Source organism: Corynebacterium sp. HMSC078H07 (assembly GCF_001812805.1).
Classification (GTDB): Bacteria; Actinomycetota; Actinomycetes; order Mycobacteriales; family Mycobacteriaceae; genus Corynebacterium.
In genome coordinates this window covers 57316-99177 of record NZ_KV810463.1, presented here as the reverse complement: position 1 = coordinate 99177, position 41862 = coordinate 57316, and the positions used below count along the sequence as shown (strand labels likewise).

The following is a 41862-nucleotide window of genomic DNA, read 5'->3' as shown; positions in this document are numbered from 1 at the left end:
CCCGCACGGGCACGGTGGTTGTCTACCCCGACGGCGTGGACAGGCACTTCAACGACGCCCGCGCGGTGCTTCCGGTCAAGGCCCGTGAGCTTGGCATTGACGATGTCGCCTTTCTCCAACACGTCGCCGCCACCGTACAGGAGGAATACGGCACGCAGCGCACCTTCGCATGCGGTTATTCCAACGGTGGGCAGATGGTAATTCGCCTGCTTTTCGATGCCCCGGGCTTCCTCAACGGCGCTTGCATCTTCGCCTCGACGATGGGCAGCGGCGCTAACCATGCGCCGTCTAACCCCGAGGGCTATAAGCCCACCCCAATCCTCATGATGCACGGCACTGCGGACCCGTTAGCGCCTTATGAAGGCGGCCACGCTGGCCTCGCGAATAGCTCCCGCGGCGAGGTTACTTCCGCGTTGTGGACTGCGCAGCGCTTCGCCACGATGAACGGTTGCTCTAAGGCCAAGGTAACCCGCCCGTTTTCTGATGTGTCTTTGCATTCCTGGGAAGGTGACAACCCCGTCGAACTGTGGACCATGGAAGGCGTGGGCCACGTCATCCCCTCGGGCAACGAGCTCGACGCGCGCTTGGGCCCGAATACCGATAGCTTCATCGCGGCCCAGGTGGTGGAGGACTTCTTCGGCTTTTAGCCCCGTGGCTCGCCTCCCCGCTACTTACCCAGCCCTGGGCATTTGCAACAGGATGGCAGCTCAACCCATAGCGGGTAAGGTTTTGATGGCTAACTGGACTCTGTTCTCTGCAGCAAAGATGTCGAGCAGCTGGGAAACTATTTTCTTGATCATCGGCACAGAAAGATGTGTTTCTTCCGCGATGCCATTATTTGAGTGCCCAAATACAATTCCGTTTAGAATTCGAAGCTGAATTGCGGATAGTCGCTCGAGGTTTCGCTGCATATCTGGTTCAGGCATTGTCCCAACAGCTACGCCGTTTATATCGAAGCAACAACTTAATTTAAGGCCCCCATGGCCGGAGCGAGCTTCCCGGGTAACCACACAATATGCAGACGCGCCCAAATTGATTGCCTTTTGAAGCTTCTCACGCGAATGCTGTGAATAATCCACCAAGTAAATGAAATCGCTGCTCTTTAACTCTTGTATATCCCATACCCAGGTCGCCGAGTCTTTGCGCTCGCACAACACCAGCAATTGCTCCTGTGAGCGAGACAATGCATTCAGCAGCTCCCTTTGAGTGGACGCACATTCAACCTGGGGCCAGAGGAAGTAGCGTCTTAGCTCATCGAGTATCGGTTGCTCATCGTCTCGGATGCCAGCGAGCAGACACGGCATATCCGAGTATTTCAATCGCCACACTAAAGCGTTACCTCGCAGTCTGCTTGGTCGGCTACATGCTTGGAATGCGTCGCGACGACGACAACGGCGCCTTGGTCAGCGAAAGCACGAAGGTGTTCAACAACCAGCTGAGCATTGTCCTCGTCAAGCGCACCGGTTGGCTCGTCCGCCAATACGATTTTGGGCTTGGAAACGAGGATCCTCGCCAAGGCTACTCGTTGTTGTTCGCCGCCCGACAAGCCGCTGACCACACGCTTTTCATAGCCGCGTAAACCAACCTGCGCCAAAGCGCTGTCTAGCGCCTCGTCGAAAGCACGGCGCGAAACGTTACTGGCTGCGAGCTTCACGTTGTCGACAACGGTGAGGTCAGGAACCAAGCCGTAATCTTGAAAAAGATACCCAACGCATTCGCGTCGATACTTGCGCAGTCGACCTGCCGATAGCGATGCAATGTTGTTTCCATCCCACATGATTGAGCCTTTGTCCGGCGAGATCAGACCGCCCAAGAGGTTCAACAGGGTGGTTTTCCCACTTCCGGAGACACCGGTTAATGCAGTCACCCGGCCAGCCGCAAAAGACCGCGTAAGGCCGGAAAGAATCATTTTTCCCTTCACACTGTAGTGAAGGTCTTCAACCTGAATTTCCATATCCTAATTTCCCTCGCTGTCTGTCCAGCGCATTTGATTTCGCGCACTAATCCACCAGGTCAAACCGATTGAAATACACATCCACACGATCGAAAATGCGACGACAGCAAGAACGGTTGCCGTGGACCACCTGTTTTCAAACCCCATCGACCACGTTGATGGATAGTGCGATTCCAGTTGTTCCTTATGCTCGCGCAAACGATACAAAACCCAGCCGATGGTGGTAACGAAAAAGAATAGCTCGGCCAGCAGAATCTTCCTGCACATCTTCCACGGGCTGCGCCCACAAATGAAGGAAACATAGAGCTCTCGCCGGAACGCCACCTGGAAACTGAAAAGCCCCGCGACGATTAACAAGGAAACCAGTAGTATCGCTACGACCGTATTTAACGACCAAAGGCTGAATTGATCTTTGGCTTCCTCAAGGGACGATCGCCAGGAATCAGCATGCGGTTGTGCCGTGGCAAGCACCTTGCCCACCGTCCCATCTTTCAGCTCACCAACGACAGTTGGCTCGATGGCAAGGAGGACTTTCTGCGAGGCTTTCGCGAGTAAATTCCGGTCACCGATAGCTTCAAGCCCCACTGGTAACGAGACCACAATGGGGTCATTAATTACTGGCCGCAGCTCAACGTCATAGGAAAAGACTTGCCCAAGCGAACAATCCTCTTTCCAGTTAAAATCTGGAACTTTCTTCTTCGCGAGTTCGGCTTCAAATGCAACGGAGTCAATAATCGTCTGTTTGGATTCTTCACTGAGGGCAACGGGAGCACAAACGGTTACGTCTTCTTCAGAAGGGGAAACACCAGCTTGAACGGCGAACCGATGGTTGCTGAGAATAACCGGGGCTTCCAGTTGAGTCGGCCAGGTAAGCCAAAAAGGATCCGCTAAGAGTAGCTTTCCTTCGCGGTCCGCCTGACGCAAGGGCGCTGCAGCTGCAGCCTGTTCTTTTTCATCCGGAGTGATATTCGAGCTCAGGGCAAACTCTTGCTCATTGGCATGTCCGCTCCAATACGGTTGCAATTCCTCTCGCGCGGACACCTCAGCACCGGTATCAACCATCTGCGAAAGTGCCGTCAGGCTCGTCAAGAGTGCCAATAGCCGGACAGCATACAGTGCGTAGGTAATTGGACGCGCCCGAACCTTGCCTTTGATGGCCTGCGGGATCGAAATATTTCGAACCAATAACTGCCCGAGCACATAGCCCAGCGCCAAACCGACCCATTGGAGCAACACAGAAACGCCGAAAAAGGCCCAAAACAACGTCGCTTCTGCCCAGTCGTTGTAAAGATACAATGCCGCCGCAATAAAAATGATCGCAAGAAAAAATGGTAGCCATGTTTGCTTGGCAAGCCGCGTTACATCAAGCCTTAGCGTCTGCGATAGCTTTAGCCCCAAAAGTCTGTGAATGCCGATTTCGCGAGCCCGCACTAGGCAGTGCCCGCCACCCAACACGAGCGCGAGTAGAAAAGCAGCCGCGACCAACAAAGGCAGCGACGAAGTCATGACGAAACTCCAAGTCAAGTTCTGGAGCCCTATCACGGAATACCCGCGCTCCTCCAACCATGTCGTTAGGTCTCGAGCGTCGTTTTCCGATCCTTTAATGTTAAAAACTTGGCGCGGTTCCTTAGTCGGAATTTCCGACAATGGATACCAAACAAGCTTTTCGCCTCTCTGAAACTTTTGAGACTCAAAGTTAGCTACACCTGAAGGCAGAGCCGAGGAGTAGATTCGCAGCTCACCATCCGAATCAGCTAGCGAGGAGTAATAAATCGATACGTCAAATCCTGAGTCCCCTGCAAATTCAGAAAGCTCAGGAAACAGTGTTTCTGTGTGACTGTCAGGTTTGAAGTCTTCGATCTGGACAAACTCGTTGCCAAGCCGATAATCCAGAGTCGATAAGAGGCTGGCTCCAACAAAGGCAATGAATGCGCTAATAACCGTAGAGAGCAAAATCCCTACGGTTAGTAGTCTGACTGAAGTTTTCATCGAGCCTTAGCAGTGTCGGTAATAGGACTTATTTCCAGAGGGCTTCTTGGGAGCTGTTGCTCGTGACCAAGTGTTTTTGTTGACGCAACCGCTATCCGACTTGAAGGTACCAACAGCAGTTGAACCGTGCCGCACCCCATTGTGAAAGTAGTGCGACCAAACTTGGCCACTACCCGTACCGTAGTCCCACGTGCCGCCATCGATATTTACAATCGTGGCCCCAGCAACACCTGTACCACCCAACGCCAACAAACCTGCGAGAGTTACTGAAACTGCTCGCTTAGACATGCTCACTTTCATAAGCATTCCTTTCTTGAGAAGAATCCGAACTTATAGCGCGCGATACTGAAAGATATACGCTGCCCCTAAACCGCATTCAAGTGTCAAAAGTTACCTTTCGCAGATTCATCAACTCCGCGCAAATATCCAGGCCTCAATCCGCAGCTCTCTGGTGGATTGCAGGGCGTCGGCAAGCGCGTGAAAATGCGAACAGGTGGTCTGGGTTTCCAGCCCTGGACATTTGCGACCAGGACGGCGGGAGCTGCCCAGCAGACACATTGGAGGCAAACAAAAAGGCGCCACACAACGCGACGCCTTCCAAATTACTTGTTACTTCGCAGCGCGACGCTGCCGAGCAAACTCCGAAAGCACTGCACCCGCAGCAACGGATGCGTTTAAGGATTCGACCCACGCGGTCATCGGGATGGACATGATGACGTCACAGTTCTCGCGGACCAAGCGGGAGATGCCCTTTCCCTCAGAGCCGATGACGATGACCACGGGATCCTTGCCACCCGTGTAGGTGTCGAGCGTGTGCTCGCCGCCGGCGTCCAGGCCAACGACCTGGTAGCCGGCTTTCTGGAATTCCTGCACGGTGCGGGTCACGTTGGTCACGCGCGCGACAGGCAGGCGTGCTGCGGTACCGGCCGAGGTGCGCCAAGCCACCGCGGTAACGGAGGCCGAACGGCGCTCCGGGATGATGACGCCGTGGCCGCCGAAAGCAGCGACGGAGCGGATAACCGCGCCGAGGTTACGGGGATCCGTAATGTTGTCGAGGATGACGAACATGCCCGGTTCCTGAGCGTCGCGCGCGCGATCCATGAGGTCATGCACCTCGGCGTACTTGTAGGGCGGAATCTGCAGGCCGATACCCTGGTGCAGACCGTTGCCAGTCATGCGGTCCATCTCGTGGCGCTGCACCTCAAGAATGGGGATGTTGCGGGTATTGCACATGGCCACGGCCTCCGACAGGCGGGCATCGTTGCGCGTGCCCTGCACAATGTAGAGCGAGGTGGCCGGCACCTTGGCGTGGAGGCACTCGATGACCGGGTTGCGGCCCACGACCATCTCTGCGGTTTCCTTCTGGTGGCGCCCCGAGTTGCGGCGCTCGCGCTCCAGTTTTGCCTTGTGCTTGGCGTGGTAAATACGGTCCTCCGCCTTGGGCGTGGGGCCCTTTCCAGCCAGGCCCTTGCGGCGCTGACCGCCCGAGCCCTTCGTAGCGCCCTTCTTGTTGGTCTTGCGGGCGCCCGCGCCGCCGCGGCCGTGGGTACGTGCCATGGTTCTTCTCCTTTGTTGTCCTTGGCCTAGCCCAAGGACGGTTAGTCCGCCAGGGACCAGGTGGGACCGTCGGCGGTGTCAGTGATAGTAATACCCGCGGCGGTCAGGCGGTCGCGCACAGCGTCCGCAGTAGCCCAGTCCTTCTCTGCGCGGGCGGTCGTACGGCGCTCAAGCTCAGCCTGGACAAGAACGTCCAGTGCCGCGACAGCGCCGCTTGTTTCGCCACCATCTTTCCACTGTTCATCGCACGGATCAAAGCCAAGAACCGCAGCCATGGCGCGCACTGCTCCGGCGAGGCGCTCGGCCTCTTCCCGGCGGCCTTCAGCAAGGGCCTTATTTCCTGCACGCACCGTGGTGTGGACTTCCGCCAACGCCTTCGGCACGGCGATGTCATCATTCATGGCCTCTGCGAAGGCTGGGGTCCACTCGCCCTTCTCGACGCCCTCGAACTTGCCCACGAAGTCCTCGATGCGGCGGTAGCCCGCAGCAGCCTCGGTCAGAGCGGACTCGGAGTATTCAAGCACAGAGCGGTAGTGCGCCGAGCCCAGGTAGTAGCGCAGCTCCACCGGGCGGACGATCTCCAGCATGTTGGCGATGGAAAGCACGTTGCCTAAGGACTTGGACATCTTCTCACCAGACATGGTCACCCAGTGATTGTGCATCCAGTAGTTGGCAAACTTATCGCCGGCCGCATGGGACTGGGCAATCTCGTTCTCGTGGTGCGGGAACTGCAGGTCCAGACCACCACAGTGGATATCGAACTCACTACCCAGGTAGTAGGTGGACATGGCCGAGCACTCCAGATGCCAGCCCGGACGGCCGCGCCCCCAGGGAGTGGGCCAGGACGGCTCGCCCGGCTTAGCGGCCTTCCACAGGGCAAAGTCCTGGGGGCTGCGCTTGCCGGCGTTGTCTGTTTCGCCCTGTTCCATCTCCTCGACGCGATTACCGGACAGCGCGCCGTAATCCGATCCTTCCGTGGCATTCCACGCGGCAACGTCGAAGTAAACGGAGCCAGCCTCATCGTCCTCCCCCGCTGGGCCACCAGGTACGGCGTAGGCAAAGCCGGCGTCGATAAGCCTTTGCATGTACTCCACCATTTGCGTGACAAACCCCGTCGCGCGCGGCTCCACGGAGGGTGGCAGCACGCCCAAGGTGTTGTACGCCTTAGTGAACTCGCGCTCGTAGGTGGATACCCACTCCCACCAGGGGCGGTTGTTCTCCGCGGCCTTGGTGAGGATTTTGTCATCGATGTCGGTGACGTTGCGCACCAGTGCCACGTCATAGCCCTGCGCGATAAGCCAGCGACGCAAGATGTCAAAGGCCACGCCGGAGCGCAGGTGGCCAATGTGCGGCTGGGATTGCGGGGTGGCACCACACAGATAAATCGACGCGTGGCCGGGGCGAACCGGCTCGAAGTCACGTTGGCTGCGGGTAGCGGTATCAAAAATGCGCAAAGTACTCACGCGGACTAGTCTAATTGACCCTGAGTTAGGAATTCACCACGACTTAGGTTTCGAGCATGAGCTCTACGCGACGGAGTTCGTCATAAAGGTCGCGCTCTTCCGTGGAAAAACGGCCGGATTCTGCGAGCATGCGCAGATCTTCAGAACTAAGGTTCGCCCCAATGGCTACTTCTAAGGCATGCAGGAGTTCCCCATACCGAGCCCGCAGGGCCTCGGTATTTATAATTCGCATTGTCAATGCCACGGCAGCCTCCTCTCCCTCGACTTTACGTTAGGAATTGGGGGCGCGCCAGACCACGGCGGTGGCCACGGCGGCGCGGCCCTCCTCGCGCCCGGTGAAGCCGAGACGGTCAGTCGTGGTCGCAGAAATGGAGACCGGCGCACCAAGAATCTCACTCAACACAGACTCAGCCTCCTCGCGGCGCGGCCCCATCTTAGGGGTTTGGCCGATGAGCTGGGCGGAGGCGTTGCCGATGGTGAAACCTTCCTTCTCCAGCAGCTCGCGGCATTCGCGCAGCAGCTTCGCACCGGACACACCGTCATATTCAGGGCGGCCCACTCCGACGAAGGAGCCGAGGTCGCCGAGGTGGGAGGCTGACAGTAGAGCGTCGACAAGCGCGTGGCTTACCACGTCCCCATCGGAGTGGCCCTCACATCCGTCGGCGTCCTCGAAGAGTAGCCCGGCGATCCAGCATTCTTTTCCGGGCTCGATCTGGTGGGCGTCGGTGGCGATGCCAACGCGGGGGATGATGGGGTTAGTCACTGGGTACCTCAAAGATGGTCGGTTCGGCCTCGTCCGTCACAGCCTTGGCTAGGACGAGGTCGATGGGGGTGGTGATTTTAAAGGCGAAGGTATCACCCTGGACGGTGTCCACGCGCGAGCCATGCCATTCCATAAGACTTGCATCATCCGTCGCCGTGAAATCCGGGTTCTGCTCCCAATAATCCTCGTTGGCGTGACGCAGCGCGGCCAGGGAAAAGCCTTGTGGCGTCTGCACAGCGCGCAGGCGGGAGCGGTCTGGCGTGGCGAGGACAGTGTCGCCCTCTACTTCCTTAATGGTGTCCGCGACGGGCAGGACTGGGATAACTGCGGTGGCACCCTCGAGCACGCGCTTGACGACGCGTGCGATCATCCCCGGAGGCGTTAACGCCCGGGCCGCATCGTGGATGAGCACCACGGCGTCCTCGTCCGGTATGGCCTGCAAGCCCGCCCATACGGAATCGGCGCGCTCGCCGCCGCCGTGGACAAGGCGGAGAGGAATGTCAGCCTCGACGCGAGTTAGGATGCGCTCCGCGTAGCTTTCCATAGTGGGGCTGACGAGCACGATGACCTCATCGACGATGCCGGAAGTGACCATCGCCTGGACGGAACGCTCGAGTAGGGTGCGCCCGCGCAGCTCGACATAGGCTTTGGGCACCTCGGCGCCGAGGCGCGTGCCCTTACCTGCCGCCGCAACGAGGGCGATGACGCGGGGTTTAGTCTTCGTCGTCGAAGGAGAGGTCATCGAGATCGATGTCGCTATCAACGTCGGTGGTGATGGACTTATCGTCCACCAAACCAGCGGCACGATGGCGCTCGATGGTGGCGTTGATCTCCTCCATCATGGTGTCGGCCTTCTTCTCGTCAACCGGCTTAGCCAGAGAGAGCTCACCCACGAGAATCTGGCGCGCCTTGGCCAGCATGCGCTTCTCGCCGGCGGACAGGCCACGGTCCTGGTCACGGCGCCACAGGTCACGAACAACTTCAGCAACCTTGTTGATGTCGCCGGAGGCGAGGCGCTCCTGGTTGGCCTTGTAACGGCGGGACCAGTTGCCGGCCTCTTCAACGTCTACCTCACGCAGAACCGAGAAGACCTTTTCCAGCCCTTCCTTGCCCACGACGTCACGAACGCCGACCATTTCGACGTTCTTGGAAGGCACACGGACGACCAGGTCGGACTGGTTGATTTGGAGGACGAGGTACTCGAGGGTTTCGCCACCCATCTCGCGCGTTTCAATCGCCGTGATTTTGGCGGCGCCGTGGTGGGGGTAGACGACGACCTCTCCGACCTTAAATTCCATTGCCACTCCTTGTGAAGCCTTTGAAGACGATGCTCATCGAGTGCGCTCGCTCCGCTCTCGATGGGCCGCATATACAGGGAATCGATTCTAGCACGCAGCATTTCACCCCCGCCCGCTTAGGCATCGCGGGGAGGCTATACACCACGACGCGCATGCGGTGAAGCATGGCTACCCCCGGTTTACCCAAGGGGTTTGCCGGAAACTGTGTGCTTTTCGCGGAGAGGGACTAGGCTAAAGCGTTGATAAGCTTTGTGATCGCAATTCTATGGAGGACACTCACAGTGCAGTCCCTGAAGTCCGCCGCTCGCTGCGGTGCCATCATGTCAGTTACCGCCCTTTCCGCGCTGGCGCTGGCTTCCTGCTCGGCCGGTCATGTTGCGCAGACCGCGGAGAAGGTGGCAGCTGTCGATGGCGCAGCCGCCAGCACCGAAGATGGCAAGGTGTCCGTACGCGACGTCACCATTCAGGTTGAGCCGGACTCCGGTGAAACCTCCCTGAAGTTCATCGCCGTGAACCAGGGCTACAAGGTCGATGAGGTCACCTTGGAATCCATTAGCGTTGATGGCCAGGATGTCGTCATCGAGGGCGCTACCCCGATTGCCCGCGATCAGGCACTGTACGGCGATTCCGCAACCAACCTGGAGAACCTTCCGAAGGATGAGAAGGACAACAACGTCACCTACGTGACCACCTCCCTGGAGAACGATGGCTTCGCCTTCGGCGGCTCCCGCCCGGTGACCTTCACCTTCAACACCGGCACCATTGAGGTCGACGCCACCGTGTCCGCCTCCCCGCTGGAGGCCGGCAAGTTTGACCGCGACCCGGAGTCCGAAGAGGGCTACACCGAGGCTAAGTAAAGCTTCTCCCACGAGGCTTCACGCCGCCCTAGCTGCACACTTCACACCGCCCTAGTTGGCACAGCGTGCAGCTAGGGCGGTTTCGCATTGCTGGACCTTCTCCCTCCTAAACGCACTAACGCCGCCGCACACAGAAAGTGCACGGCGGCGACAGAGTGGAGGGTTCTACAAGCTTCTAGCGCATGGAGGAGCTAGCGAGGATTGACTGGGCCCAGCCAAGTGCGGACAGAGTAGCCGGAACGAGCAAGAGGTTCGGTGCCTGCGGGCCACCGTACTTAATCATCGTGTCCATGACCTGGTTCAGCGGCTCCGGGTAGGAAGCAGCGGAAGCGGCCGGGGTGCCAGCCACAGCGACGGCGGATGCAGCAGCGATTGCAACGAGGGAACGACGGATCTTCTTCATTGTGTCTCCTTGAATGATTCTTTGAGGGGGATAGTTACGGGGTTATTACAGAACGTTCAAAATGAAGCCCAAGGAGGACAGGGCTGCCGGTACGAGGATGACGTTCTGAGCATCATAGCCAGCAACGTTGGTAATCTGCGTCAGGACATCTGCGAGCGGCTGCGGCGCCTGAGCGGCGGAGGCAGCAGGGGTACCAGCCAGGGCGATAGCAACAGCAGCACCGGCGGCGACGAGGGTACGACGGATCTTCATAAAATCACCTTAGGGGTTGGGAGAGTTGTGCATGGGGGTAGGGCTTCACGCAACACTGTGAAAGTTTTGCCTGTAACCTACCCAACACTGTAAGGGCTAAATAATGTTGCTGCCTAGGTTCGTGGGGAATACTTCCATATGGGGGTAATAACGAATCCTTGATGATAGAGCAACAACATCCTCGATGTCCGGGCGCCTTACTACAGTGAGAGGCATGGCTAAAAAGGTTCGTCCCGTCCACACCTGCACCGAGTGTGGTTTTGTCTCCCCCAAGTGGCTGGGCCGCTGCCCCGAGTGCGGGTCGTGGGGAACGCTGCAGGAAACTGCTGCCGCGCAGGAAAGCAGTGCTGCGCAGGCAGCGATGAGCGGACGCCGGCCGACGGGACTTACGCCAACGAGCCCGGCCGTCCCCATCACCAAGGTAGGGGCGGCGCAGACCAAGGCCCTTAACACCGGGATTGGGGAGCTTGACCGCGTCCTGGGGCGCGGTATCGTGCCCGGCTCCGTTGTGCTTATGGCAGGCGAGCCGGGGGTAGGTAAATCCACGCTGCTGCTCGAGGTCGCTTCGCGCTGGGCACAACTAGGCCGCACGGCGTTGTACGCCACTGCGGAGGAATCAGCTGGACAGGTCCGCGCCCGCGCTGAGCGCACCGGTGCATTGCACGAGACACTCTATCTGGCTGCCGAATCGAATTTGGATGTTGTCTTCGGACACGTCGAACAGCTCAAGCCCAGTCTCATCATTGTGGACTCAGTGCAGACCATGCATGCAGCGGGCGTTGAAGGTGTGGCTGGAGGCGTGGCACAATCCCGCGCGGTCACCGCCGCACTGACCTCACTGGCTAAAAACACTGGCATCCCGATCCTTCTCGTGGGGCACGTCACCAAGGATGGCAACGTGGCTGGTCCGCGCGTACTCGAGCACCTCGTGGATGTGGTGTTGAATTTTGAGGGTGACCGCCAGTCCTCCCTACGGCTCTTGCGCGGGCTCAAGAACCGCTTCGGCGCTACCGATGAGATGGGCTGCTTTGAGCAAACCGCCGCCGGCATCCGCGAGGTCGCGGACCCGTCCGGGTTGTTTCTTTCCCACCGTGGTAGCACACCGGACGGCTCCGCGGTCACGGTAGCCATGGACGGTGTGCGCCCCATTCTCGCGGAGGTACAAGCACTCACGGTTGATCCGGTGGCCAAGAATCCTCGCCGCGTCGTGACTGGTTTGGATGCCAACCGCGTCCCCATGGTGCTTGCTGTCTTGCAGGCTCGGGCGGGCGAGCGCACCAACGACAAAGACGCCTACGTCGCCACTGTAGGTGGCATGAAGATTCAGGAGCCAGCAACAGACCTCGCGGTAGCCCTAGCCACGTGGTCCTCACTCCATGAGCGGCCGCTACCACCGAAGACCGTGGTTATTGGAGAAGTCGGCCTGGCCGGCGAGGTACGCCGCGTAACCAATTTGGATCGTCGTCTAGCGGAGGCTGCGCGTTTGGGCTACCGCCAGGCTATCGTCCCGCCGGGCGAGGTAGAGGTCACCGGCATGCGCGTGCATCAAGCATCCACGTTGAGTGAGGCAATTTCTGCGCTGAGCTAGCGCTGCCCTAGTGCGGCCGCGAAAGCTAGCGCTTAGAGCAGGTTGAAGGGCAAGGCTGCCGAGTAGTTGTCACCGATCACGGTGTGCAGGAAGTATGCACCGGATTCGGCCTCTGGGCGCTCCGTGCACTGACCCGGCTCAGAGCGATTGCGGGACCAGTCGGCTTGGAAGAAGCGGGTCTCGCCGGACTTGAAGGTCTGCTTGCCGGTCTCCACGGAGGCATAGCAGTCGGTATCAGACCATACACGCTCGTTGGAGCCCATCTTGTAGACCTCAAAGCGCAGCTGCTGCTCGTCAAGGTCGATGGAGCAATCCTTCGTGGTGGGGTTGAAGACTTCCATGTAGAAGGTTGGCATCTTGCCACCCGGAACGCTGTCCTCATTGGTCTTTGCCATGACCTTGAGGTCCTCCAAGGAGCACTCCGTTTTCGAGGGATCCACGACCAGCTCGGTGTTCTGGGATTCTTCGCTCTTCTCGGCATCATCCGAGCCTTCTTCCGAAGGCTGCTCCTCCTCGGAATCGGATGTTGGGGTCTCAGACTCAGTCTCCTCTGGCTGCGAGGTAGTCGGCTGCTCCGATGGCTGAACCAAGCTGCTGGATGCCGCTGCCGGCTGCGACTCCTTATCCTCAGATGACCCACCGAAAAGCGCAGTGGCTGCCCAAATGAGGATCACCACGAGCACCAGAATCGCCACAAGCGCGGCAAGGCGGCGGCGAACATAAATCTCGCGCGGCAGCGGCTTCGAGGTACGGGTTGGCTCAGTCACAGCCTTTAGTTTAAAGGGACTGAGCGCTAACCCGGGCCAGCGTTAGGCCGCGTGTCTTGTTCTTTCCCCCACCACGCAGCCTTATTGTCGCGCTACTGCACGCCGTGGAGGACAACGGTCTCCACGCTGGAGTCCTCAAGGAGGTAGCGCAGGCCGACGATGCCGAGCGTTCCAGCGTCGAGAAGCGCGCGTGCGGCTGGAACGTCCGAGATGATCTGCGATACCGTCTGCGCGGTGTTCTCACGCTCAAAGTCAGCGCGGTCCTCGCGGCCATCGCGCCGAGCCACCATGGACGCTACCGCGACCTGCTCAATGATGGGTCGCTGCAGCCCCGTCGGCAGCTCGCCGCCATCCAGGAAATCGGAGGCCGCGCTCACCGCACCACAGGACTGATGCCCCATCACGACGAGCAGGTTGGCGTTGAGGTTCTCTAGGGCATAGTCCAGCGACGCCATTACCGCACTATCTAGGATGTGCCCAGCCGTACGGATAACGAAGGCATCACCGAAACCAATGTTGAATACGTGCTCAATCGGTGCGCGGGAATCCGAGCAGGCCAGCACAATAACGCGCGGGTCTTGGCCCTGGGTCAACCCGGCGCGCAGTTTGGCATCCTGATTAACGGCAATAAGGTTTCCGCTCACGAGGCGACGGTTACCTTCCTGGAGGGCTTCCCAGACTTCCTGTGGACGGTGCGGCACATGTACTAGAGGCATGATTCACACTCTAGTCCCACCACCCCTACACTGAGGTGTTTATGGATACCCAAGCTGTCATGGAGTGGTTCGACGCTCACGAGCGCCCCCTGCCCTGGCGGGCGCCGGGGACCTCGGCCTGGGGTGTACTGCTCAGCGAAGTCATGAGCCAGCAGACTCCCGTTGCGCGCGTAGCCCCGCAGTGGAAAGAGTGGATGCAACGTTGGCCCACGCCCCAGGATCTCGCAGCGGCGTCCAAAGCCGATGTGCTGCGTGCTTGGGGCAAGCTAGGCTATCCGCGGCGCGCGTTACGGCTGTGGGAATGCGCGAAGGAGATTGGGGAGGGTGAGGTTCCGGGGGACGTCGACAAGCTCTTGGCCCTGCCCGGTATCGGTGAGTACACCGCACGGGCGGTCGCGGCGTTTCATTTTGGGCGCAACGTGCCGGTGGTAGACACCAACGTGCGCCGCGTCTATGCCCGTGCTGAGGAAGGCCGGTTCCTGGCGCCGACACCCTCGAAGCGCGAGTTGGCACAGGTGGAGGAGCTTCTTCCGGAGGAGAATGGGCCGCGTTTCTCAGCGGCGATCATGGAGCTGGGAGCGCTCGTGTGCACGGCGAAGAATCCGGACTGCGCAGCCTGCCCCATTAAAACCACGTGTGCCTGGCAGCTAGCCGGATGCCCGGAGCCGAGTGAGGAAGAGGCTGCGCAGGCGAAGAAGCGCGTGCAGAAGTTTACCGGCACGGACCGCCAAGTACGTGGGCTGCTTCTCGACGTCCTCCGCACCTCACCCCACCCCGTTCCCCAGTCCGAGTTGGACGCCGTCTGGGAGGACGCTCCGCAGCGCGCCCGCGCACTCGCTTCGCTGCTCGACGATGGCCTTATGGAGCAGAACGAGGAGGGGCTGTTCCATCTTCCTCAGTAGGGCGATGGGAGAAGTCGATGAGCCGACCCATGGTCCAGTTGCGGTCAGTAAGCATGCGGGCGCAGACAAGACCGCAGCCAATCGCCACGACGGCCATTGAGGCGATGGCGAGGTTGTTCAAGGCTTGGTCCATGTTGCCCACGTTGAGGTGGTAGACAGTGCGGAACATGGCGGTGCCCGGGATCATGATGACAGACGCCGGCACCGTCGTAGTGATACGCGGCAGGTGTGCACGCTTGGACGCCACCGCACCCAACAGACCCACGATGAGGCCGCCAATGAAAGCGCCCACGTAGTTGGTCGCTCCCCAGCTGATGAGGAACAGGCGCACGATGTTGGCCACCGTCCCCACCGACGCCGCCACCAGTACCATCCGCCGAGAGGAGTTGAACAAGAAGGCAAAGCCAGAAATGCCGAGGAAACTTGCCACGGCTGCTGCGATATACCATTGGGCATCGGGGCTCGGGATGCCTGGTTCAGGTGTCAGTTCCGTGGTCCAGCTCACCAGCGCCACGGTAAAAGTGGCCGCGGTAATGATGGTCAGCGCATACGCCAAGCGGGTCAGGCCCGCGCCGAAGTCGAAGCGTGCGAGGTCAATAAGCGCCGAGAACAGCGGGAATCCTGGGATGAGGAACAGCACCGCCGCAACATAACCGGAGGAAAAATCGGCGGGGTTCGCGATGCCTGTGGCGGCGACCGCCTTGGTGGTGATGAAATACACCAGGCTCGCTACTGTTCCGCCCGCCACGATGCAGCCGAGCTGGTGCACGTGTTTGTGATGCAGTGAGGCGCGGGTCAACTGACCGCAGAAAGCCGCCAGCGCAACGAGGACGACCGCATAGACGGTGAAGTAATTGAGCACGGCAAAGGATGCACAGGCAACGGCTGCCGCGCAGGCCAAGAGCCAGCGGTTCCACCGTTTAATCACCGTGGACTCGATGACATCGAGCATGGCGCTGAGATCCTCAGCGGTAATCCCTGAAAACAGGCGGTTGTGGGTGAGGTCCTCGAGAGCCTCGATGCGAGAGGCATCGACGGCCGGTGAATGCTGCTGGGCCACAACGGTCCGAAAATCACGGCCGCGGTGAAAGGTACACGTGATTTGGGTGACGCCAACGTCAGCATCAAGCCGGTCGAAGCCCAGCGCGCGAGCAGCACGTTTCATGCCGCGCAGCACCCGATAGCCCGACGTGCCCGCGCCCATGAGCATCATGCCCAAACGCAGGACGACGTCAGCCTCATACCCCATCCGGACATAGTCGGTGCTGGGGTGAGAGCTCATTAACGCCAGCGCCCCCGGAAATTCAGGCCACCGGGCAGGTTGACCCACATGCCACCGCGGGAATTAAAGGTCACGGGTCCGACCTTCGTCGACATCGACGCACCGGAGCCGGAGAGGTTAATCCAGCTGTTCTTACCGGTCTTTTTACGCTTACGGTAGTAAATGCCCATGCGAGTAAGCTTAGCGCGGATGCGGACCGGGGTGTACTGGGCTAGCCTTAGCCTTGTGCGAATCAAGTCCCTGATTGTTGCGCTGGCAACTACTGCGGCCTTCACTGTTGCCGCCCCCGTGGCCCAGGCGGCGCCTCCCGGAAGCGTGCAGTCCGCCACGACTATGGATAGATCCAACGTCACCATCACGACGTTCTCCTACGCCTCCACCCTCATGAACGGTGCGCCTACGACCGTCACCGGCATGGTCTTCGAACCCAAGGTCCCGTGGAACGGGCCTGGTGAGCGGCCCACCATCGTCTATGCACCGGGTACGCGCGGCGCTGGTGACCAGTGTGCACCATCACGCGCGCTCGTCGCTCCCACCGATAACCCCGTTGACCAGCGCTATGATGCGGCGTCGATCCGTATGTACGAATATGCAGTGGCGCAGGGCGTGCGCGTCGCAGTCACGGACTATATTGGCCTCGGCACACCGGGCCACCACACGTACGTCAACAATATCGAGGAGGCCCACGCAGTTATCGACGCTGCCCGGGCCGCCCTTAAGCTCGCCGGTGCCCCTGCACACGCGCCGGTGGGCTTCGCCGGCTATTCCCAAGGCGGCGGCGCCGCTGCTGCCGCTGGCGAATACGCCGCCACCTACGCCCCAGAACTCAACGTCAAGGGAACGTTTGCTGGTGCCCCTCCGGCAGATCTCTTTGAGGTAATGAATGCGGTCGACGGCTCCGCCCTCGTCCACGTTCTGGGTTACGCCGTCAACGGATTTGCGGAGCGCAGCCCGGAGTTCTCGCGCGAAATCATCGATGAGCTGAACCCACGCGGCCGTGAATTCCTCACCGACGCCAGTACGTTTTGTCTACGGGAATCCATGTCTACATGGGGAAATGTGCAAACGAAGGAGCTGACGAACAGCGGTGAATCCTTTGCCGAGCTCCTGCGCCGCAAACCGGTAGCCTCCCGCATGCTGCACGAGCAGCGCTTGGGCCAGCACGCACTCAACGCCCCGATGCTGGTGATGAATTCCCCCACCGATGACATCATCCCCTACCAGCAGGCGCGCACCATGGCCCGTGACTTCTGCACAGCCGGTGGCACCGTCCAGTTCGAGGACGCCCGAGCCGTCAACATCCGTCCCGGCTCCGGCACCAACCATGCAGCCCCGACCGTCCGCGCGATTCTCCGCGGCACCAACTACCTCATCGACCGCTTTAAGAATGTCCCCGCGCCAACTAATTGCCAGGCTACCTAAGCACTAGTTCCTTAGTAGTACATTTCAGTCACATCAGGTTTCACAACGTGAAGGCCCACTCGCGTCTCTCTCCCGCAGCTTCCGCAGCCGCTCGAACAACGACAGCAGTTGGCTAGTGCAGACCGCCCAAGGATGAAAAGGGCTCCTCTGCCTCGATGTCATGCAGGGGCACGCGTACCCAAGGCGAATCACTGTGTGCGAGCAACTCGGTGAGCCGTTGCGATTGATCCTTCATCGCAGCGGCGACGTCGGGCTCACCGTCACTCGCCCAGATCATTCGACCCCACCAGAAGCTTGCGGCTACGTCAGCCCACGACACGAAGTAGCGCTGCAGGGCCGCCACGGCCTTATCTGAAATCTGAAGGAACTCTTCTGGAGAGATCCAACCCAGCTCCGTTGCCGGACCACCAACGTTGTGAATTCGGATTATGTCCCATGCGCGAGTAGTGGCGGGCAATGCCGGGGCTGCTGCTTTGGCAAAGCCCTCCGAACGCAACATCCTTACGAGGTAGCGGAACTTATGTTCTCCACGACGCGGATCCGCGCCTTGGGCAACAAAGAAGTCTTTAAGGAACTCGACCTTTTCCTCCACTTCCGCATCTAGCTCGCGCTCGGGGACGTCCTTCACGGCGTATGCGAGCGGTAAAATAAGGTCATTTTCCACGTGCTGACTGCCTTCGAGCAAGACGTCAATAGCCTGGTGTGCTTCCTGTGCACCAGTGACCCCCCAGTTTTGCTCGAGAGATGCTTTGTAGTACTTGGCCGTCCTTGCGTTGATGTCCTCAACCCCTAGCGGGGTCGCAAACGCCTTATTGCTCTTGTATATCATTCCCCAAGAGTGGCGGCGCACTTCATCTTTGCTCGGCGCCGGTTCCGGCCACGGGAACTTTGTAAGGCGGTAGATCCAAGTATCATCAAACTTTGCTGGCGTGAACGTTGAGCTCATACCCTCACAAAATACCGAGGTTCCTAACGTGGATCCGTAGCGCCCCATCCATCACCCCTATGCTGGGGGGTGATGTACGCCATAGTGTGGCATCCCAGTCACAGTTTTTGATGTGTTGTTAGTCTCGTGTGCATGACAGGACCACAAATTGCATTGACAGACCGGCCAGATCTCGGTGCTGCACTTAAACGTGCTGGTGATTCCGAGATTGTGCACGCTGCCGCCGCAGCCATTGTAGAAGGCCTTGGTGTCGACGAGATTGTGCTGGAAGCCGCCGCCACGAAAGCAAGCGGGGTGGATGGTGCCGCGTTTGTCACCAACCGTAGGATCCTCGTGACCGCCGATAAGAAGGATCCATCTCATTTTGAGTTCCTTGAACTGGACAGCCTCGGCAACGTCACAGTTCTGCCCTACAAGGGTGGCTGGGCCGTCGTGGCTCAGCTCTACAGCACCTACAAAGTGTGGAGCGGGTTCACGGAGAAGGCCGCGCGTCGCGTGCAGTTTGCCGCCCAGTGGGCCCTGACCGCAGGCCGGGAGGCACGAACGGAGGCCTCGCGCGCGGTGTCTTCGGAAGAACTTTTTAAGCGCTGGAAAGAAAACAAGCACCGTCTCAATCGCAACAGCGTAGAAGAGCGCGTTGCGTCGATGCACTCCCTGTATTCCGACATTGATTCACGGTGGTGGACTGAATAATGAGCAGACTTGCATATCCGGGTTCGCCCGATCACTTTAACGGGGCGGAAGACACATCACGCATCGAAGAAGGCCAGGTAATTGCGGATAATGGCTACCGCCATTTCATTAAGCATGGCTCACTACTAGACCCAGGCGCGGCTTCGAAGAATGCATCGGGCACTGCCTCCTCCACGTCGAACCCCACCGCGGGCACGTCAGGTACCCACACCGATGGCCCGAAGCAGGGCCTCAGTGTAAAGAAACAGCTGTTGCTCCTTCCGGTAGTAATCGCGGTCATCGTGGTGGTAGCGATTGGCTACGTCGCAGCTAAAGACGCCCTCTTTGGTGACAAGTCTGAGGATTCGGCCGCTCCTGCGCAGCCCGCCGCTGAAGCACCTGCCGATTCCGGGGCTTCCAATGGTGACACCGCCGACGCGGCCGGTGGCGATACTGCTGACGACGCTCAAAGCGGCCTCACCTCCGCCGACCAAGCACCCGAGCCGATTGCTGACTTCGTGGAAGCTTGCACAGATTATGAAGTGGTGTTCAGCTACTACGGCGCGGATAATTCCCCTGCCCCAGAAGCAAAGGGAACCAACTGTTCCGTGGATACTACGAAAGCACCTGAGGTTGGTTACGTAGTCTTCACCGATGACCCTGCCGCCACTGCTGCCGTTCGTGACGGCAAGCCCGTCTTGGAGGCCGCTGAGATTTCAGCAGAATCAACGCGCGGTTCCACATTCAAGGCACAGCGGTTGGAGGCCATCTTCACTGTTCAGGAAATCCTCCCTGACGATAAGGGAATCGTTGAGTACATGATTAAGAGTGATGACCCTGAGGTGGCAAAGAAATCACTGGTAGGTCTCGGCGTGGCCAAGTAAAACCACAACGATTCGCCCACTACTACCCATTTTCATTTAATTGTCAATAGGCGTCGGCGGCGATAGGCTGAGTGCATGGCACACGAGCACCACGACCACGATCACTCCAGCACGCCGCTGCGCGCGCTCCTGGCTGCCCTCAGTATTACCGGCATCGTCTTCTTCGCGGAACTGATCGGCGGCTGGTTGGCGGGGTCCATGGCGCTAATGGCGGATGCGATGCACATGCTTTCCGACGCCGCGGGGCTCATCATTGCGGTGATCGCAGTGTTGGTTGGGCGGCGCCAAGCATCAGCCCAGGCCACCTACGGCTATCGACGGGTGGAGGTGCTGGCGGCGCTAGCCAACGCGGTGATGGTGCTGGCAATCTCGGTGTGGATTGTCGTCGAGGCGGTGCGCCGCCTACAAAGCCCGGCCGAGGTGCAGGGCGAGGCGATGTTGTTCATCGCGGTGATCGGCCTGGTGGCAAATGCGCTATCGGCGTGGGTGCTGCACCGCCACCGCGAGTCCTCAATCAACGTGGAGGGCGCGTTCTTGCACGTGCTGGTGGATTTGCTCGGCTCGGTCGCGGTGATTGTGGCGGGCATCGTGGTGCTGACCACGGGGTTTGTGGCGGCGGACGTGATCGCCTCCCTACTCATCGCCGCGATGGTGCTCCCACGCGCGTGGCAGCTCATGCGGTTGTCAGCGAGCGTGCTGCTCGAGCAAGTTCCGGCGGGCTTCAACGCCAGTGTGATCGAGCCCGCGCTGCGGCAGGTCGAGGGCGTTGCCGACATCCACGACCTACACCTGTGGAGCCTGGATGGCGTAAGCGTGCTCACGACTGTGCACATCGTGCGTGACGGCACCGTCGACACCGGCCCGCTGTTAGATGCCGCCCAGCACGCCCTTCGCGAACACGGCATCGAGCACTCCACCATCCAAATCGAGCACCCAGAGCACGAATCCCACGAGACGGTGTGCTGATTCCCTTCTAGCGGTGGGTGTCCTGCCCACCGGGCCGGTGAAAGTCACACGAAGAAAGCCCCGAACCGCACGCAGTGTCACACGAATGCGGTTCGGGGCTAATTCCTTTGGGCCCTGCAGGGGCCCTAATCAGTGCTTAGAGCGGCTGACCGGCGCCAGCGCCTGCCGGCGGCGGATTGCCGTCATCGCCATCATCGTTGTGGGACTCGTCAGCGGAATCGCTGCCAGACTCCCCGAGGACATCCGGGCTGATGGTATCCGGCTCATCCGAGGATGCTTCCTCATCAGCCTCGCGCACGGCGGTGTCCTCCAAGTTCTCGAGCTCCTCATCAAAGGTGCCCTCCGGCAACGGGCGCGGACGCGGGGTGAAGGTGAAGGTGGCCGAGGAATTGTCCTTGGACTCACCATCCCAGCCTTCAACGTCCACGGTGATGATTTCACCGGCACCAATTTCGCCGTAGAGGATCTTCTCGGAGAGCTGGTCCTCAATCTCGCGCTGGATGGTACGACGCAGCGGACGGGCACCAAGAACGGGGTCGAAGCCACGCTTGGCCAACAGGTCCTTAGCCTTCTGTGTGAGCTCGATGCCCATATCGCGCTCGGACAGCTGTTTTTCCACGCGACCAATGAGCAGCTCTACCATCTCCACAATCTGCTCCTGGGTGAGCTGGTGGAAGACCACAATCTCGTCGATACGGTTGAGGAACTCCGGGCGGAAGTGCTTCTTCAGCTCATCGTTAACCTTATTCTTCATGCGCTCGTACTGCGCATCCGAATCGGTCTCAGAGGAGCCGGTGAATCCCAAGCCCACAGCCTTGGAGATGTCCTGGGTACCCAGGTTCGAGGTGAAGATGAGCACCGTGTTCTTGAAGTCCACGTTGCGGCCCTGGCCATCGGTCAGGCGGCCATCCTCAAGCACCTGCAGGAGGGTGTTGTAAATCTCCTTGTGGGCCTTCTCAATCTCGTCGAACAGGACGACGGAGAACGGCTTGCGGCGGACCTTCTCGGTCAGCTGGCCACCCTCTTCGTAACCCACGTATCCCGGAGGTGCACCAAAGAGACGGGAGGCGGTGAAGCGGTCATGGAACTCACCCATATCGATCTGGATGAGGTCATCATCCGAACCGAAGAGGAAGTTAGCCAGGGATTTCGATAGCTCCGTCTTACCCACACCGGACGGACCAGCGAAGATGAAGGAACCTGACGGACGGCGCGGATCCTTCAAGCCGGCACGGGTACGGCGAATGGCACGGGAGACAGCCTTGACAGCTTCGTCCTGACCAATAATGCGCTTGTGGAGCTCCTCCTCCATATTGAGGAGGCGGTTGGATTCCTTCTCCGTGAGCTTGAGAACCGGGATGCCGGTCCAGTGTGCGAGGACTTCCGCAATCTGTTCCTCGCCTACCTCTGCGATTTCCTCCAGGTCACCGGAGCGCCACTGCTTTTCCTTCTCCGCGCGTTCTTCACCGAGCTTGCGCTCCTGATCGCGCAGACCTGCGGCCTTCTCGAAGTCCTGCGCATCAATTGCGGCTTCCTTTTCTTTACGGACCTCGGCAATGCGGTCATCGACCTCACGCAGGCCTTCCGGAGCGGTCATGCGCTTAATGCGCATGCGGGCACCGGCCTCATCGAGAAGGTCAACGGCCTTATCCGGCAGGAAGCGGTCATTGATGTAGCGGTCAGACAAGGAGGCCGCAGCCTTGAGGGCCTCATCGGTGTAGGACACGCGGTGGTGTGCCTCGTACTTATCGCGCAGGCCCTTGAGAATCAGAATGGTGTCATCGAGGGACGGTTCTTCCACCTTGACCGGCTGGAAGCGGCGCTCGAGAGCAGCGTCTTTTTCAATGTGCTTGCGGTACTCATCCAGGGTGGTCGCACCAATGGTCTGAAGCTCACCACGAGCCAGCTTCGGCTTCAGCAGGGAGGCAGCATCGATGGCTCCCTCGGCGGCACCAGCACCCACCAAGGTGTGGATCTCATCGATGAAGAGGATGATGTCACCGCGCTGGTTAATTTCCTTGAGGACCTTCTTTAGGCGTTCCTCAAAGTCACCACGGTAACGGGAACCGGCCACCAGGGAGCCCAGGTCCAGCGAGTACAGCTGCTTATCCTTAAGGGTTTCCGGGACCTTGCCGTTGACGATATCGAGGGCCAGGCCCTCGACCACGGCGGTCTTACCCACGCCGGGCTCACCAATGAGCACTGGGTTGTTCTTGGTGCGACGCGAGAGCACCTGCATGATGCGCTCCACCTCAGACTCACGGCCCACCACGGGATCCAGCTTGCCGTCCTTAGCAGCCTGGGTGAGGTTGCGGCCGAACTGGTCAAGCACCAGGGAGTTGGAACGCTCACCGGCGCCGCCGGAACCGCCACGACCACCCTGGCCAGCACCAGCGCCTACTGGGCCAGGACCGCCCTGGGAGGTGCTGCCACCGTCACCTTCGCCGCCCTCATAACCGGAGAGCAGCTGGATAACCTGCTGGCGCACGCGCGGCAGGTCCGCGCCCAGCTTGGTCAGCACTTGGGCTGCCACGCCATCGCCTTCACGAATGAGGCCGAGGAGCAGGAACTCGGTGCCAATGTATTTGTGGCCCATCTGCAGGCCCTCACGCAGAGAAAGCTCGAGAACCTTCTTGGCGCGCGGGGTAAACGGAATGTGGCCTGTGTGCGGCTGGGAGCCCTGGCCAATAATCTCCTCCACCTCACGGCGGACGTCCTCCAGCGAGATGCCCATGGATTCCAGGGCCTTTGCGGCAACACCTTCACCCTCGTGAATAAGACCCAGGAGGATGTGCTCGGTGCCGATGTAATTGTGGTTGAGCATGCGTGCTTCTTCCTGCGCCAAAACGATGACGCGGCGAGCACGGTCTGTAAACCTCTCGAACATGACCTCTTACCTTTCGCTGTTAATGTGTCATCCACTCTAACGCGCGGGGCCGACACTCCATTCACGATTTTTCTCCGCATCACCATCACACGCCCGTTTCCCCAGCTCACCACACTGTACGCCGGTAGCGAACAGGCCCAAATGGCCGCACCCTACGCCTGCCGCCCCCTGGGGAAATCTCCCCGCCGCTAGGTTGGTACCCACGGAGCTTGTTAAAATAACCGGTGCTGGTTCGGGAAACGGAGCTTGGAGCTCGATTCCCGTTCCTTTCCTTATCACTCACGGCGTCGCCCCTCATTTCCCTATACCGGAGGTTTCGCTCCGTAAGTCTCTCTGCCCCATAAGGAACTCTCATGGCCAGCGAGCTGATGTCACCACAGACTCGCTCGCCCCGCCTCCTCAACGCACTCCCTATTGGCGAGGTGCTCTGGCCCTCTATGGACCTCCCACCGCAGGTCATGAAGTACACTAACCTCCTAGTTAGCACTGTTGACACGTTGAGGGAGGAGCCAGTCACCATGTCGCAGCCACAGCAGGGAGCCTTGCTTGTCAACGATCTTATTGGCCACTCTCAGCTTCTGAGCGTTACCGAGTCCGCCACCTTGGGCCGTCAGGGCGATATCCTCCTAGCCGCCGACGACCCAGCCATGCACCGCACGTTCCTGCAGGTATGGTCCAACGGCGCGCAGTGGTTCCTCAAAAACATTGGCAGCTTCATTGCCGCCACCATTCAACCACCGGCCGCCTGCGGCTACGGCCGAACGGTCCTGAGTCCCGGCAGTATCGAAGTGCTGCATCCGGGAACATCGACGCTGTATTTCTCCACCGCCACGATGAGCTACGAATGCGAGCTCACCGTAATGCAGCCGCTGCGCAGCCCGGAGCCTAGCCTGCCGCCGGATGGCCCGTTTACGACTCACGTCTTCGAGCCCAACGAGGAGCAGTGCCTCCTACTCAAGGCTCTGGCCCAACCTCTCATCGATGATCCCGCTGCTGAACCACGCGTGGTTGTGGGAACCCAGCGCGAGCTCGCCGAAACCTTGGAGTGGACCGAAAAGAAGGTTGAGCGCAAGATTCAAACTCTGGCGGAAACTCTGCAGAAGCTCGGCGTGCCTCAATTTCAGCCGGGGCAGAAGATTTCGTGGCGCATCGTCCTGGCGCAGTTCGCCGCGGCCCACCCCCAATACTATGCACACCTTTCATAACAATTCAGTCATCATTTCTTGATTTGACCTTGGATTCCTGCGCAGTACTGGTACTCTTTGTCTGATTCTGTTTTCTCCACGCTGCAAGGATCTGTCCACTCTCATGCTCTCCCCGTTCTCGCTGCGCACGCTGGCCGCTCTTGGCTTAGCACTCGTCGCACTGTCGGCGTGCGCCACGGACAAGGACACCGCTGAGGATGCGCCGAAGTTCACAGTCAACGGCACCACATCCCGGTCGGATGCGACGCCGACGGCGGCGGAGGCATCAAAAAGCGCAGAGCCTACCGGGCTACATCTGCGCCAAGCGGATGGTTCATTCCTTATTACCACCAAACAGCCAGGTCCAGGGCCGGTCGATGAAATCACCGCAAATTACTCTGATCTGGAAGAATATGGCTTCGGAATGCTGCGTGCGGTGGTGGACAACTCCGGCTATGACGGCACCGTAAGTGGCTCGGCACCCACCGGTGTGTTGCAGTGGGCTGTCGGCGGTGTGTTCGTTCTCAATGCCCAGGCGATGAACCTCAGCGACGACGAGGCAGACTTGGAGAATAACGCCGAATGGCACGTTGCCCTGTTGGATGGCGAAGGGAATAATCATCTCGACGAAGCCACTCAGAGCACTGTGAGCTGTAATTTCGGCGTCTGCACATTGGCCGCAGCCCTTCAGGAAGCCGGCAGCTTCATCGCCGAAATCACCATCCGTCAGGCGGGCTATGAACCTTTCCTCATCCGTCAGCCCATCATCGTGGCGGCCTAGCAATGAACGCGCAGCCCACCGCCTCCGGCCTACCTTTGGATCTTGAGCCTGCGCTCAGTGCCAAAGGCTATTCGCAATTCCATCAGATCGGCGCCGGCGGCATGGGCACCATTGTTTTTGCCCGCAAGGAAAGCCTCGACCGCGAGGTGGCCATCAAGGTTATTGCCCAGCACGCGACTGGGGACGATGCGGAGGTCCGCCGCTTCATGGCGGAGATGCGCACGGTGGCAGCGCTGGATCACCCAGCTATCGTCCCCATCTACGACGGAGACATTACTCCTGGCGGCGTGCCGTATTTCGTCATGAAGTTCCTGCGTGGGCCCAGTTTGGAAGCACACATCAACCGCCGGATTTTGGAGAATTCCAAGTTCACGGTGGAGCAGACTGTGCAACTGCTGACGCCCATCGCGCAGGCACTGGATTATTTGGCAGCGCTGCCCTCCCCGGTGATTCATCGCGATGTAAAACCCGCGAACATCATTGCGGATGATGACGCGAGAGACGAGGACTGCACCGTCATGCTCGCGGATTTTGGCATCGCCATCAATGAGGACGCTACCCGGATGACCCGCGAGGGCCTGCGCGTTGGCACCGATGCATACATGGCCCCAGAGCTCTACCCCACCCAGTTAGCGCAGGCCCCGCCGCAGCCCACTGCGGCTAGTGATCGGTACTCGCTGGCGCTTATCGCGCTGGAGATGCTCACCTTGGTCAACTTACGTCGCGCTACGAGTCCACAGCAGTGGGCGCACAGCCGCACCATCCCTGAGCTGACTCCACAGAACCTAGCGCTTGCCAACGGCCCCTCGGCTCCCGCCCTCAACGCCTTCTTCGCCACCGCGCTCCACCCGGATCCGCAGCTGCGCTTTGCCACTTCCACCGAGATGATGGAAGCACTGGCCGCTGCAGCGGACACGGAAGGCCCTGTCACGGCACCGCAACCTACCTCGCGGGGCACAGCACCATCCACCACGCCCGCCAACGCCGTTCCCGCACACGCAGCCACCTCAGCGGGCGAGAATGCCGCGACTGCCCCCTCGCGACGTCGCTTCGCCCTTCTCGCCGCAGTTCTGGCGGGCATACTTCTTGTAACCAGTGTCGCCGGTGGCCTGGTTCTGGCTGGAACTGGCTGGGACGCCGAGGAAAAGGTCCTCGCCCAAGAGTTCCCACTGCTCTTCCCCGCACGCCCTGGCCGCGCGCCATGGAAGGACATGAACTGCCGCGCCGCAGAGCCGGAGTCGGGCCAACGGGCCCGTATTATTTGCGAAAGCGATGACCTCATCTTCGTCGGTGCCGACTTTGGTACCGAGCACGACCGAGACGCTATCGTGCCGGACACCGTCGAGGAGCTCAGTAGTGAGGCCTGCACCATCACGTCTGCCGAAATCCCCGATCAGCCCGGCACGTGGGGAATCTACCCCACCGGAGTGTCCGCCCGTTTTGCCTTCGTTCTCGCAGGTCCCAATGCCGAAGAGGACCGCCTAAACCTGCCTGTGTGCTAGCGCTGTGCTTCTTCCTTGCGTTGCTACGTGGCAAGACGTGTTGTCCCTTACACTAAAAGGCGTTCCACATCGTCCGCCTAAGGATCTCCTCTCATCGTGACTACGCTTCCTGAATTCTTCACTACCCAGCACCAGCTGCGCGAACTCGCCGTCCTAGACCAGGGTGCCGGTTCCACGTTGTTCCTGGTTGAGGACCCCGCTCAGAATCAGCTCCTCGTGGAGTTGTTTTCCGCCGAGCACCGCGGCGTGCTGCGAGAAGCCGGCGTGGCCGGGCAGCTTCAGCACAGCGCCATCGCCCCCATCGTGGGCACCGGCACAACGACTAGCGGGCAAGAGTTCTTCGTACGCCGCTGTCTCCCGGGTGAACAGCTTTCGGACTACACCGGCTCCGGGGTAGGCGCACGGCATCTCTCCCGCGAGGAAGCCCTGGCCACCTTTGCCCCGCTGGCCGACGCCGTGGACTTCCTGCTGCAGCGTGACCGCGCCGGTTATGCCCTGCGCGCATTGAATCCGCGGCGCATCATCTTAACCAGCAATCGCTCGACGGCGTTCCTCGCCACGGTAGGCCCCGATGCGGCCTTTACTCCGTCCCGCGCCTCCGCGCAGGAGGTCATCGGGCGCCTCGCGCACCTATTGTCGGCTGCCTATCCGGCGTTTCGCGCGGATGCGGCCTACCCTTCCGCCGCAGCCGTCCTCGAGGCTCTACGCGCCCAGGGTTCCTACCACCAGGCACCCCAGACTGCGCCGCAGCCAGCAGTTCACCCAGCCCAGCAGCAGCCTTTTCACCAGCCAGCGCAGCCTGAGCAGCCTAAGCAACCCAAGAAGAAGTCTTCCGCGAAACTCCTGCTAGGCCTCGGTACCGGCGCGCTGGCCTTGCTGCTCATCGCTGGCCTGCTGTGGTTCTTTGCCGGTCGCGCCTCCTGGTCCGAGCAGGAGCAAGCGCTTGTCGACGCCCACCCGGGCCTCCTCAGCTCCCGCCCCGGCAGCGAGGGCTTTGAGGGAGCGACGTGCGAATCCCGCGAGCCGGAGGAAGGCCAGGAAGCCAAGATCACCTGTATCGGTGATGGGGTGACATATTCGGTGGCGGGTTATGGGGACGTCGAGAAGCGCGAAGCGGCCGGCCCTGCCCAAGGCGGTCAGGAACTTTCCAACGGGCAGTGCTCCGTGCATAGCTACGACTTATCCGATGCGGAGCCGTTGTACTACATGGCTGCGGAGGAATCAGACAGTGCCGTGCTGGTGTGGGGCGAAGGCGCCGAAGAAACACGCCTGCGCCTGCCATTGTGCTAGTCCACGCGGTTAATTCACGCGCTTGAGCAGCGGTGCCAGCACCGCGATGGCGATACCGGCAATGCCCGCAAAGAGGAACGCCCAGTGCGTTCCCTGCGCTGTGGCGGCGGCAGGGCTTAAACCGGCCTCAGTACCCGCACTCGTGCCGCGGGTGAGAAAGACTACGAGGAAAGCTGTACCCATCGCGCCTGCCAACTGCTGGAACGTGTTCATGATGGCGGAGCCATGAGAGTAGAGCTTCTCCGGAAGCGAGGACAGCGCGGTAGTCATCAGCGGGGTCATCATGAGGCACATGCCCAAGGAGAACAGCACGTGCATGCCCACCACCATCCACAGCGTCGAGGACTCGCCCAACGTGGCCATAAGCCACAGGCTCACCACCATAAACAGCGACCCTGGAATCATGAGCGGGCGCGGGCCCAAAGAGTCGAAGATGCGGCCCACAAAAGGTGAGAGGAAAGCCTGCAAAATACCGCCCGGCATGACTGCCAGGCCGGTGGCGAATGCCGTGGCGCCCAGGGTGGTCTGCAGGTAGATCGGCAAAACGGTCACCATGCCGAGCATGAGGCCGAAGGACACGAGCAGAATAATGACCGCCAACGTGAAGTTGCGAACGCGAAAAGGGCGCAAGTCCATCAGTGCGCGATCATCCAGGGCTAGGCGCCGCTGACGGCGTATGAAGACGATGAGCCCGATAGCTCCGATGATGCTCACGGCCATCTCTACCCAGGCACCACCGCTAAGCATCTTCTCAATCGACGACAGTCCGTAGACCAGCCCGCCAAAAGCAACGGCGGATAGGAGCACGGAGAGTCCGTCCAGCGGCACGTCGCGGCTCTCGCCCACGTTACTCAAGCGCCACAGGCCCGCAACCAAGATGAGTGCCATGAGGGGTACCATGGCCCAGAAAATGACATGCCAGGTATAGCGTTGAAGAATCGCGCCACCAACCGTCGGGCCTAGGGCAGGTGCCACAGAAATCACGACGGAGATAATGCCCATCACGGTTCCTCGGCGTTGCGGCGGGACCAGGGTCATGGCCACGGTCATGAGCGTCGGAATCATTAGTGCCGTGCCGCCCGCTTGGAGGACGCGGCCGAAAAGAAGAATGACAAAACTCGGTGCTAGTGCTGCCACCACCGTGCCGACAAGAAACAGGCCAGTCGACGCGAGGAAGATCTGGCGAGTGGTGAGCCTTTCGATGAGGAAACCTGTTGTCGGAATCACCACAGCCATGGTGAGCATAAAGCCGGTAAGCAGCCATTGCGCGCTGGTGGCAGGGATACCGAAGTCCGCCATGATCGCTGGCAACGCCACCGACAGCGACGTCTCATTGAGGATCATGACCATGGCCCCTAGCACGAGGATGCTGAGGTTGATAACGACCTTCGCAGGGATCTCAGCGGACATGCAGTCAGCAACACCTTTCCACAACCACACCGCCTCGCCACGGTGGCGGAGCGCAAAGGGAATAGAGTACTACTCGCTGTGCACGGGCGCCACACGGAGCGCAGATACTGTGGCTTGGGTGACACTCCCCAGACTTTCAGCGAGCAGGTCGGTTGAGATGGCAGGGTAAACACCAACCTGCCTGCTAGAGAAAGGGCCCAACGGATGCAGCGGGAGCTCCACCTCATCAGCCCTGCCGGGAAAAGCATCATCGTGCGTCCCGGGCAGCAGCTGGTGGCGGGCCGCGACGGTGACTTTCCCCTCGCCCCTGATGATGCCTCCATGCACCGCCACTTCCTCCGCTTTTGGCAGCAGGAAGATACGTGGATGGTGAGCAACGTGGGCAGTTTCCTCGCAGCCGAACTCTCCTCTCCACGCAGCCGCACCAACGGACCCATCCGGCTCGTTCCGCAGAGCACCGCGGCCATCCCGGAAGGGACCTCAATGCTGTGCTTTACGACGCCCAGCGGATCCTACGAACTCACCGTGACGCGCAGCCAGCCTTAGTCACATAAGGTTTCTCACTTAGCCTTGGCGTTTAACCTTTCGCCGAAATGAGCTCGTGGGCATTCGAGTCGAGAACAACGACTTCACCAGAACCTTCGATGCTGCATCCCAGCCAGCGATATTCTGGCTGGTCCGGCCAGCCGGCATCGGCGTTGTATGAGCAGCTGAAGTCGTCCTTCATGAGGTACCCGCGGTTGCCGCCCTCCATTGGCGCGAAGTCATAGTTCTTGTAGTAGTCAAGAACCTCCATCGCTCGCGCGCAATTCGTATCGTGTGTCTTGGCGTAGACGTACTCGCCGTTGCCTAGGTCCCCGCAGATGGTGCCAGTAATGGCATGTCCTTCTGCATCTGGCTTCGGTGGGAAGGTATCCGAATAGTACTGGCCTTGGTCCTTGACCGTGAAGTGGTGTCCATCAAGCTGTACCGTGAATTCGTCCTCACTCGCGGCCTCGAAGGTTACTCCGCCCATGGTGACGGTACTGCCAGCTTCCAGCATGGTGGGAGCAGCATTATCACCGCCCATTTTCACGTTGGGATAAAAACCTTTATCTGAGTCAAAATTGACGGAATTGGACAGCCACGTTGGCATACCAGGCGCAGGGTACAGGGGTGGATCAGCAAACATAACCGCACATCCAAGTAACCCTTTGTCCTCAGTGACTGTGCAGGCCACACGCTCATCTGGGCTGCTCACTCCGTACACGGTAGAGGTTGCGTGGCCAAGGTTAGTTGCAATGAATTCTTCTTTATCTTTCTTCTGCAGTCCAGAGTCGTCTTTTTCTTCCTGCTCGGTGGCCGTGGTCGCCGGGCTTTCGTTAGAGGACTCAGCGTTTTCGGAGGACGACGTTGCGGCGGCGGAGAGATGCTGGAACTCCGGCTCATCGCGGGCGGTGTCATCGGTAGATGAACACGAAGAGGCAGCACAGGCGAGCAACGCGACGGAAAGGACAGGGAAAAGCTTCTTCATACCTTGCATCGTTCCACGAGTTGGCTGCTCGCCTGGGAAACAGAAGACACTTTTTTATAACAACGCCCGCGCAGCCGGGACGTTGGCATGCGCGGGCGGAGCGGAAGCGTGAAGAGTTAGGCTTCCGGCTTCACAATCGGGAAGAGAACGGTCTCACGAATACCCAGGCCGGTCAGGGCCATGAGCAGACGGTCAACGCCCATGCCGGTGCCGGCTGTCGGCGGCATACCCTGCTCCATGGCTGCCAGGAAGTCCTCATCCAACACCATGGCTTCCTCATCGCCACCGGCGGCCAGGCGAGCCTGGTCCTCGAAGCGCTCACGCTGGATAACCGGGTCCACCAGCTCGGAGTAGCCGGTAGCAAGCTCGAATCCGCGGACGTAGAGGTCCCATTTCTCGGTGACACCCGGCTTGGAGCGGTGCTGACGGGTCAGCGGGGAGGTCTCCACCGGGAAATTCTTCACAAAGATCGGACCTTCCAGCTGGTCCTCACAAAGAACCTCCCAGATTTCCTCGACCAGCTTGCCGTGGCCCCAGCCGCCGTTCTTCGGCACGTCAAGACCAATGACGTCAGCGATGCCCTTCAGCGTTTCCACGTCGGTGTCAATGGTGACCTCGGGCTGGCCCGGGAACTTGCGCTGCAGAGCCTCATTGAGGGAGGGGTACATCTCAATCTCCGGCCACTCCTCGCCGCCGAAGTCATACTCGGTGCCATCAGCCAACGTCACGGTGGTGGAGCCGAAGACGGCGCGGGCCACGGCCTGGATGGACTCGCGAGTGGTACGTGCGCAGTCGTCGTAGTCGCCCCAAGCGGCGTAGGTTTCCAGCATGGCGAACTCTGGGGAGTGGGAGCGGTCGACGCCCTCATTACGGAAGTTGCGGTTGATCTCAAACACGCGGTCAATGCCGCCAACGACGGCCCTCTTCAGGAAGAGCTCCGGGGCGATGCGCAGGTAAAGGTCAATATCCAGCGCATTGGAGTGGGTTACGAAGGGGCGGGCAGCCGCACCGCCATGCAGGGTCTGGAGCATCGGGGTTTCGATCTCTACGAAGCCCTCATCCTCCAAGTAATTGCGCAGCGCACGCATGACCTTCACGCGGGTCATGGCGTTCTTACGAGCCTCCTCGCGCACAATGAGGTCATTGTAGCGCTGGCGAACGCGGGTCTCCTCATTCATGTCAGCGAAGGAGACCGGCAGCGGGCGCAGGGACTTAGCAGCCATGGTCCATGCGGAAGCCATGACGGACAGCTCCCCGCGGCGCGAAGCAATAACGCGGCCACGCACGGAGATGAAGTCACCCAAGTCGACGTCAGACTTCCAGGCCGCAAGGCGCTCTTCGCCGACCTCAGCCAGGGAGAGCATGGCCTGTACCTGGGTGCCGTCGCCATCCTGCAAGGTGGCGAAGCACAGCTTGCCTGTATTGCGCATAAAGATTAGGCGGCCAGCGATAGCAACCTCAACGTCGGTCTCCTCGCCGGCGTTAAGGTAGGTAACTCCCTCATCACCACTAGGCTCTTCGCCTTCAGCCAGCACCTGGTACTTCTGGCGCAGATCCTTCATGGAGATCGTGCGCTCAACAGTCACCGGGTAAGGATCGGTGCCGGTTTCCAGCAGACGGGCGCGCTTCTCGCGGCGAATGCGCAGCTGCTCAGGGACGTCGTTAACTTCAGTATTCTTCTTCTCGCTCACGGTTGTCTAGGGTAGTCGATCCCTATGCGCGGGCGCGATCCCGATTCACAGAGTGTTCATCTCAAAGACATGAGAGAGCAAGCGGCTGGTCACCTTAACAGGATTAACTCAGAGGGTCCGATACGACATCTCTGCGATTCTCAATTACTACGATCTCAGGAGCACTCCCATGGCACTTCACGGCCGCAACCTCTTGACTAACATGTTCACTTCTTCTCGTTCCTCCCTTACCTGCACCTACAAGTGCGGTAACGCCTGCTTCGGCGAGTGCGAGAACACCTCTGATAACCCGTACTTCGGTGACCAGTTCTCCCGTCGTACCGCTCTGCGCGCCGGCGGCTTGGCTGTCGTCGCCGTCGGCGGCTCCTCCGCCCTGGCTGCGTGTGCCGCTCCGGGTGAGGAAGACTCTGCTGCTGGCAGCAGCGCCGCTGGCAAGACCTCCGAAGTCAAGGAATCGGAAATTGAGCTGACCTCCGCTGAGGGCATGCACTTCGAGAAGGTCGAGCCGAACACCAAGGATGAAGTTGTTATCCCGAAGGGCTATGAGCAGTCCGTTCTCATCGCCTGGGGCGACCCGGTCATCGAAGGCGCTCCGGAGTTCGACGTCAACAACCAGACCGCCGAGGCTGCTGAGAAGCAGTTCGGCTTCAACAATGACTTCGCAGGCCTCATCGAGCACCCGGATGACAAGAACCGCCTCATCTACATGTGCTCCCACGAGTACACCACCGAGCCGATGATGTTCCCGGACTACGATCCGGAGAACCCGACCGAAGAGCAGGTCAAGATTGGTTGGGCTGGCCACGGCCACACCATCCTCGAGGTCTCCAAGGTGGGCGACACCGGTGAGCTCAAGCGCGAATTCGGTCCGCTCAACCGCCGTATCACCGCCACCACCCCGTTCACCCTGGTTGGTCCGGCAAAGGGCTCTGACTTTGTCAAGACTTCTGCTGACCAGAAGGGCGAGAAGGTCCTCGGTACCCTCAACAACTGCTCCGGTGGCGTGACCCCGTGGAACACCATGCTGTCCGGCGAGGAGAACTTCGACCAGTACTTCGCTGGTGGCGACGTCAAGGATGAGAAGGCTGCAAAGTCCCTCAAGCGTTTCGGCATCAAGGAAGGCCCGTCCGATCGTAAGTGGGAGAAGTACGATGACCGCTTCGACGTCACCAAGGAGCCGAACGAGCCGAACCGCTTCGGCTGGCTGGTAGAGATCGACCCGCTCGATCCGGAATCCACCCCGGTTAAGCACACCGCAGTGGGCCGCTACAAGCACGAGGCCGGCAACATCCACATCACCAAGGACGGCACCGTGGTGTGCTACTCCGGTGATGACTCTCGCTTCGAGTACATCTACAAGTTCGTCTCCTCCAAGAAGTACAAGGAAGGCGACCTCAAGCACAACATGTCCATTCTGGACCACGGCACCCTCTACGTGGCCAAGATGGAAGGTAACTCCCCAGAGAAGGAAATCGACGGTTCCGGTGTCCTGCCGGAGGACGGCGCTTTCGACGGTTCCGGCGAGTGGGTCAAGCTGCTGACCTCTGACACCGAGAACAACAAGTTCGAGTCCCACGTTGATGGCATGTCCGCTGAGGAAGTTGCCATCTTCACCCGTGAGGCTGCTGACAAGGTCGGCGCTACCAAGATGGACCGCCCGGAGGACGTGGAGATCAGCCCGGCCAACGACAAGGTCTACGTTGCTCTGACCAACAACAAGTACCGCGGTGCTACCGGCGAAAACGCCAAGAAGAACCAGGAAGACCCGATGGAGTACGCTCCGGTCAAGGAAAACAAGAACGGCCTCGTCATGGAGATCGAGGACGACCACGCTGGTGAGAAGTTCACCTGGAACCTCCTGTTGGTCTGTGGTGACCCGAAGGAAGCCAACACCTACTTCGGTGGCTTCGATAAGGAGAAGGTCTCCCCGATTTCCTGCCCGGATAACCTGGCCTTCGATAGCCACGGCAACCTGTGGATTTCCACCGACGGCAACGCCCTGGATTCCAACGACGGTCTGTACGCCGTGACTGTCGACGGTGACACTCGCGGCGAGCTGAAGTGCTTCCTCACCGTTCCGGCTGGCGCGGAGACCTGTGGCCCGATTGTTGATGATGACCGCGTGATGGTCAACGTTCAGCACCCGGGTGAAGCCGATGACGCCACCTTCGACAAGGCCACCTCCCACTGGCCTGACGGTGGCAACTCCACCCCGCGTCCGGCCGTGGTTGTGGTCTGGAAGAAGGACGGCAAGATCGGTTCTAAGTAAAGAACCTCCTCGGTGAGTAGCTCACCCCGAGCTACTCACCACCACCTGTTGCGTTCGCCTTAGGACGAGCGCAGCTGGGCTTCGAGCACATCCTGCGCGAAGTCCCACAATGGGGTCTTGACCCCAGCCTTGGCGCCCATGCGTCGGATTGCTCCGACCTGGGCGTCAAGTTCGTTTGGTAGACCTTCTTTGATGTCGCGCTGCATCGAGGACGTATTGTCCGGGTGCTGCTGGCGGGCAAATTCCATGGTCTGTTCCACCACATTGTCGGGCAGGTCCACGCCCATGCCTCGCCCAGCCGCTTCGACTTCCTTCATGAAGGCCTCGAGCTGGCCGGGGATTTCCTGGCAAAGGTAACCAATTGGTTTGTCCACCAAGGCGCCTAAGGCACCGGTGGAGGTGACAAACATGGCTTTCGACCAGACGTCGACAAGCGCGGCGTCGTGGAACTTGCTGGAGGCACCCGCCTCCTTGAGAGCGGCCGCCAGCTCCTCACCCGTACGGCGCAGGGACTCCGGCGCATCGGCTCTCAGCGGACCGAAAGCCAGGGATAAGGGCCCCGGATTGCGCTTGATCTGAGCCGGCCCCAGGCGGGTGGCATAGACGCGAGCAACACCGGCGAGGATGTTTTCTTCCCCGAATTCCTCGGCCGCTAAATATGGAATCTCTACTGAATTGTGCGTGGTCACGACCGGAACGCCTTGCAGCGCCTCGCGGTCCTCGGCACTACCGAAGGTCTCATTACCCGGCAAGGCCTTGGAGGCAATAATCGCCACATCCAAGCCACCCAGAAGCTCTTTGACCTCAGCAAAGGATTGCGCAGCCGGGACCTGAATAACCTCGGTCGTGGTGGGCTCGGAGTGCGCATCGATCAGCGTCACGCCCGTCTCCCCCAGCACCTTTAGAGTCTCACCCCGTGCCACAAAGGCGACGTCGTGGCCCGCTGCTTTCAGTTTTCCGCCAAAGTATCCGCCGATCGCGCCGGCTCCCAAAATGCCAATCTTCATGCCTCCAACCTAGCCGGTTGTAACGCACACCACAGGTTTTTATCCGCGCTGCTCCAGATTGCGGAAACCAATTCCCAGCGGCACGCCGGCGTTATCGATGAGCCGCACGCCACCAATGGTGGCTGCGATAAAGAGGCGGGCATCGCCCTCTGCGGGGGCCTCACCCAGGTCGCGCCCGCGCAGCTCCACGTATTCCGGCTCGACGCCTGCGGCGGCCAACACTTCACGTGCCACGCGGACGACTTCCTCAGCCCCCGACTCCGCCGCGTACGCACCGGCGGTGAGTGCCGCTGACAAGGCGCCGGCTTGCTCACGTGCTTCGGGTGCCACGTCAGCGTTGCGTAGGCTCATCACCACTCCATCCGGCATGCGCACCGAGGGCACGCCCTGCACACGCGCCCCGATGTGAAGGTCCGTAAAAGCTTGTTGGGTAGCCACGAGCAGCTCGTAGTCCTTCTCCCCCATGAACACATCGCTGGGACCCAAAGCACAGGTCAGCGCCACAATGCGGGTCAACTCCGCGCTCACGTCTTCCATACCGTGATCGGGCGCGAAGATCCGCGTGCGCTGGCTCTGCTTGCCATAGCGCCACACCACGTCGACGCCGTCGAGGGCGGTGATGTCAGTGTCGTCGTCAACGGCGACGACAACCACGTTTCCGCGCACGCGCTGTGCTGCCTGCACTAAGGCAAGGTGCCCGGCGTGAATATCGCGGCCCAGCGGTACGAGCACCACGCGCTTGCCCGTCTTGCGGTAGGCGCTGCCCACCATGCGGATGCGCTCAATGTCCTCCACTAGGAGTTGTTCGGCCACGGCGCTTCCTTTCTTACTGCCCACAGTTCCAGTTCTTCAATCTTCTCCTGCTCGCCCACCATCCGAGCAACGTCGCGGTAGTTGCGCGCCATGCCGAGCTCCACCGCGGCGGGATAGGCCGCGATGATGTCATCGGCGTCGAGGTCGAAGGAGCTGCCCATAAAATCTTCGATAATCTCCGCTTTTATCGACGCCCACGCGGTGAGTGCAGCGAGCATTTCCGCGTAGTACAACCGCGCGGCTCGCTCGGCACGTTGTGCCTCAGTCACCGTTTCTGCGGTCTGGTGAATCTCTGAGAGCAACAGACTAATGACGGTCTCCGCTACCTCATCGGGTGAGCTCACCGCGTAGGAGTCACCCATTGGCGCTGCGGCAATCGTCACGCAGCCCTGCGTCTCCAGCTCATCAAGGGCTTCCACCCCAGCCAGCAATGAGGTGTGGATGACGATCTGTCTCGGGCGCACGTGCGGGGCCACATCCCCCACAGCGGCCTCCAGCTCCCTCGCCGTCGCGGCCATAATGAGCGTATCGAAGCGGTCAAGCTGGGCGGGGTCCTCGAGGCGTTCGATGGTGTGGCCGGCTAACTCCAGACGACGAGCGAAGTTGATACCAGCCCGGGAGTTACCCCACACCGCCACCCGCATGCGTGGTGCCTGCATCTACTTCTTGTCGTCCTTGTTCCGCTGTTCCTTCCCGCGCTTGCTGCGCGCCATGAGCTCAGCCACGGAGACCGCGCCCTCGCGGTGTTCATCACTGCGGCGGCGGCCGCGAGTGTCCTCTGCCCGCGCTGCCTGCTGCGCGCTGCCTGCCTCCGGCTTGCGGTGACGGTGGTGCGGCTGCGCGGAGCCAGCATCCTCCTTGACGTGCTGCGCACCTGCAGCACCCTGGTTCCACTGCACGGCTTGGAAGCTATCGGTCTTGAACTCCGGCTGCTGCTGCGTCGTCGTCTCAGTCGACGGACCATCTGCTGCGCGCTTAACCGATTGAGCGGACTGCGCAGGCTTCGGTGCTTGCGCAGATCGCGTCGGTTGCGGCGTCTGCGTCGGCTGCGCGGGCTGGTCCTCTCGGCGCGGCTCGCCCATCGGGCGGAATGCCGGGGCCTGGCCCTGCGAGGAGCGCGGCTCGCCAAACGGTGCCGGTCGTGTTCCCTGCTCCTGCGAGCGCTGCGGCTGTTGCTGCGAGCGCTGCGGCTGTTGCTGACCAGTTGGCTGCTCCGCCGGCCGTGCCTTCGGCGTACTAGTCGGCTTGGCCACGGGTTTCTCCGCAATCAGGTTATCCAGCGGGTTGCTCACGGGATGGGTGGGCTGGGTGCCGAGGCGGCCCGCGACGGCGTCGGCAGTCGGGGCACCGCCAGACTTCTGGGTGAAGTTCACGGAGTTGGCATCGCCGCGCTCATCCACGCCGGCGCTGCCGGCCTTGCGCTCCAGCTCCTGGATGCGGCGAGCCTCCGCATATAGGGCTGCGGGTTCGTAGACCCATTCGCGGCCCGAGATCTCCTCAATCTGGGAGCGGATGGCTTCCAGCTCAGAACGGATCTCTGCGAGCACCTCGCTGTTGTCCGCTGTAGATGCGCCGGAGGCGGTCAGCGCAGACGCGGCATGGGCGCGCTCCACAGCAAGTAGCTCCTTGGCCTCTTGAGCCTGGCGGCGGTAGCGCACCACGAGGAAGAAGCCCAGCACCGCAGCCCACAAGGATGCCAGCAACGCAATTTTAAGGGCATTGGCCGAGCCTGAAATGAGCATGACCAGGCTGGCAATCACTGCCAAGATGACCAGGATGATAAGTCCGATGGAACCGGCGTCTGTCTTTGAGTCAGACGTGGTCTTAAACTCAGCCGCCGGCTGCGAAATCTGCGATGCGGCCGGCTCGTGCGGGGGCTCGGGAGAATGCTGCGGGCTCGTCATGTCCACTAACTTACCGCTTGTGCTCCGTCGGATGGAGGTGGAACCTCGCAGTGTCGCTCCAACACCACGCCGGCTACACTCATCGCTGCCCCACCCAGGGTGGAAGCAAGCACTCCGGCGAGGTCCCCGGAGGCGGCCACGAGCTCGCCGACGCGCGGCACGACGTACACGGCGATGCCGGCGTAGGCCCCGCCCACGATGGCGCCGGTCCATGCTGAGGCTTTGCCGACGAGCAGGAACTGCGCGATGGTCATGGGGTTGAGCTGCGAGTTGTCCAAACCGATTCCGTGCTCATCTTCCTTAGCACTGCGCACCTTGAGGGTAAGGACGCCGCACACCACCGCCATGGCCCACAGGGAAATCGATACCGTTGCTGGGATAGCCAGCATCGAGCCATAAAAGCGGGTGGTGAGGATAGCAGCCGCGGCGGCCACAAACAGGGCCGTTGCGACGAGCGCGCTTATCGACGTCCTCGTCATTACTCATTCACTTCCTTTACCGCCGCAACCTCCTCCTCGTCGAGGCCGGCGATGAGCTCGCGCACTGAGGTGCCGTTGAGCTCAGCATCTGGGTCCGCGGCCAACCACGGCACGAGCACGAAGGCGCGCTGGTGGGCATAAGGGTGCGGGAGGGTAAGTTTTGGGTCGTCGGAAGTCACGCCGTCTATCTGCACGATGTCCACGTCCAAAGTGCGCGGGCCCCAGTGCCGCACGCGGACACGCTCGGCAGCCTCCTCCAGCTTTTGCCCGCGGCGCAGCAGCTCCAGCGGAGTGCAGTCCACGTCCACGATGAGCACCGCGTTAAGGAAATCTCCCTGGTCTGTCACTCCCCACGGTGGGGTGGCATAGACCGGAGAGGCGGCGATGGTCTCATCGGCAAACTCGTCGAAGACGGTCTGGAGGAGCGCGCGGCGGTCTTCCATATTGGAGCCGATGGACAGGACTGCGCGCATTAGCCTGCCATCCTCTTCCGGGAGCGGCGGGCTACAACGGCCACGTCGGCGAAGGTGCGTGGGATGGGTGCCTTCGGCTTGTGGATGGTCACCTCGATGGCGTGAAGAATCTCGAAGCGCTCCATTGCAGTCTCGGCGACCTCCGCGGCCACTGTCTCGATGAGATCGCGGGACGGACCTTCGACGATGCCCGCGGCGACGTCGGCAAGCTCGGCGTAATTCACCGTACGGCTTAAGTCGTCCTCGATTCCCGCGGTGTCTAACCAACAGGTGACATCCACGATGAAAGGCTGCCCCGTCTTCTTCTCTTCCTCGAAGACGCCGTGATAGCCAAAGCATTCCAGGCCCGTAAGTTCGATGCGATCCGCCATGTTTTAAGCCCTTCCCAAAGAAGTCGAGACCACCGTGCCGCCGTCAGCGCCGTTGGCATAGCTGCCGGAGGCATGCACGCCGCCCATATACGCCGCACCCGAATTCCAGGCAGCAGCCACGTCCACGGCATCGCGCGAAACGTCCACCTCGTGCACGCGCACGCCCCACGCACCCATCTGCGCCGAAATGGCCGTCACGGCGGCGGTGGCAGGGTCCGCGAGCAGCGGGCTGGACTCGGCCCCACGGTCCTCCCGGATGGCGGCGAGGAAACGCTTGCGGGAGGCGCCCACGAGCAGCGGGAACTCTCCCTGAAGGAACTCCGGCAGGGCCTTGAGCAGTGCCCAGTTATCCTGCGGGGACTTGGCAAAGCCTAGGCCCGGGTCAACAACGATGTTGTCGTGGCTAACGCCGGCGGCCAGTGCGGAATCCGCCAACGCTGCCAAAGAATCGTGCACATCGCGCACCACATCCCCGCCGTGGTCAGCCACACCGGCGGCGCTGCCGAACTGGACGGTGCGCCAGTGCATCAGACACACCGGCAGACCTGTGGCAGCCATGGTGCGATACATGTCCGGGTCGGCAGCGCCGCCAGAAACGTCATTGATCATATCGACGCCGGCCTCGGCCGCCGCTGCGGCTACCGACGCCCGCATCGTATCCACCGAGGTCTTAATCCCCTCTTCGTGCAGCGCCTTGATGACGGGCACGACGCGGCGCTCTTCCTCTTCGGCAGCCACACGCACAGCACCGGGGCGGGTGGACTCACCACCGACATCGATCATGTCCGCGCCCGCTTCCACGAGGTGGCGGGCGTGGGCAAGGGCATCATCCACCTTGATCCAGCGCCCACCGTCGGAGAAGGAATCCTCCGTGACATTGAGGATTCCCATGACCAACGTGCGGCCGGGGACGGTGAGGTTGCTGACTGCCATAGGGGGTTAGCTCCTAATCAGGCTCATGACCTCCGCACGGGAGGCCGCGTTCTTCTTGAAACCGCCGCGCACCGCGGACGTCGTCGTAGTCGCGCCCGGTTTGCGGATGCCGCGCATGGCCATGCACAGGTGCTCGCACTCGATGACCACGATGACGGACTGGGCGTGGAGAACCTCCACCAGCGCATCGGCGATCTGGCTGGTCAGGCGTTCCTGCACCTGCGGACGCTTGGCGTACATATCCGCCAGGCGTGCCAGCTTGGACAAGCCGGTGACGTGTCCATCAGGGCCCGGGATGTAGCCGATGTGCGCCGTGCCATAGAAGGGCACGAGGTGGTGCTCGCACGTGGAGTAAATGGGGATATCGCGCACGAGGACGAGCTCTTGGTGCTCCTCGGCGAAGGTTTTGTGGAGGACCTCCGTGGGGTCTTCGTGCAGCCCGGCGAAGACCTCCGCATAGGCACGAGCCACGCGCGCTGGGGTCTCGCGCAGGCCCTCGCGGTCGGGGTCCTCGCCCACGGCGATGAGCAGCTCGCGCACGGCGGCTTCTGCGCGCTCATGATCGAATTCGCGCTGCGCCGGGATGTTATCGCTCATTGTTTTGGCCGTCCTTGTACGGGTTGTTGCGGTGGTCCTGCTCGCCCCAGCCGGGTGCGCCCCAGCCGTGGTTTCCA

The 41862-nt window shown here is 60.7% G+C and carries 45 protein-coding genes (1 of these 45 only partly in view); 14 read left to right on the top strand and 31 right to left on the bottom strand.

Going from position 1 to position 41862, the window contains the following annotated elements; translation table 11 throughout:
- Window positions 1-647 (top strand): CE1 family esterase (locus HMPREF2875_RS04210; protein WP_246817026.1); only part of this gene is annotated, 647 nt, incomplete at its 5' end.
- Between the two features lie 60 nt (window positions 648-707).
- Here HMPREF2875_RS04210 and HMPREF2875_RS04205 read toward each other — a convergent pair.
- The 10 genes from HMPREF2875_RS04205 to HMPREF2875_RS04170 all read right to left on the bottom strand — a co-directional run bounded on the left by HMPREF2875_RS04205 (window position 708) and on the right by HMPREF2875_RS04170 (window position 9024).
- Window positions 708-1328, bottom strand: a complete 621-nt coding sequence (locus tag HMPREF2875_RS04205; protein ID WP_070670608.1) for a helix-turn-helix domain-containing protein — start codon at window positions 1326-1328, stop codon at window positions 708-710.
- Complete coding sequence (ccmA, locus tag HMPREF2875_RS04200) at window positions 1328-1954, bottom strand: heme ABC exporter ATP-binding protein CcmA (protein ID WP_042532294.1); 627 nt, start codon at window positions 1952-1954, stop codon at window positions 1328-1330. Before ccmA ends, HMPREF2875_RS04205 begins: the two co-directional genes overlap by 1 nt.
- A gap of 3 nt (window positions 1955-1957) precedes the next feature.
- Window positions 1958-3943 carry a hypothetical protein gene (locus tag HMPREF2875_RS04195; RefSeq protein WP_070670606.1) on the bottom strand — a complete coding sequence of 662 codons (1986 nt, stop codon included), beginning with the start codon at window positions 3941-3943 and terminating at the stop codon, window positions 1958-1960.
- A gap of 6 nt (window positions 3944-3949) precedes the next feature.
- A complete protein-coding gene (locus HMPREF2875_RS13200) occupies window positions 3950-4231 on the bottom strand; it encodes a lactococcin 972 family bacteriocin (protein ID WP_186302166.1) in 282 nt (93 codons plus the stop codon).
- Window positions 4232-4552: 321 nt separating this feature from the next.
- Window positions 4553-5500, bottom strand: coding sequence for a 23S rRNA (guanosine(2251)-2'-O)-methyltransferase RlmB (rlmB, locus tag HMPREF2875_RS04190; protein WP_070670604.1), 948 nt, complete (start codon window positions 5498-5500; stop codon window positions 4553-4555).
- Window positions 5501-5541: 41 nt separating this feature from the next.
- The gene (cysS, locus tag HMPREF2875_RS04185; RefSeq protein ID WP_070670602.1) at window positions 5542-6963 is read right to left on the bottom strand and encodes a cysteine--tRNA ligase; all 1422 of its coding nucleotides are present in this window, start codon (window positions 6961-6963) and stop codon (window positions 5542-5544) included.
- Window positions 6964-7006: 43 nt separating this feature from the next.
- A complete protein-coding gene (locus HMPREF2875_RS13440; protein ID WP_141754567.1) occupies window positions 7007-7207 on the bottom strand; it encodes a hypothetical protein in 201 nt (66 codons plus the stop codon).
- A gap of 27 nt (window positions 7208-7234) precedes the next feature.
- A complete protein-coding gene (gene ispF, locus HMPREF2875_RS04180) occupies window positions 7235-7726 on the bottom strand; it encodes a 2-C-methyl-D-erythritol 2,4-cyclodiphosphate synthase (protein ID WP_070670600.1) in 492 nt (163 codons plus the stop codon).
- Complete coding sequence (gene ispD, locus HMPREF2875_RS04175; RefSeq protein WP_070670599.1) at window positions 7719-8468, bottom strand: 2-C-methyl-D-erythritol 4-phosphate cytidylyltransferase; 750 nt, start codon at window positions 8466-8468, stop codon at window positions 7719-7721. The genes ispF and ispD overlap by 8 nt, the downstream gene beginning before the upstream one ends.
- Entirely contained in the window at window positions 8440-9024 is a 585-nt protein-coding gene (locus HMPREF2875_RS04170) for a CarD family transcriptional regulator (RefSeq protein WP_039676588.1), read from the bottom strand. Before HMPREF2875_RS04170 ends, ispD begins: the two co-directional genes overlap by 29 nt.
- Window positions 9025-9305: 281 nt before the next feature.
- Between HMPREF2875_RS04170 and HMPREF2875_RS04165 the strand changes: the two genes are divergently transcribed.
- On the top strand, window positions 9306-9881 hold the full coding sequence (locus HMPREF2875_RS04165; RefSeq protein ID WP_070670597.1) for a hypothetical protein: 576 nt from the start codon (window positions 9306-9308) through the stop codon (window positions 9879-9881).
- A 175-nt stretch (window positions 9882-10056) separates the two neighbouring features.
- Here the strand turns inward: HMPREF2875_RS04165 and HMPREF2875_RS04160 are convergent, their stop codons facing one another.
- Both HMPREF2875_RS04160 and HMPREF2875_RS04155 read right to left on the bottom strand, forming a co-directional pair.
- Window positions 10057-10284: a hypothetical protein gene (locus tag HMPREF2875_RS04160; RefSeq protein WP_070670595.1), complete on the bottom strand. Its 228-nt coding sequence runs from the start codon at window positions 10282-10284 to the stop codon at window positions 10057-10059.
- 45 nt (window positions 10285-10329) lie between these two features.
- Complete coding sequence (locus HMPREF2875_RS04155) at window positions 10330-10536, bottom strand: hypothetical protein (protein ID WP_070670593.1); 207 nt, start codon at window positions 10534-10536, stop codon at window positions 10330-10332.
- A gap of 214 nt (window positions 10537-10750) precedes the next feature.
- Here HMPREF2875_RS04155 and radA point away from each other — a divergent pair, with 214 nt between their 5' ends.
- Window positions 10751-12124, top strand: a complete 1374-nt coding sequence (radA, locus tag HMPREF2875_RS04150; RefSeq protein ID WP_070670592.1) for a DNA repair protein RadA — start codon at window positions 10751-10753, stop codon at window positions 12122-12124.
- Window positions 12125-12156: 32 nt separating this feature from the next.
- On the opposite strand, the gene HMPREF2875_RS04145 is transcribed toward radA, so the two are convergent.
- Entirely contained in the window at window positions 12157-12891 is a 735-nt protein-coding gene (locus tag HMPREF2875_RS04145) for a hypothetical protein (protein WP_070670589.1), read from the bottom strand.
- 92 nt (window positions 12892-12983) lie between these two features.
- The gene (locus HMPREF2875_RS04140) at window positions 12984-13607 is read right to left on the bottom strand and encodes a carbonic anhydrase (RefSeq protein WP_070670588.1); all 624 of its coding nucleotides are present in this window, start codon (window positions 13605-13607) and stop codon (window positions 12984-12986) included.
- Window positions 13608-13648: 41 nt separating this feature from the next.
- On the opposite strand from HMPREF2875_RS04140, the gene HMPREF2875_RS04135 reads away from it, so the two are divergent.
- A complete protein-coding gene (locus HMPREF2875_RS04135) occupies window positions 13649-14509 on the top strand; it encodes an HhH-GPD family protein (protein ID WP_070670586.1) in 861 nt (286 codons plus the stop codon).
- On the opposite strand, the gene HMPREF2875_RS04130 is transcribed toward HMPREF2875_RS04135, so the two are convergent.
- Complete coding sequence (locus HMPREF2875_RS04130) at window positions 14466-15791, bottom strand: threonine/serine exporter family protein (RefSeq protein ID WP_070670584.1); 1326 nt, start codon at window positions 15789-15791, stop codon at window positions 14466-14468. The genes HMPREF2875_RS04135 and HMPREF2875_RS04130 overlap by 44 nt on opposite strands.
- Window positions 15791-15961: a DUF4236 domain-containing protein gene (locus tag HMPREF2875_RS13195; protein ID WP_080975064.1), complete on the bottom strand. Its 171-nt coding sequence runs from the start codon at window positions 15959-15961 to the stop codon at window positions 15791-15793. Before HMPREF2875_RS13195 ends, HMPREF2875_RS04130 begins: the two co-directional genes overlap by 1 nt.
- A gap of 55 nt (window positions 15962-16016) precedes the next feature.
- On the opposite strand from HMPREF2875_RS13195, the gene HMPREF2875_RS04125 reads away from it, so the two are divergent.
- Window positions 16017-17213: a lipase family protein gene (locus tag HMPREF2875_RS04125; RefSeq protein ID WP_246817025.1), complete on the top strand. Its 1197-nt coding sequence runs from the start codon at window positions 16017-16019 to the stop codon at window positions 17211-17213.
- A gap of 112 nt (window positions 17214-17325) precedes the next feature.
- Here the strand turns inward: HMPREF2875_RS04125 and HMPREF2875_RS04120 are convergent, their stop codons facing one another.
- The gene (locus HMPREF2875_RS04120; RefSeq protein ID WP_070670579.1) at window positions 17326-18159 is read right to left on the bottom strand and encodes a DUF1266 domain-containing protein; all 834 of its coding nucleotides are present in this window, start codon (window positions 18157-18159) and stop codon (window positions 17326-17328) included.
- Window positions 18160-18291: 132 nt separating this feature from the next.
- Here HMPREF2875_RS04120 and HMPREF2875_RS04115 point away from each other — a divergent pair, with 132 nt between their 5' ends.
- From HMPREF2875_RS04115 to HMPREF2875_RS04105, 3 genes are all read left to right on the top strand, one after another.
- Window positions 18292-18852, top strand: coding sequence for a hypothetical protein (locus HMPREF2875_RS04115; protein WP_070670577.1), 561 nt, complete (start codon window positions 18292-18294; stop codon window positions 18850-18852).
- Complete coding sequence (locus HMPREF2875_RS04110; protein WP_070670575.1) at window positions 18852-19715, top strand: hypothetical protein; 864 nt, start codon at window positions 18852-18854, stop codon at window positions 19713-19715. Before HMPREF2875_RS04115 ends, HMPREF2875_RS04110 begins: the two co-directional genes overlap by 1 nt.
- Before the next feature lie 75 nt (window positions 19716-19790).
- Window positions 19791-20681 (top strand): cation diffusion facilitator family transporter, encoded by an 891-nt coding sequence (locus tag HMPREF2875_RS04105; protein WP_070670573.1) that lies wholly within the window; start codon window positions 19791-19793, stop codon window positions 20679-20681.
- Window positions 20682-20817: 136 nt separating this feature from the next.
- Here the strand turns inward: HMPREF2875_RS04105 and HMPREF2875_RS04100 are convergent, their stop codons facing one another.
- Complete coding sequence (locus HMPREF2875_RS04100) at window positions 20818-23568, bottom strand: ATP-dependent Clp protease ATP-binding subunit (RefSeq protein ID WP_070670572.1); 2751 nt, start codon at window positions 23566-23568, stop codon at window positions 20818-20820.
- A gap of 353 nt (window positions 23569-23921) precedes the next feature.
- On the opposite strand from HMPREF2875_RS04100, the gene HMPREF2875_RS04095 reads away from it, so the two are divergent.
- The 4 genes from HMPREF2875_RS04095 (at window position 23922) to HMPREF2875_RS04080 (ending at window position 28325) form a co-directional block, all read left to right on the top strand.
- Entirely contained in the window at window positions 23922-24773 is an 852-nt protein-coding gene (locus HMPREF2875_RS04095; protein WP_070670570.1) for a hypothetical protein, read from the top strand.
- A 103-nt stretch (window positions 24774-24876) separates the two neighbouring features.
- Window positions 24877-25533: a hypothetical protein gene (locus HMPREF2875_RS04090; protein ID WP_070670568.1), complete on the top strand. Its 657-nt coding sequence runs from the start codon at window positions 24877-24879 to the stop codon at window positions 25531-25533.
- A gap of 2 nt (window positions 25534-25535) precedes the next feature.
- Window positions 25536-27035, top strand: coding sequence for a serine/threonine-protein kinase (locus HMPREF2875_RS04085; RefSeq protein WP_070670565.1), 1500 nt, complete (start codon window positions 25536-25538; stop codon window positions 27033-27035).
- A 96-nt stretch (window positions 27036-27131) separates the two neighbouring features.
- Window positions 27132-28325 (top strand): serine/threonine-protein kinase, encoded by a 1194-nt coding sequence (locus HMPREF2875_RS04080; RefSeq protein WP_070670562.1) that lies wholly within the window; start codon window positions 27132-27134, stop codon window positions 28323-28325.
- A gap of 9 nt (window positions 28326-28334) precedes the next feature.
- Here HMPREF2875_RS04080 and HMPREF2875_RS04075 read toward each other — a convergent pair whose 3' ends face one another.
- On the bottom strand, window positions 28335-29735 hold the full coding sequence (locus HMPREF2875_RS04075) for an MDR family MFS transporter (protein WP_070670559.1): 1401 nt from the start codon (window positions 29733-29735) through the stop codon (window positions 28335-28337).
- Between the two features lie 204 nt (window positions 29736-29939).
- On the opposite strand from HMPREF2875_RS04075, the gene HMPREF2875_RS04070 reads away from it, so the two are divergent.
- Complete coding sequence (locus tag HMPREF2875_RS04070; protein WP_070670556.1) at window positions 29940-30281, top strand: hypothetical protein; 342 nt, start codon at window positions 29940-29942, stop codon at window positions 30279-30281.
- A gap of 31 nt (window positions 30282-30312) precedes the next feature.
- Here HMPREF2875_RS04070 and HMPREF2875_RS04065 read toward each other — a convergent pair whose 3' ends face one another.
- Entirely contained in the window at window positions 30313-31248 is a 936-nt protein-coding gene (locus tag HMPREF2875_RS04065; protein ID WP_070670553.1) for a hypothetical protein, read from the bottom strand.
- A 116-nt stretch (window positions 31249-31364) separates the two neighbouring features.
- Window positions 31365-32939 carry a lysine--tRNA ligase gene (gene lysS, locus HMPREF2875_RS04060; protein WP_070670550.1) on the bottom strand — a complete coding sequence of 525 codons (1575 nt, stop codon included), beginning with the start codon at window positions 32937-32939 and terminating at the stop codon, window positions 31365-31367.
- A 169-nt stretch (window positions 32940-33108) separates the two neighbouring features.
- Here lysS and HMPREF2875_RS04055 point away from each other — a divergent pair, with 169 nt between their 5' ends.
- Entirely contained in the window at window positions 33109-35208 is a 2100-nt protein-coding gene (locus HMPREF2875_RS04055; protein WP_070670547.1) for a PhoX family protein, read from the top strand.
- A gap of 59 nt (window positions 35209-35267) precedes the next feature.
- On the opposite strand, the gene HMPREF2875_RS04050 is transcribed toward HMPREF2875_RS04055, so the two are convergent.
- The 10 genes in view from HMPREF2875_RS04050 to ftsH are tightly spaced (at most 39 nt apart) and all read right to left on the bottom strand, a layout consistent with a single transcriptional unit that may run on beyond the window.
- Window positions 35268-36215, bottom strand: coding sequence for a 2-dehydropantoate 2-reductase (locus HMPREF2875_RS04050; RefSeq protein WP_070670544.1), 948 nt, complete (start codon window positions 36213-36215; stop codon window positions 35268-35270).
- 39 nt (window positions 36216-36254) lie between these two features.
- Window positions 36255-37028 carry a pantoate--beta-alanine ligase gene (locus tag HMPREF2875_RS04045; RefSeq protein WP_256389681.1) on the bottom strand — a complete coding sequence of 258 codons (774 nt, stop codon included), beginning with the start codon at window positions 37026-37028 and terminating at the stop codon, window positions 36255-36257.
- The gene (locus HMPREF2875_RS04040; protein ID WP_083311845.1) at window positions 37010-37687 is read right to left on the bottom strand and encodes a Rossmann-fold NAD(P)-binding domain-containing protein; all 678 of its coding nucleotides are present in this window, start codon (window positions 37685-37687) and stop codon (window positions 37010-37012) included. The genes HMPREF2875_RS04045 and HMPREF2875_RS04040 overlap by 19 nt, the downstream gene beginning before the upstream one ends.
- The gene (locus HMPREF2875_RS04035; protein WP_070670541.1) at window positions 37688-38932 is read right to left on the bottom strand and encodes a DUF4229 domain-containing protein; all 1245 of its coding nucleotides are present in this window, start codon (window positions 38930-38932) and stop codon (window positions 37688-37690) included. It abuts the gene before it with no gap.
- A 5-nt stretch (window positions 38933-38937) separates the two neighbouring features.
- Complete coding sequence (locus HMPREF2875_RS04030) at window positions 38938-39411, bottom strand: DUF3180 domain-containing protein (RefSeq protein WP_070670538.1); 474 nt, start codon at window positions 39409-39411, stop codon at window positions 38938-38940.
- Entirely contained in the window at window positions 39411-39884 is a 474-nt protein-coding gene (folK, locus tag HMPREF2875_RS04025) for a 2-amino-4-hydroxy-6-hydroxymethyldihydropteridine diphosphokinase (RefSeq protein WP_070670535.1), read from the bottom strand. The genes HMPREF2875_RS04030 and folK overlap by 1 nt, the downstream gene beginning before the upstream one ends.
- Window positions 39884-40255, bottom strand: coding sequence for a dihydroneopterin aldolase (gene folB / locus HMPREF2875_RS04020; protein ID WP_070670532.1), 372 nt, complete (start codon window positions 40253-40255; stop codon window positions 39884-39886). Before folB ends, folK begins: the two co-directional genes overlap by 1 nt.
- 3 nt (window positions 40256-40258) lie before the next feature.
- Window positions 40259-41188 carry a dihydropteroate synthase gene (gene folP / locus HMPREF2875_RS04015; protein WP_070670530.1) on the bottom strand — a complete coding sequence of 310 codons (930 nt, stop codon included), beginning with the start codon at window positions 41186-41188 and terminating at the stop codon, window positions 40259-40261.
- Window positions 41189-41194: 6 nt separating this feature from the next.
- On the bottom strand, window positions 41195-41785 hold the full coding sequence (folE, locus tag HMPREF2875_RS04010) for a GTP cyclohydrolase I FolE (protein ID WP_039676634.1): 591 nt from the start codon (window positions 41783-41785) through the stop codon (window positions 41195-41197).
- Window positions 41775-41862 carry the 3' end of an ATP-dependent zinc metalloprotease FtsH gene (ftsH, locus tag HMPREF2875_RS04005; RefSeq protein ID WP_070670527.1) on the bottom strand. 2327 nt of this gene lie beyond the right edge of the window, so the window shows 88 of its 2415 coding nt (coding positions 2328-2415); its start codon lies beyond the right edge, outside the window; the stop codon is at window positions 41775-41777. The genes folE and ftsH overlap by 11 nt, the downstream gene beginning before the upstream one ends.

Excerpts from the sequence above, each read along its gene's own strand:
- ccmA (WP_042532294.1), bottom strand. The coding sequence starts at position 1,954 with ATGGAAATTCAGGTTGAAGACCTTCACTACAGTGTGAAGGGAAAAATG.
- HMPREF2875_RS04195 (WP_070670606.1), bottom strand. The coding sequence starts at position 3,943 with ATGAAAACTTCAGTCAGACTACTAACCGTAGGGATTTTGCTCTCTACG.
- HMPREF2875_RS13200 (WP_186302166.1), bottom strand. The coding sequence starts at position 4,231 with ATGTCTAAGCGAGCAGTTTCAGTAACTCTCGCAGGTTTGTTGGCGTTG.
- rlmB (WP_070670604.1), bottom strand. The coding sequence starts at position 5,500 with ATGGCACGTACCCACGGCCGCGGCGGCGCGGGCGCCCGCAAGACCAAC.
- ispD (WP_070670599.1), bottom strand. The coding sequence starts at position 8,468 with ATGACCTCTCCTTCGACGACGAAGACTAAACCCCGCGTCATCGCCCTC.
- HMPREF2875_RS04170 (WP_039676588.1), bottom strand. The coding sequence starts at position 9,024 with ATGGAATTTAAGGTCGGAGAGGTCGTCGTCTACCCCCACCACGGCGCC.
- HMPREF2875_RS04160 (WP_070670595.1), bottom strand. The coding sequence starts at position 10,284 with ATGAAGAAGATCCGTCGTTCCCTCGTTGCAATCGCTGCTGCATCCGCC.
- HMPREF2875_RS04155 (WP_070670593.1), bottom strand. The coding sequence starts at position 10,536 with ATGAAGATCCGTCGTACCCTCGTCGCCGCCGGTGCTGCTGTTGCTATC.
- radA (WP_070670592.1), top strand. The coding sequence starts at position 10,751 with ATGGCTAAAAAGGTTCGTCCCGTCCACACCTGCACCGAGTGTGGTTTT.
- HMPREF2875_RS04140 (WP_070670588.1), bottom strand. The coding sequence starts at position 13,607 with ATGCCTCTAGTACATGTGCCGCACCGTCCACAGGAAGTCTGGGAAGCC.
- HMPREF2875_RS04135 (WP_070670586.1), top strand. The coding sequence starts at position 13,649 with ATGGATACCCAAGCTGTCATGGAGTGGTTCGACGCTCACGAGCGCCCC.
- HMPREF2875_RS04130 (WP_070670584.1), bottom strand. The coding sequence starts at position 15,791 with ATGAGCTCTCACCCCAGCACCGACTATGTCCGGATGGGGTATGAGGCT.
- HMPREF2875_RS13195 (WP_080975064.1), bottom strand. The coding sequence starts at position 15,961 with ATGGGCATTTACTACCGTAAGCGTAAAAAGACCGGTAAGAACAGCTGG.
- HMPREF2875_RS04120 (WP_070670579.1), bottom strand. The coding sequence starts at position 18,159 with ATGAGCTCAACGTTCACGCCAGCAAAGTTTGATGATACTTGGATCTAC.
- HMPREF2875_RS04115 (WP_070670577.1), top strand. The coding sequence starts at position 18,292 with ATGACAGGACCACAAATTGCATTGACAGACCGGCCAGATCTCGGTGCT.
- HMPREF2875_RS04110 (WP_070670575.1), top strand. The coding sequence starts at position 18,852 with ATGAGCAGACTTGCATATCCGGGTTCGCCCGATCACTTTAACGGGGCG.
- HMPREF2875_RS04105 (WP_070670573.1), top strand. The coding sequence starts at position 19,791 with ATGGCACACGAGCACCACGACCACGATCACTCCAGCACGCCGCTGCGC.
- HMPREF2875_RS04100 (WP_070670572.1), bottom strand. The coding sequence starts at position 23,568 with ATGTTCGAGAGGTTTACAGACCGTGCTCGCCGCGTCATCGTTTTGGCG.
- HMPREF2875_RS04095 (WP_070670570.1), top strand. The coding sequence starts at position 23,922 with ATGGCCAGCGAGCTGATGTCACCACAGACTCGCTCGCCCCGCCTCCTC.
- HMPREF2875_RS04090 (WP_070670568.1), top strand. The coding sequence starts at position 24,877 with ATGCTCTCCCCGTTCTCGCTGCGCACGCTGGCCGCTCTTGGCTTAGCA.
- HMPREF2875_RS04085 (WP_070670565.1), top strand. The coding sequence starts at position 25,536 with ATGAACGCGCAGCCCACCGCCTCCGGCCTACCTTTGGATCTTGAGCCT.
- HMPREF2875_RS04075 (WP_070670559.1), bottom strand. The coding sequence starts at position 29,735 with ATGTCCGCTGAGATCCCTGCGAAGGTCGTTATCAACCTCAGCATCCTC.
- HMPREF2875_RS04070 (WP_070670556.1), top strand. The coding sequence starts at position 29,940 with ATGCAGCGGGAGCTCCACCTCATCAGCCCTGCCGGGAAAAGCATCATC.
- HMPREF2875_RS04065 (WP_070670553.1), bottom strand. The coding sequence starts at position 31,248 with ATGAAGAAGCTTTTCCCTGTCCTTTCCGTCGCGTTGCTCGCCTGTGCT.
- HMPREF2875_RS04055 (WP_070670547.1), top strand. The coding sequence starts at position 33,109 with ATGGCACTTCACGGCCGCAACCTCTTGACTAACATGTTCACTTCTTCT.
- HMPREF2875_RS04050 (WP_070670544.1), bottom strand. The coding sequence starts at position 36,215 with ATGAAGATTGGCATTTTGGGAGCCGGCGCGATCGGCGGATACTTTGGC.
- HMPREF2875_RS04040 (WP_083311845.1), bottom strand. The coding sequence starts at position 37,687 with ATGCAGGCACCACGCATGCGGGTGGCGGTGTGGGGTAACTCCCGGGCT.
- HMPREF2875_RS04035 (WP_070670541.1), bottom strand. The coding sequence starts at position 38,932 with ATGACGAGCCCGCAGCATTCTCCCGAGCCCCCGCACGAGCCGGCCGCA.
- HMPREF2875_RS04030 (WP_070670538.1), bottom strand. The coding sequence starts at position 39,411 with ATGACGAGGACGTCGATAAGCGCGCTCGTCGCAACGGCCCTGTTTGTG.
- folK (WP_070670535.1), bottom strand. The coding sequence starts at position 39,884 with ATGCGCGCAGTCCTGTCCATCGGCTCCAATATGGAAGACCGCCGCGCG.
- folB (WP_070670532.1), bottom strand. The coding sequence starts at position 40,255 with ATGGCGGATCGCATCGAACTTACGGGCCTGGAATGCTTTGGCTATCAC.
- folP (WP_070670530.1), bottom strand. The coding sequence starts at position 41,188 with ATGGCAGTCAGCAACCTCACCGTCCCCGGCCGCACGTTGGTCATGGGA.
- folE (WP_039676634.1), bottom strand. The coding sequence starts at position 41,785 with ATGAGCGATAACATCCCGGCGCAGCGCGAATTCGATCATGAGCGCGCA.